Source organism: Yoonia sp., assembly GCF_017854565.1.
GTDB lineage: Bacteria > Pseudomonadota > Alphaproteobacteria > Rhodobacterales > Rhodobacteraceae > Yoonia.
Genome location: NZ_JAFMHJ010000014.1, coordinates 1 through 56,271 on the forward strand (window position 1 = coordinate 1; position 56,271 = coordinate 56,271).

Annotated in this window: 57 protein-coding genes (1 of these 57 only partly in view); 34 read left to right on the top strand and 23 right to left on the bottom strand. The window is 59.1% G+C overall.

The genetic code is table 11. The features are described from left to right. Positions 1–288: 288 nt before the first annotated feature. Together QZ196_RS07785 and QZ196_RS07790 are read left to right on the top strand one after the other, a co-directional pair. On the top strand, positions 289–942 hold the full coding sequence (locus tag QZ196_RS07785; RefSeq protein WP_296425247.1) for a YggS family pyridoxal phosphate-dependent enzyme: 654 nt from the start codon (positions 289–291) through the stop codon (positions 940–942). Beyond that, positions 939–1,583, top strand: coding sequence for a pseudouridine synthase (locus tag QZ196_RS07790; protein WP_296425248.1), 645 nt, complete (start codon positions 939–941; stop codon positions 1,581–1,583). The genes QZ196_RS07785 and QZ196_RS07790 overlap by 4 nt, the downstream gene beginning before the upstream one ends. Here QZ196_RS07790 and QZ196_RS07795 read toward each other — a convergent pair. From QZ196_RS07795 to QZ196_RS07805, 3 genes are all read right to left on the bottom strand, one after another. Next, positions 1,580–2,179, bottom strand: coding sequence for an alpha/beta hydrolase (locus QZ196_RS07795; protein WP_296425249.1), 600 nt, complete (start codon positions 2,177–2,179; stop codon positions 1,580–1,582). The genes QZ196_RS07790 and QZ196_RS07795 overlap by 4 nt on opposite strands. A gap of 1 nt (position 2,180) precedes the next feature. Beyond that, positions 2,181–3,110, bottom strand: a complete 930-nt coding sequence (locus tag QZ196_RS07800) for a VOC family protein (RefSeq protein WP_296425251.1) — start codon at positions 3,108–3,110, stop codon at positions 2,181–2,183. 95 nt (positions 3,111–3,205) lie between these two features. After that, a complete protein-coding gene (locus tag QZ196_RS07805) occupies positions 3,206–4,645 on the bottom strand; it encodes an aldehyde dehydrogenase family protein (RefSeq protein WP_296425252.1) in 1,440 nt (479 codons plus the stop codon). A gap of 125 nt (positions 4,646–4,770) precedes the next feature. Here QZ196_RS07805 and QZ196_RS07810 point away from each other — a divergent pair, with 125 nt between their 5' ends. From QZ196_RS07810 to QZ196_RS07820, 3 genes are all read left to right on the top strand, one after another. Beyond that, the gene (locus tag QZ196_RS07810) at positions 4,771–5,424 is read left to right on the top strand and encodes a peroxiredoxin (protein WP_296425253.1); all 654 of its coding nucleotides are present in this window, start codon (positions 4,771–4,773) and stop codon (positions 5,422–5,424) included. A gap of 299 nt (positions 5,425–5,723) precedes the next feature. Next, complete coding sequence (locus QZ196_RS07815; RefSeq protein ID WP_296425254.1) at positions 5,724–6,545, top strand: hypothetical protein; 822 nt, start codon at positions 5,724–5,726, stop codon at positions 6,543–6,545. Between the two features lie 66 nt (positions 6,546–6,611). Next, on the top strand, positions 6,612–7,415 hold the full coding sequence (locus tag QZ196_RS07820) for a hypothetical protein (RefSeq protein ID WP_296425255.1): 804 nt from the start codon (positions 6,612–6,614) through the stop codon (positions 7,413–7,415). Between the two features lie 54 nt (positions 7,416–7,469). Here the strand turns inward: QZ196_RS07820 and pnp are convergent, their stop codons facing one another. The 4 genes from pnp to QZ196_RS07840 form a co-directional block, all read right to left on the bottom strand. Then, positions 7,470–9,605, bottom strand: a complete 2,136-nt coding sequence (gene pnp, locus QZ196_RS07825; RefSeq protein WP_296425256.1) for a polyribonucleotide nucleotidyltransferase — start codon at positions 9,603–9,605, stop codon at positions 7,470–7,472. Positions 9,606–9,949: 344 nt separating this feature from the next. Continuing rightward, the gene (locus QZ196_RS07830) at positions 9,950–11,398 is read right to left on the bottom strand and encodes a heme biosynthesis HemY N-terminal domain-containing protein (protein ID WP_296425257.1); all 1,449 of its coding nucleotides are present in this window, start codon (positions 11,396–11,398) and stop codon (positions 9,950–9,952) included. 11 nt (positions 11,399–11,409) lie between these two features. Next, positions 11,410–12,606 carry a hypothetical protein gene (locus QZ196_RS07835; protein WP_296425258.1) on the bottom strand — a complete coding sequence of 399 codons (1,197 nt, stop codon included), beginning with the start codon at positions 12,604–12,606 and terminating at the stop codon, positions 11,410–11,412. A gap of 90 nt (positions 12,607–12,696) precedes the next feature. Continuing rightward, on the bottom strand, positions 12,697–13,407 hold the full coding sequence (locus QZ196_RS07840) for a uroporphyrinogen-III synthase (RefSeq protein WP_296425259.1): 711 nt from the start codon (positions 13,405–13,407) through the stop codon (positions 12,697–12,699). Between the two features lie 68 nt (positions 13,408–13,475). Here QZ196_RS07840 and tsaD point away from each other — a divergent pair, with 68 nt between their 5' ends. Genes tsaD through QZ196_RS07860 form a run of 4 tightly spaced genes read left to right on the top strand, consistent with a single transcriptional unit; the run spans position 13,476 to position 16,209 of the window. Continuing rightward, on the top strand, positions 13,476–14,558 hold the full coding sequence (gene tsaD, locus QZ196_RS07845; RefSeq protein ID WP_296425260.1) for a tRNA (adenosine(37)-N6)-threonylcarbamoyltransferase complex transferase subunit TsaD: 1,083 nt from the start codon (positions 13,476–13,478) through the stop codon (positions 14,556–14,558). Then, positions 14,555–15,517, top strand: a complete 963-nt coding sequence (locus QZ196_RS07850; RefSeq protein ID WP_296425261.1) for an NAD(P)H-dependent glycerol-3-phosphate dehydrogenase — start codon at positions 14,555–14,557, stop codon at positions 15,515–15,517. The genes tsaD and QZ196_RS07850 overlap by 4 nt, the downstream gene beginning before the upstream one ends. Then, a complete protein-coding gene (locus QZ196_RS07855) occupies positions 15,518–15,790 on the top strand; it encodes a YciI family protein (protein ID WP_296425262.1) in 273 nt (90 codons plus the stop codon). It abuts the gene before it with no gap. After that, positions 15,790–16,209: an EVE domain-containing protein gene (locus QZ196_RS07860; protein WP_296425263.1), complete on the top strand. Its 420-nt coding sequence runs from the start codon at positions 15,790–15,792 to the stop codon at positions 16,207–16,209. The genes QZ196_RS07855 and QZ196_RS07860 overlap by 1 nt, the downstream gene beginning before the upstream one ends. A gap of 261 nt (positions 16,210–16,470) precedes the next feature. Here the strand turns inward: QZ196_RS07860 and QZ196_RS07865 are convergent, their stop codons facing one another. Together QZ196_RS07865 and ahcY are read right to left on the bottom strand one after the other, a co-directional pair. Further along, a complete protein-coding gene (locus tag QZ196_RS07865) occupies positions 16,471–16,812 on the bottom strand; it encodes a DUF2853 family protein (protein ID WP_296425264.1) in 342 nt (113 codons plus the stop codon). Positions 16,813–17,134: 322 nt separating this feature from the next. Beyond that, positions 17,135–18,526, bottom strand: a complete 1,392-nt coding sequence (gene ahcY / locus QZ196_RS07870) for an adenosylhomocysteinase (RefSeq protein ID WP_296425265.1) — start codon at positions 18,524–18,526, stop codon at positions 17,135–17,137. A gap of 113 nt (positions 18,527–18,639) precedes the next feature. Between ahcY and QZ196_RS07875 the strand changes: the two genes are divergently transcribed. Continuing rightward, positions 18,640–19,230: an HD family hydrolase gene (locus QZ196_RS07875; protein ID WP_296425266.1), complete on the top strand. Its 591-nt coding sequence runs from the start codon at positions 18,640–18,642 to the stop codon at positions 19,228–19,230. Between the two features lie 63 nt (positions 19,231–19,293). Here the strand turns inward: QZ196_RS07875 and QZ196_RS07880 are convergent, their stop codons facing one another. Together QZ196_RS07880 and QZ196_RS07885 are read right to left on the bottom strand one after the other, a co-directional pair. Continuing rightward, positions 19,294–19,845 (bottom strand): ActR/PrrA/RegA family redox response regulator transcription factor, encoded by a 552-nt coding sequence (locus QZ196_RS07880; protein ID WP_296425267.1) that lies wholly within the window; start codon positions 19,843–19,845, stop codon positions 19,294–19,296. A gap of 45 nt (positions 19,846–19,890) precedes the next feature. Next, the gene (locus tag QZ196_RS07885) at positions 19,891–20,508 is read right to left on the bottom strand and encodes an SCO family protein (RefSeq protein ID WP_296425268.1); all 618 of its coding nucleotides are present in this window, start codon (positions 20,506–20,508) and stop codon (positions 19,891–19,893) included. A gap of 91 nt (positions 20,509–20,599) precedes the next feature. Here QZ196_RS07885 and regB point away from each other — a divergent pair, with 91 nt between their 5' ends. The 8 genes from regB to trxA all read left to right on the top strand — a co-directional run bounded on the left by regB (position 20,600) and on the right by trxA (position 32,442). Then, the gene (gene regB / locus QZ196_RS07890; protein ID WP_296425269.1) at positions 20,600–22,018 is read left to right on the top strand and encodes a sensor histidine kinase RegB; all 1,419 of its coding nucleotides are present in this window, start codon (positions 20,600–20,602) and stop codon (positions 22,016–22,018) included. Positions 22,019–22,083: 65 nt separating this feature from the next. Then, the gene (locus QZ196_RS07895) at positions 22,084–23,673 is read left to right on the top strand and encodes a PAS-domain containing protein (RefSeq protein ID WP_296425270.1); all 1,590 of its coding nucleotides are present in this window, start codon (positions 22,084–22,086) and stop codon (positions 23,671–23,673) included. 40 nt (positions 23,674–23,713) lie between these two features. Next, a complete protein-coding gene (gene tsaE, locus QZ196_RS07900; protein WP_296425271.1) occupies positions 23,714–24,178 on the top strand; it encodes a tRNA (adenosine(37)-N6)-threonylcarbamoyltransferase complex ATPase subunit type 1 TsaE in 465 nt (154 codons plus the stop codon). After that, on the top strand, positions 24,171–25,142 hold the full coding sequence (locus tag QZ196_RS07905) for a phosphotransferase (protein ID WP_296425272.1): 972 nt from the start codon (positions 24,171–24,173) through the stop codon (positions 25,140–25,142). The genes tsaE and QZ196_RS07905 overlap by 8 nt, the downstream gene beginning before the upstream one ends. Further along, on the top strand, positions 25,139–25,810 hold the full coding sequence (locus QZ196_RS07910; protein ID WP_296425273.1) for a nucleotidyltransferase family protein: 672 nt from the start codon (positions 25,139–25,141) through the stop codon (positions 25,808–25,810). Before QZ196_RS07905 ends, QZ196_RS07910 begins: the two co-directional genes overlap by 4 nt. After that, a complete protein-coding gene (gene addB / locus QZ196_RS07915) occupies positions 25,803–28,730 on the top strand; it encodes a double-strand break repair protein AddB (RefSeq protein ID WP_296425274.1) in 2,928 nt (975 codons plus the stop codon). The genes QZ196_RS07910 and addB overlap by 8 nt, the downstream gene beginning before the upstream one ends. Beyond that, positions 28,727–32,062, top strand: a complete 3,336-nt coding sequence (addA, locus tag QZ196_RS07920; RefSeq protein ID WP_296425275.1) for a double-strand break repair helicase AddA — start codon at positions 28,727–28,729, stop codon at positions 32,060–32,062. The genes addB and addA overlap by 4 nt, the downstream gene beginning before the upstream one ends. A 59-nt stretch (positions 32,063–32,121) precedes the next feature. Further along, the gene (gene trxA, locus QZ196_RS07925; RefSeq protein ID WP_296425276.1) at positions 32,122–32,442 is read left to right on the top strand and encodes a thioredoxin; all 321 of its coding nucleotides are present in this window, start codon (positions 32,122–32,124) and stop codon (positions 32,440–32,442) included. 52 nt (positions 32,443–32,494) lie between these two features. On the opposite strand, the gene QZ196_RS07930 is transcribed toward trxA, so the two are convergent. Beyond that, positions 32,495–33,412, bottom strand: coding sequence for a hypothetical protein (locus QZ196_RS07930; RefSeq protein WP_296425277.1), 918 nt, complete (start codon positions 33,410–33,412; stop codon positions 32,495–32,497). A 100-nt stretch (positions 33,413–33,512) separates the two neighbouring features. On the opposite strand from QZ196_RS07930, the gene hslV reads away from it, so the two are divergent. After that, entirely contained in the window at positions 33,513–34,067 is a 555-nt protein-coding gene (hslV, locus tag QZ196_RS07935; RefSeq protein ID WP_296425278.1) for an ATP-dependent protease subunit HslV, read from the top strand. On the opposite strand, the gene QZ196_RS07940 is transcribed toward hslV, so the two are convergent. Beyond that, entirely contained in the window at positions 34,064–34,429 is a 366-nt protein-coding gene (locus tag QZ196_RS07940) for a DM13 domain-containing protein (RefSeq protein WP_296425279.1), read from the bottom strand. The genes hslV and QZ196_RS07940 overlap by 4 nt on opposite strands. Positions 34,430–34,592: 163 nt before the next feature. Between QZ196_RS07940 and QZ196_RS07945 the strand changes: the two genes are divergently transcribed. The 4 genes from QZ196_RS07945 to QZ196_RS07960 are packed head-to-tail and all read left to right on the top strand — an operon-like array spanning position 34,593 to position 38,530. Further along, positions 34,593–35,660: a hypothetical protein gene (locus QZ196_RS07945; protein ID WP_296425280.1), complete on the top strand. Its 1,068-nt coding sequence runs from the start codon at positions 34,593–34,595 to the stop codon at positions 35,658–35,660. A gap of 8 nt (positions 35,661–35,668) precedes the next feature. Next, a complete protein-coding gene (gene hslU / locus QZ196_RS07950) occupies positions 35,669–36,973 on the top strand; it encodes an ATP-dependent protease ATPase subunit HslU (RefSeq protein ID WP_296425281.1) in 1,305 nt (434 codons plus the stop codon). A 2-nt stretch (positions 36,974–36,975) separates the two neighbouring features. Continuing rightward, on the top strand, positions 36,976–37,251 hold the full coding sequence (locus QZ196_RS07955; protein WP_296425282.1) for a hypothetical protein: 276 nt from the start codon (positions 36,976–36,978) through the stop codon (positions 37,249–37,251). Positions 37,252–37,294: 43 nt separating this feature from the next. Next, positions 37,295–38,530: an MFS transporter gene (locus QZ196_RS07960; RefSeq protein ID WP_296425283.1), complete on the top strand. Its 1,236-nt coding sequence runs from the start codon at positions 37,295–37,297 to the stop codon at positions 38,528–38,530. Here the strand turns inward: QZ196_RS07960 and QZ196_RS07965 are convergent. The 3 genes from QZ196_RS07965 to QZ196_RS07975 are packed head-to-tail and all read right to left on the bottom strand — an operon-like array spanning position 38,513 to position 40,734. Beyond that, the gene (locus tag QZ196_RS07965; RefSeq protein WP_296425284.1) at positions 38,513–39,094 is read right to left on the bottom strand and encodes a Smr/MutS family protein; all 582 of its coding nucleotides are present in this window, start codon (positions 39,092–39,094) and stop codon (positions 38,513–38,515) included. The genes QZ196_RS07960 and QZ196_RS07965 overlap by 18 nt on opposite strands. Beyond that, positions 39,094–40,023 (bottom strand): murein transglycosylase A, encoded by a 930-nt coding sequence (locus QZ196_RS07970; RefSeq protein WP_366510962.1) that lies wholly within the window; start codon positions 40,021–40,023, stop codon positions 39,094–39,096. Before QZ196_RS07970 ends, QZ196_RS07965 begins: the two co-directional genes overlap by 1 nt. Before the next feature lie 51 nt (positions 40,024–40,074). Further along, entirely contained in the window at positions 40,075–40,734 is a 660-nt protein-coding gene (locus tag QZ196_RS07975; protein ID WP_296425344.1) for a Tim44/TimA family putative adaptor protein, read from the bottom strand. A 113-nt stretch (positions 40,735–40,847) separates the two neighbouring features. Between QZ196_RS07975 and QZ196_RS07980 the strand changes: the two genes are divergently transcribed. Continuing rightward, positions 40,848–41,321 carry an FxsA family protein gene (locus QZ196_RS07980; protein WP_296425288.1) on the top strand — a complete coding sequence of 158 codons (474 nt, stop codon included), beginning with the start codon at positions 40,848–40,850 and terminating at the stop codon, positions 41,319–41,321. Between the two features lie 58 nt (positions 41,322–41,379). Then, the gene (secB, locus tag QZ196_RS07985) at positions 41,380–41,874 is read left to right on the top strand and encodes a protein-export chaperone SecB (RefSeq protein ID WP_296425290.1); all 495 of its coding nucleotides are present in this window, start codon (positions 41,380–41,382) and stop codon (positions 41,872–41,874) included. Here the strand turns inward: secB and dnaQ are convergent. The 4 genes from dnaQ to QZ196_RS08005 are packed head-to-tail and all read right to left on the bottom strand — an operon-like array spanning position 41,871 to position 44,566. Beyond that, complete coding sequence (gene dnaQ, locus QZ196_RS07990; protein ID WP_296425292.1) at positions 41,871–42,563, bottom strand: DNA polymerase III subunit epsilon; 693 nt, start codon at positions 42,561–42,563, stop codon at positions 41,871–41,873. The genes secB and dnaQ overlap by 4 nt on opposite strands. Continuing rightward, positions 42,556–43,146: a dephospho-CoA kinase gene (coaE, locus tag QZ196_RS07995; protein WP_296425294.1), complete on the bottom strand. Its 591-nt coding sequence runs from the start codon at positions 43,144–43,146 to the stop codon at positions 42,556–42,558. The genes dnaQ and coaE overlap by 8 nt, the downstream gene beginning before the upstream one ends. Next, a complete protein-coding gene (locus QZ196_RS08000) occupies positions 43,143–43,970 on the bottom strand; it encodes a shikimate dehydrogenase (RefSeq protein ID WP_296425296.1) in 828 nt (275 codons plus the stop codon). Before QZ196_RS08000 ends, coaE begins: the two co-directional genes overlap by 4 nt. Further along, a complete protein-coding gene (locus QZ196_RS08005; RefSeq protein WP_296425298.1) occupies positions 43,967–44,566 on the bottom strand; it encodes a nucleoside triphosphate pyrophosphatase in 600 nt (199 codons plus the stop codon). Before QZ196_RS08005 ends, QZ196_RS08000 begins: the two co-directional genes overlap by 4 nt. Before the next feature lie 405 nt (positions 44,567–44,971). Between QZ196_RS08005 and hemJ the strand changes: the two genes are divergently transcribed. The 7 genes from hemJ (at position 44,972) to QZ196_RS08040 (ending at position 52,319) form a co-directional block, all read left to right on the top strand. Beyond that, positions 44,972–45,421 carry a protoporphyrinogen oxidase HemJ gene (hemJ, locus tag QZ196_RS08010; protein ID WP_296425300.1) on the top strand — a complete coding sequence of 150 codons (450 nt, stop codon included), beginning with the start codon at positions 44,972–44,974 and terminating at the stop codon, positions 45,419–45,421. A gap of 118 nt (positions 45,422–45,539) precedes the next feature. Next, on the top strand, positions 45,540–46,811 hold the full coding sequence (gene rho, locus QZ196_RS08015) for a transcription termination factor Rho (protein WP_296425302.1): 1,272 nt from the start codon (positions 45,540–45,542) through the stop codon (positions 46,809–46,811). Between the two features lie 30 nt (positions 46,812–46,841). Beyond that, positions 46,842–48,122, top strand: coding sequence for a tRNA uridine-5-carboxymethylaminomethyl(34) synthesis GTPase MnmE (gene mnmE, locus QZ196_RS08020; RefSeq protein ID WP_296425303.1), 1,281 nt, complete (start codon positions 46,842–46,844; stop codon positions 48,120–48,122). A 3-nt stretch (positions 48,123–48,125) separates the two neighbouring features. Beyond that, positions 48,126–50,006, top strand: a complete 1,881-nt coding sequence (gene mnmG, locus QZ196_RS08025; protein ID WP_296425304.1) for a tRNA uridine-5-carboxymethylaminomethyl(34) synthesis enzyme MnmG — start codon at positions 48,126–48,128, stop codon at positions 50,004–50,006. Positions 50,007–50,010: 4 nt separating this feature from the next. Next, positions 50,011–50,625 carry a 16S rRNA (guanine(527)-N(7))-methyltransferase RsmG gene (gene rsmG, locus QZ196_RS08030; protein ID WP_296425305.1) on the top strand — a complete coding sequence of 205 codons (615 nt, stop codon included), beginning with the start codon at positions 50,011–50,013 and terminating at the stop codon, positions 50,623–50,625. Then, the gene (locus tag QZ196_RS08035; protein WP_296425306.1) at positions 50,618–51,442 is read left to right on the top strand and encodes an AAA family ATPase; all 825 of its coding nucleotides are present in this window, start codon (positions 50,618–50,620) and stop codon (positions 51,440–51,442) included. The genes rsmG and QZ196_RS08035 overlap by 8 nt, the downstream gene beginning before the upstream one ends. After that, positions 51,432–52,319 (top strand): ParB/RepB/Spo0J family partition protein, encoded by an 888-nt coding sequence (locus tag QZ196_RS08040; protein ID WP_296425307.1) that lies wholly within the window; start codon positions 51,432–51,434, stop codon positions 52,317–52,319. Before QZ196_RS08035 ends, QZ196_RS08040 begins: the two co-directional genes overlap by 11 nt. On the opposite strand, the gene hemW is transcribed toward QZ196_RS08040, so the two are convergent. Genes hemW through rph form a run of 3 tightly spaced genes read right to left on the bottom strand, consistent with a single transcriptional unit; the run spans position 52,316 to position 54,781 of the window. Then, positions 52,316–53,503: a radical SAM family heme chaperone HemW gene (hemW, locus tag QZ196_RS08045; RefSeq protein WP_296425308.1), complete on the bottom strand. Its 1,188-nt coding sequence runs from the start codon at positions 53,501–53,503 to the stop codon at positions 52,316–52,318. The two genes, QZ196_RS08040 and hemW, sit on opposite strands and share 4 nt — an antisense overlap. Further along, the gene (gene rdgB, locus QZ196_RS08050; RefSeq protein ID WP_296425309.1) at positions 53,466–54,074 is read right to left on the bottom strand and encodes an RdgB/HAM1 family non-canonical purine NTP pyrophosphatase; all 609 of its coding nucleotides are present in this window, start codon (positions 54,072–54,074) and stop codon (positions 53,466–53,468) included. The genes hemW and rdgB overlap by 38 nt, the downstream gene beginning before the upstream one ends. Beyond that, complete coding sequence (gene rph, locus QZ196_RS08055; RefSeq protein WP_296425310.1) at positions 54,074–54,781, bottom strand: ribonuclease PH; 708 nt, start codon at positions 54,779–54,781, stop codon at positions 54,074–54,076. The genes rdgB and rph overlap by 1 nt, the downstream gene beginning before the upstream one ends. A 115-nt stretch (positions 54,782–54,896) precedes the next feature. Between rph and hrcA the strand changes: the two genes are divergently transcribed. Continuing rightward, positions 54,897–55,961: a heat-inducible transcriptional repressor HrcA gene (gene hrcA, locus QZ196_RS08060; RefSeq protein WP_296425311.1), complete on the top strand. Its 1,065-nt coding sequence runs from the start codon at positions 54,897–54,899 to the stop codon at positions 55,959–55,961. A 12-nt stretch (positions 55,962–55,973) separates the two neighbouring features. After that, positions 55,974–56,271, top strand: partial view of a nucleotide exchange factor GrpE gene (locus QZ196_RS08065; protein ID WP_296425312.1) — the 5' portion only. 257 nt of this gene lie beyond the right edge of the window; the window shows 298 of its 555 coding nt (coding positions 1–298); its start codon is at positions 55,974–55,976; the stop codon falls past the right edge of the window.

Sequence of the window (56,271 nt, forward strand, 5' to 3'; positions counted from 1 at the left end):
TCAGCAAAAGCTGCGCCAGCAAATGCGACGATAGCTGTTGTTGTAAGAAGGATGCTTTTCATGGATTTATTCCCTCGTGTTGTGCATTCCCAAGAATGCCAGTGTTACTAGCATTGAGGTCTAACTGCGCCTTACCGGCTGCACACTCAAGCTAAATGGACCCGCCGAATGTCAGTCTAAAAAAAATGGTGCATCAAGGACACACCGCCATTTCAGCCATGACATCTGCGGTAAATATCCCTATTTCCGGTGCAAACCCCATCTAATCCATGTTTTCAGGAGCGTTTCATGTCCCTCGCCGATATTCAGGCACGTATGTTGACCGCCTGCACCGCCGCCGGTCGGCAGGTTTCGGACGTCAACCTGATTGCCGTATCCAAAGTGCAGCCCGATGCACGTGTCGCTGCCGTCCTTGACCAAGGGCATCGAATCTTTGGCGAAAACAAAGTGCAGGAGGCGGCAGGCAAGTGGCCCGCGTTCCGCGCACAGTATCAAGGTGTCGCGGTCCACCTGATTGGCCCGCTGCAAACCAACAAGACCCGCCAAGCGATGGAACTGTTTGATGCCATCCACACGGTTGACCGGCCAAAGCTGGCGACAGCCCTTGCCCGGCTGGCGCAGGACATGGGGTCCTGTCCCGATTTGTTCATTCAGGTGAACACCGGCGAAGAGCCGCAAAAGGCGGGCGTGCTGCCCGCCGATGCCGACGCATTCGTGGCCGAGGTGCGTGCGCTTGACCTGCCCTTGACGGGCCTGATGTGCATCCCCCCCGTGGATGAGGAACCATCGTTGCATTTCGCACTGCTTGCCAAGATCGCAGCGCGGAACGGCCTAAAGGGTCTGTCGATGGGGATGAGCGGTGACTTTGAAACCGCTATCGCGCTTGGCGCGACCCACATCCGCGTCGGCTCGGCCATCTTTGGCGCGCGTGTGCCGGGGTGAGCGACTATAACCCACCCAACGATCCGCTTGTCATTCTGCATGATGATCACGAGGTGATCCTTGTCGATAAACCCAGCGGCCTGTTGTCGGTGCCCGGCAAGGGGCCCGGTCTGACGGATTGCCTGATGGCGCGGGTGCTGGCCGTCTTTCCGACCGCGCTGCTGGTGCATCGGCTGGATCGTGACACATCGGGCGTGATGATATTTGCGCTGACGCCCCATGCCCAGCGCCATCTGGGGCTACAGTTTGAAAAGCGGCAGACGAAAAAGACGTATATCGCGCGGGTCTGGGGCGAAATGACCGAAAAGACGGGCACAGTTGATCTGCCCCTGATCGTGGATTGGCCGAACCGGCCAAGGCAGATGGTGGATCATGAAAACGGCAGGCAGGCGCAAACCGACTGGCGCGTCATGCGCAGCGGAAAGGGCGAAACCCGCGTCAAGCTGACGCCACGCACCGGGCGGTCGCATCAACTGCGGGTGCATATGCTGGCCCTTGGGCATCCCATATTGGGCGATCCGTTCTATGCAACCGGCCCCGCGCAGGACTTTCCACGGCTAATGCTACATTCCGAAACGCTGCAGTTCCGCCACCCCGATGGGGGAAAGGGCATACGCGTCACCGCAAAATGCCCGTTCTAGGTATTTCCCAGAAACGCCTGCACCGCTGCAACCTCGCTTTGGGCAATCTCGTGTCTGCCGGAATGCCAAATTAATTGAACATCCGCGCCCTGCTGCGCAAGATAAGTGGCAAGCGCCTGGGTCTGGGGCGCGAGGCAAATCGGGTCGTGTTGCCCGGCCGTAATCAGTACGCGCCGCCCTTTCAGACCCGGTTGCGGGGCCGGGGTCCATGGAATCAGCGGATGCAGCAAGATCAGATCATCGACAAGATCGGGGTGCTGCAAGGCGACAGCCGCCAGAATATTGGCCCCGTTTGAATAGCCAAGCCCGACAGTGCGCGATGGCAAGGCAGACGCAATTTCATCGGCGATGAACGCTGCCATGGTCGCCGTCCGGTGCGCCAAATCATCCATATCATAGACGCCTTCGCCCCTGCGACGGAAATACCGCAGCGCGCCACCCTCTGCCACGTCACCGCGTGGCGACGTGATATGGGCATCCGGCATGACCTGTTCGGCAAACCCGTGAAACTGGTCTTCGGTGCCGCCGGTGCCGTGAAACGTCAGAAACAGCGGTTGGTCCGCTGCTCCTTTCGTGCGCTTTGCAACATAGGTCATGTCAGTCGTCCAACGGCTGCAGCAGACCTTCCAGACGCGCACGCAAATGTTCGTGCTGGCTGGGCAGTTTCAGAGCCTCGCCCAGATGGGCCGTATCTTCATCCCGATCAAAGCCCGGCTCGTTGGTGGCCACCTCGAACAGAACACCACCTGGCGTGCGGAAGTAGATCGCATAAAAGTAGTCGCGGTCGATAACCGGCGTGACCTGATAACCCGTGTCGATCAGCGCCTCGCGCACCTCCAGCTGGCGGGCACGGTTTTCGACGGCAAAGGCGATGTGGTGAACGGACCCGGCACCCTGTTGGGCGCGGGGGGCATCTGGCGTCACCTCGAGGTCGATCACGTTCGCATCATTGCCGCCCGGCACGATGAAGCGCGTGACATTGTCCTGCGTGTCACCCTTTTCATAGCCCATGAACTGCAACAATTCGCCGGTCACGTCTCCGTCGCGCAACCGCATGTCAGCCGAATGGAACCCCCGGATACCCATTTCCGCGCTCACGCCATTGCCGGTCCATGGGCTGCGTTCATCATCGCTTTCCACCAATGCAAAGCCGTCGCCATCGGGGCCGTCAAAAAGCACGCGCTTCTGACCAAAACGGGTATCTTGGGACAGGCCCGTCACGGCAAACGTGGCCAGTCGGTCAAGCCAGGCCTGCGATGAACCCGTCGGAATACTAAACGACGCGCGGCCCACTTCGCCCGCACCATGTGTCCCGCGCCCGGCATTGGGGAATGGGAAATAGGTCATGACTGTGCCGGGGGTCCCGGCCTCATCCCCGTAGTAGAGGTGATAGACGTCGGGGGCATCAAAGTTCACTGTCTTCTTGACTCGGCGCAGGCCAAGGACATTGGTAAAAAACGCGTTGTTTTCGCGTGCATCCCGCGCAATCGACGTGACGTGATGCAGACCTTTGATTTGTTTGATCATGGTATCTCTCCTATCCGTTGCGGCATAGATAAAGAATTCATGATCGCGCTAAAGGCCAAATGGCGCACCTATTTGGTGCGCCGACGCACATGACGCTATTCGGCAGCCCAGCCTGAAATCACTTTTACCTCTAAAAACTCCTCAATCCCCCAGACACCGCCTTCGCGGGCGCGGCCGGACATCTTGACGCCGCCAAAAGGCGCGCCCGCAGCGCGCGACTTGCCGTTCATCTCGACCATGCCAGAGCGCAGGGCGAGGGCCATGCGATTGCGCTTGGCGCCATCTTGGGACTGGACATAGTTTGTCAGACCATAAGGCGTGTCATTGGCAATAGCGACCGCCTCTTCCTCGGTTTCGAACGGAATGATGGACAGGACCGGGCCAAAGATTTCTTCGCGCGCGATCCGCATGTCATTATTCACGTCCGCAAAAATCGTAGGGCGCACAAAATACCCCCGGTTCACACCCTCGGGCAGACCAAGACCGCCAGCGACCAGACGGGCGCCTTCCTCGATGCCCACAGCGATCATGCTTTGTATCTTTTCCCACTGGGTCTTGTTCACAACCGGCCCGATATGCCGGCCCGGCTCGCTTGCAGGGCCGACACTGATCTTGCCCGCGACCTCGGCTGCGGTTTCAACGGCCTGGTCATAAATCGACCGCTCCACCAGCATCCGGGTCGGCGCATTGCACGATTGGCCAGAGTTTTGCATGCACTGGATAACGCCACGCTTTACCGCCTTTGGATCGGCATCCGCAAAGATCACGTTCGCGCCCTTGCCACCCAGCTCCAGCGTCACGCGCTTGAGCGTTTCAGCCGCCGCAAGCGAGATCGCCTTGCCCGCACGCGTCGATCCGGTAAAGCTGATCATGGCCACGTCATCATGGCGCGACAGCTGACTACCCACACCCATGCCATCGCCATTCACCAGATTGAACACACCATTAGGAACGCCGGCATCATGAACAAATTCGGCAAACAGGATCGACGATAGCGGTGCCTCTTCGGACGGTTTCAGCACGATCGTGCAGCCCGCCAGCAGGGCGGGGATCACCTTGAGCGTGACCTGATTCATCGGCCAGTTCCATGGGGTGATCAGGCCGACAACGCCAATCGGGTCCAGCGCAATGCGATCATTTGGGGTATGCGGCCCCAGCGGGCGGATCCACTCCACCTCCTCGAATGCGGTCAGGAAATTTTCAAGGTGCCACGGAAGGCATGGCGCCTGACTGTCACGGGCCATGTCGATGGGGGCACCCATTTCAAGACTGATGGCCGCGGCCATTTCTTCTTTGCGATCTTCGTACTGCGCCAAGATCGCCTTGACATATTTCGCGCGCTCCGCCGGTGCCGTCGCTGACCATGCGGGGAATGCCTCGGTCGCCGCTTCAACCGCGCTATCTGTATCGGCCTGATCACCCAGCGAAATAATGGCGCACGCTTCCTCGGTTGATGGATCAATGACAAGACAGTCGCGGGCCTTGACAGGGGCAACCCAGTTGCCGTTGATGTAGAAGTTGCGTTTGTCGATCATGTCCAAACTCCTGAAGTATTCATCTAAGGTGTCGCACCGCCGCTGATTAAGCACAAGCGGCGGTGGCGCTGACGGTGCTTAATCACTATATTGATCAATATTTACTACCTACAAGGAGCATCGCAATGAGCTTGCGCATTAACGATACAATCCCCAACCTCACGGTTGAAACCGATCAGGGCACATTTTCCCTGCACGAATGGATCGGCGACAGCTGGGCGATCCTGTTTTCACACCCCAAGGATTTCACGCCCGTTTGCACGACCGAGTTCGGCGCCGTGGCACAGCTTGCCGATGAATGGGAAAAGCGCGGCACCAAGGTTATGGGTATCAGCGTTGACGGGGTCGAGGACCATAAGAAGTGGAAAGGCGATATTGAATCTTTTGCCCAAGCCAAGGCCGGTTTCCCGATCATCGCGGACGAAGGGCTGGAAGTCGCGAAAGCCTTCGACATGTTGCCTGCCGACGCTTACCTGCCCGATGGACGCACCCCGGCTGACAGCGCGACAGTGCGGGCGGTCTTTATCATCGGACCGGACAAGAAGCTGAAACTGTCGATGACATACCCGATGAACGTAGGCCGCAACTTTGCCGAAGTGCTCCGCGCGCTGGATGGCCTGCAAACTGCAAACGGCAAGGGCGTCGCAACGCCCGCGAACTGGAATGTCGGTGATGATGTGATCATCCCGACGTCGGTCAGTGACGCGGACGCAACGGCCAAATATGGCGCCTTCACGACTGTACTGCCATACCTGCGGACAACAAAACTAAACGACTGATCTGCCACGCGACCAGACGGGCCCCGCCAACATGCGGGGCCTTTTTCGTTTCAGGCCCGAGATGACATCGCGAGGCCAAAGACGTTTCTGCATCTTCGATTCCCCCCCCCAAAAAAGCCGATCATGCACGCAACTGTTGTGCAACCTTCCTTCGAATCCACGAACGGCCAGCAAAGCGCCCAACGGGACCACTCCCGTATTTTCTTGATCACGGTCCGTTTGAAAATTGATCTTGATCAGCCGTCAGGCCATGCGCTGCGGTATTCAAAGCCACGAATATGTTAGTAGGAGGGTAGAAAATGACTAATAAACCATCAAAATCCTTGCGTCAGCTTTTGAATGGCGTTGCCGTTTCGGGGCTCGCCCTTGGGGCTCTTACCCTGACGACCGTCATGCCGTTTGATGTTTTGGGTGGCGCAGCACTTGCGCAGCACGACGGCGAAGATGGCCATGATGGCGAAGAAGGTTCAGGCGGCAACGGTCCTGGCCAACCCGGCGGTAATCCCAATCCCGGCGGCGGCGGGCAAGGGGGCGGCGGTCACGACGGCGAAGATGGCGGTCACGACGGCGACACCGGGGGCGGCGAACCTGATTCTGACTCCGACGGGCGCGGACCAAACTACGGGCAGCCCGGTGATGCTGACACGCGGGGCGGCAGGCCCGTCTGGGCGCAGGAAGGCATACCAGAGGTCGAGATGGGCAGGCTGAACGTCGTCCGCGCACCTGCAAGGGTATTGGATCAGGCGCTGGCCGAAGCGCTTTTGACGTTTACGCCGGAAATGGCGGCGTTCTATAATCTCAGCCTTGATGATGCGATTGAGACGCTGCGCACCGAATTCGGCGACCTGACCATCATCGATTCGCCCCTGCAGAATCTGGGATTGCTGCGGGATGCGCTGGACGGGACATCCGACCTTGCCGCGCTTGGCGTTACATCTTCGGTCAACACCCTGATCCCTATTTTTCTCGGCGTGGCGGCCGACAAGACCGTCGAGATCACCCCGGATACGGCCTATGCGGTCGCGTACATCTTGGGTTTTGAACTGACGGCCGCGCAGGCGACACTGCTTGCCCAAGAGGCCGACGATGTCCGCGAGGCCGTGCTTGAAGGGCATGGATAAATCTGGAGCAGCGTCTGCCACGCAGGCTGGCCCACGCCAACAAGACCAAAAACAAGGATACGAGTGATGAAACCGATAACAATTACTGCGGGCGCATTATTTGCCGCAATCTTCATTGCGCCAGCAGCACAGGCCGAAGTGCAACCGGCGATATTTGGGGCGGAACAACCCCGCAACGAGAGCGTTTTCTACGTGCCCTATGCTCGGTTTGGGTTGGGCGCTGAATCTGCACAGTTCGATGATGCCTATTGGGAATCTCCGGGTCAGGATGATCCGCGGGTGTTCTTTGATCTGCCCGACGAGACCGGCGCGATGGGATATGCGGCGTTGGGTGTGGACTGGGGCAAAGGTGTGCGCGCTGAAATCGCTGTGCTAGGCTTTGGTGAAAAAGGTGTTGCCGGACCTTGGTCCTATACGGAACCCGCCAGCGAAGGGCCCCATGCGTCGATGTCAGGGACCGTTTCATCGGGCGCGTTGATGGCAAATGTCTTTGTGTCGCCGCTTGAGGTACAGGGAAATACCGGGCGTTTTCAGCCGTTTGTGATGGCAGGGATCGGTGCCGCGCGAAATGATATGGGTGATTGGACACGGACAAATCCCGACAAGATCGGAAACGAAGTGCGGAGCTTTGAAGGCGACGCCAACACGGATGTTGCGTGGGCGATTGGGTTGGGTGCGGCCTGGCAAATCGGGGAGCGGGGGCAGAAGCCGGTGATGCTGGAACTGATGTACCAACATGTCGATCTTGGGCGCGCCCAAGGTGGCAGCATGCCGTTACCCGGCTCTGAAACCTCGGAGCCGCGCGAGCCGTTTGGTTTTGATGTGAAAACCGACGTTGTGTCAGTCGGGGTCCGTATCCCGATCCGCTAAGGGCACAAGAAACGGTTGACCTGCCCCAATAGAATGGGGCAGGTCGCGTTATTTTTACTCTTCGGAAGCGTCTTCTTTGGCCAGTTCCTGACCTGTCGCCTGATCAACCATCTTCATGGCCAAACGCACTTTGCCACGATCATCAAAGCCCAAGAGCTTGACCCAAACTTCCTGACCTTCTTTCAGAACGTCGGACGGATGGTTCAGGCGCTTGTTCTCGATCTGGGACACGTGGACCAGGCCGTCGCGCTTGCCAAAGAAGTTCACGAAGGCACCAAAATCGACAAGTTTGACGACAGTACCCTTGTAAATCTTACCTTCTTCGGGCTCTGCCACAATCGAATAGATCATGTCATAGGCGCGCTTGATCGCCTCGGCATCGTTGGACGCCAACTTGATCACGCCGTCATCATTGATGTCGACCTTCGCACCGGACACTTCCACGATCTCGCGGATAACCTTGCCGCCGGACCCGATAACTTCACGTATCTTGTCGACAGGGATCTGCATCGTTTCGATCTTGGGCGCATGGACGCTGAATTCCTGCGCGCCGGTCAGGGCTTTGCCCATCTCGGTCAGGATATGCAGACGACCGGCTTTGGCCTGATCAAGCGCCTTGGACATAATGTCGGGTGTGATACCCGCGATCTTGATGTCCATTTGCAAGGATGTGATGCCGTTTTCGGTACCCGCAACCTTAAAGTCCATATCGCCAAGATGATCTTCGTCACCAAGGATGTCGGACAGGATCGCATAGGAACCGTCGTCCTCCATCACCAGACCCATCGCGACACCAGCGACGGGCGCCTTGAGCGGCACACCGGCGTCCATCATCGACAGCGAACCGCCGCAGACAGAAGCCATCGAGGATGAGCCGTTGGATTCCGTGATCTCGGACACAACGCGGATCGTGTAGGGAAAGTCGGTTGCCGCAGGCAGAACCGCCTGAAGCGCACGCCATGCCAGTTTACCGTGACCGATTTCGCGACGGCCCGGGCCAGACACACGACCAACTTCACCAACAGAATAAGGTGGGAAGTTGTAGTGCAGCATGAAGTTCGACTTGTACATGCCGGTCAGCGCGTCGATCATCTGCTCGTCATCGCCGGTGCCCAGCGTCGTCACGACAAGACCTTGCGTCTCACCGCGGGTGAACAGCGCCGAACCGTGGGTCCGTGGCAGGATGCCAGTTTCGGACACGATCGGGCGGATTTGGTCGAGCGCGCGACCGTCGATCCGTTTGCCGTTTTTAACAACATCGCCGCGCAGAACGGCTGATTCCAGCTTTTTCAACGCAGGACCAAGGTTGCCGTCGGCTTTTTGTTCGTCCGTCAGCGCGTCAATGATCGCGGCCTTGGCGGCGGAAACCGCGCCGGTCCGTTCTTGCTTGTCGGTGATCGCATAGGCGGCACGCATCTTGTCTTCACCAGCGGCTTTGACGGCTGCCGACAGCGCGGAATAGTCGACCGGCTGGAAATCAAACGGCTCTTTCGCGGCAACTTCGGCAAGGTCGATGATCAGGTCGATCACTGGCTGAATGCTGTCGTGTGCGAATTTCACGGCGCCCAGCATTTCTGCTTCTGACAGCTCGTAAGCCTCTGATTCCACCATCATAACGGCGTCTTTGGTGCCTGCGACAACAAGGTCCAAACGCTGCTCTGGGTTCAGGCGCAGGTTGTGCATGTCGTCGATTTCCGGGTTCAGGATGTATTCGCCATCCACAAAACCAACGCGGCACGCCGCAATCGGGCCACGGAACGGCGCACCGGAAATGGTCAGCGCTGCCGAAGCCGCGATCATTGCGACCATGTCAGGATCGTTCACCATGTCGTGCGACAGAACGGTACACATCACCAGAACTTCGTTCTTGAAGCCGGGGACGAACAGCGGGCGAATAGGGCGGTCGATCAGGCGGGACGTCAGCGTCTCTTTTTCAGTGGGACGCGCTTCGCGCTTGAAAAAGCCGCCTGGTACTTTACCGGCAGCGTAATATTTCTCTTGATAATGGACGGTTAGGGGAAAAAAGTCCTGACCGGGTTTTTGCGTACGTGCAAATGTCACGTTAGCCATGACGCTGGTTTCGCCCAGCGTCGCAATGACGGAACCATCCGCCTGACGGGCAACTTTGCCCGTTTCAAGTGTGAGCGTATCCTGCCCCCACTGCATCGATTTTTTCACTTCGTTAAACATCATGTTTTCCTGTTTGGCCTGTTTGGCCTTTTGCGTAGGGGGCGTATTCCCCCTCATTCCGGTATCTTTTTTGTCGGGCGCTGGAATGCGGGCGCCGGCTCTCAGATTGGCGGGCCATACCGCAAATTGAGGGTATTGGGAAGGGGAGTGACGCAACACGTCCCGGGCCACATATCGCCATCGCCCCGCAAAGCGTGGTTAACGCATGAAATAAAGGGGCGGGACAGCCTATGGAACGCGTGCCGAACCCGTACAGACTGCGTACGCACGTTTTATACGTTTTTGCGGGTTAATGCACCGCGCGGGTGGCATCCGTTAAGGACAGGTTAATTCCGGTCGTGGCGTCACTTGCCGGTCTCGTCATCGACGACTTCGGCTTCCATGACGTCGGTCGTTGCGGGCAGATCGGCGTCGGTCGAGCGGCCCACGATCAAGGGCAGCATTTCGGTTCCGGCGGGCATCGCGACCTCGCCTGTGGGCGGGGATTTCCAGGCCAGCGTGTCGAACGATCCGCAATTGCCGCAGGTGGCCGCCCATACGGGGTGAATGTGCTGGCAGTTTTCGCAAACCCACTGTGGACCGCGGGGCGCTGTCAACGCGCGGGTCAGCCAGCCGCGCACGACGGAATCGTCGGCACCGGCACCACGTTCGATCGCGGCCATCAAGGTCAGCGCGCGTGCCGTCGGCTTGGTCTCGACCAGATCGCCCAAGGCGCGCTTGGCTTCGGGGAATTCTTCGGCGGCGATGTGCAGTTCAGCCAACAGCATTTTGGTTTCCGGATCGTCAGGCGTTGATTTCACCAGCGCGTGGAACCGTTTCAACCGGGCCTGTGGCGTTTCATCCGCCACGATTTCAGCGAATGCGGCGGCAAGGTCCGGATGTGGTTGCGCGTTCCAAGCCTTGACCAGCACCCGTGTCGCGTAGCGGGCATTGCCATCGGCCAGATAACCGCGCGCGGCCATGACCGCAGCCGGGATCAGGTCAGGCGACAGGCGGTTCGCCTCGATCGCGGCTTCGCGGGCTTCGATGGTCTTACCGCTGTCCAGAATGTCGCGCGCTTCGGACAGGGCCAGCACGGCGTCGCGCCGTTTATGCACATCGCGCGGCAGGCTGCCTGATTTGAGTTTGGCGGTCAGGGTTTGACGCGCGCCGGCCCAGTCGGATTTTTCCGCCTGCAAACGCAGCAGCACATCCTGTGTCTCTTCATGCCGGGGCTTCAGCGCGAACGCCTTTTGGGCCAGCAGCAGCGCGGTGTCGGTATCCCCCTCTGCCAGCTTTTGCTTCATGATCCCACGCACCCCGACAAAGCGGGTCTTGTTGTCGGACAGCAGCTTTTTATAGGTGTCTTCGGCCTTGCGCCGGTCGCCCGTCATTTCGGCGGCCTGCGCGGTTAGCAGGTTGGTCAGCTGCGGTTGTTTCAGGAACTTTTCGGCGCGCGCGGCCTTTGTCATGGCAAGGTGCCCTTCGCCAGAGGCAAGCGCCATCATGCCTTCGGACAACGCCTCGTAACCTTTGCGTTCGCGGTTGCGATCAAAGTAGCGCGAAATCGCGGTTTCATCGCCATTCAGGAATTTGAAGGCGGCGACAAGAAACGTCAGAATCTTGAGCCCCAGCCAGACCGACACGACAAGCACGACAAGGCCAAAGACGACCTCGATCGGTTGCAAGGTGAATTCGTCAGCCCCGGTGTTCACGGTCAGGCCGCCATCCATGTCCATCAACATGGTGCCGCCATACGTCAGCGCGATGATTGCCGCGACGAACGCCAGGATTTTAATCAAGGACCAGAGCATGGGTTTCGCCTTTAGTTATCATTCAGGGATGTAGCGAGGATATCGACGGCATCAACCGCGCTTGCACGGGCTTCGGCTGCCGCCAGCCAATCGGACATTTCGGCGCGGGCGACTTCGGGCAGGGCGGCGATTTCAGCCAGCGCATCGGCCAAGCGCCCAGCGCTTACCGCAGCTTCGGCGCGCGACAGGATTGCGTCGGCGTCGGCACCTTCACGGGGCGCGACAGAGCGGACTTCGAATTGGTTGCGCAGAAACGCACCGATACCTGACGATGGTTCACCCGCAACACCTTCGGCGCGGGCAGTGGTCAGGGCGGCGCGGGCGACGTCGGGAAATGCGGCTTGCAGGCTGGCCAGCGTCGGCACGCCGTCCTGTACCGCCAAAAGGGCGTCGGGTGCGGGGCCAGCAATGGCGTCTTCCAGATCCGCCAGCGCAGCACCAAAGGGTGCGCCGCTTTCCAAGGCGGTCTGGATGCGCGCAAGTGCCGCACGCCCTGCGGCTGTGCGGGCGGCGGTGGCGGCATTTTCTTCGATGGCGGCGGCTTCGGCGCGGGCATCTTCGATCTGGGCCATCGCGGTGCCAGCCATCGTTTCCAACTGCGCACGCAGGCTGTCCAGTTCGGCCTCATAGGCGGTGATCGCGGGGGCGGCGCCGTCGCCGACAGGTATCTGCGGCAGGTTGGCAATTTGCGTGTTCAGCGCCGCGACCGCATCGTTCAGTTGCCCGCGCAGGTCTGCGACATCTGCAGACAGGGCAGACTGTGCGGCTTCGATCCCGCTCAGGTCGACGGGAGAGGGCGCGGGGATCGCCGCGATTTCCTGTTCGAGCGATGTGATTTTTGCCGCTTGCCGGGCGATTTGATCCGACATGCCGTTATCTGGCGCGACACTGGTCAGCGAGGCAACGGCAAAGCCGATTGCGCCAGCGATGATGCCCCCCAAGACAAGCGGAAAGAAGCCACTGCGACGCTGGGGTTGTGGCGCTGGGGCTGGCTGCTGGGCGGCTGGTTCGGCTATTTTTTCCGCAGAGGTGGCTACTTCTTGCGCAGATGCCGCAGCTTTGGGCATGGCAGGTTCTGGGGTGTCGTGGACTTCGGGCGGAATTACGTCCAACACGACCTGAGTCGATTCGTCAGGTTTCGCCCCGTTTTCCACTGGGTTTTCGGTCTCTGACGGTGTCTCGCGACCCCTGGCAGGTTGTTTTGCCACGTGTTCACCCTTTCTGCGCCCCCACCCGCCGAAAAGACAAGTGTCAGCGTACCTTATCGTGCATGGCACCAACCCTCAAGCGGTGGCGCCTTAACCTTGCGGTTGTTTCAGCGCCCGCAGACAGGCAAGCGTTGCCGCAATCATCGCCGAGCCATCGGGGGTAGCGGCCACTTGCGTCGTTTGTGCTGGCAGACCGGGCGGCAATACAGCACCACTGATCGCCACGACATGCAGCGGGGCCTCGAATGGCCTGCTTTGGGCGAATATCGCGCCGGTGCGCGGCGAAAACAACGGCACGACAACCGGATTTTGGCCCGCAAGCGCGGTCTGGGCCTGCGCCGTCAACGGCAGCACCTGCTGATCATAGGCGATGATATCGCGGCACGGGATGCCCGCGCGCGCCAGCGTCGGCGCGATGTTGCCCCGCGCGTGACGCCCCCGGATATGCGCCAAATGGCCGATGGGCCGTTTTGACATGATCAAAGCGGTCAGCTGCGCCGCGTCGCCGGGGCCGGTGATGGTTTCGAAACCCAGATCACGCGCCGCTTCTGCCGTGCGGTCACCCACGCAAAACGCGGGAATATCGGTGCGCAGGCGTAACCGTTCGGCCTGTGCCACGCCATTAAACGACGTAAAGATGACGCCCGACAGGTCGGACAGATCATGGGCAACGGGGACCGACAGGATCTGCAGCAAGGGCGATAGAATAACGTGCAGATCACCGCCCCACGCGCGCTGGACCGCCGCAGCAAAAGCAGCGCCCTGCGGGTCGGGCCGGGTCACGATCAGGGTCGGGGTCATGGGCCCACCATTGTTTGCATTGATCTGCAGTGTTACCTGCGAAGCATAAAGGCGCAACCGGAACAGACATGACAAAACACCTGACCATTCTTGGCATCGAAAGCAGCTGCGATGACACGGCTGCCGCCGTTGTGCGCGGCACGACGATCCTGTCGTCGGTGGTCTACGGCCAAACTGCGCTGCACGCTGATTTCGGCGGTGTCGTCCCCGAGATTGCCGCCCGTGCCCATGCCGAAAAGCTGGATCACTGCATCGAAGAGGCGCTGGCCACCGCACAGCTATCGTTCGGCGATTTGGACGCCATTGCAGTCACCGCCGGGCCGGGCCTGATTGGCGGCGTGCTGTCCGGGGTGATGTGCGCCAAGGGGATTTCCGCCGCAACCGGTCTGCCATTGATCGGGGTGAACCATCTGGCCGGGCACGCGCTGACCCCGCGACTGACGGACCAGACCGCATTTCCCTATCTGATGTTGCTGGTGTCGGGCGGCCATTGCCAGTTTTTGATTGTCGAGGCGCATGACCGTTATCGGCGCATCGGCGGGACGATTGACGACGCCCCCGGCGAGGCGTTCGACAAGACCGCCCGCATCCTGGGCCTGCCGCAACCCGGCGGCCCCGCCGTCGAAAAGGCGGCTGAACGCGGTGACGCCAAGCGGTTCAAATTGCCGCGACCGCTGCTGAACCAACCGGGGTGTGACCTGTCATTTTCGGGGCTGAAGACGGCGATGCTGCGCGCGCGCGACGGCGTCGTGGCCACGTCTGGCGGGCTGACCGTGCAGGATCAGGCCGATCTGAGCGCCGGGTTTCAGGCCGCAGTTGCCGATATCCTGACCGAGAAGGCCCGGCGTGCGATGCTTATATATATAGCCATGAACCCCGCGACGCGGTCCTTTGCGATTGCGGGTGGTGTTGCTGCGAATGGGCCGATCCGCACGGCGCTCATGGCGCTTTGTGCCGGGTTAGACACTGTTTTCATCGCACCGCCCCTGCATCTTTGCACCGATAACGCCGCGATGATCGCCTATGCCGGGGTCGAGCGGATGGCGAAGGCTGAGGTTGACGATATGACACTTTCGGCGCGGCCACGGTGGCCCTTGGATGACAGGGCCGCGCCGATGCTGGGGTCGGGCAAAAAGGGGGCAAAGGCATGAAAATCGGGATCGTGGGCGGCGGTGCGTTTGGCACGGCACTGGGTGTTGCGCTGGCGCTGGATGGCAATGACATTGCCCTGTGGGCGCGTGATCCTGCAGCGGTTGACCAGATGCAAACGCAGCGCAGCAATGCCAAGCTGCCGGGTGTCAGCCTGCCCCAGAACATGACGGTTTCAGCCGTGTTAGACACTATTTTTGACCGAGACATTATTTTGTTGGCGATTCCGGCGCAGACATTGCGCGCATTTCTGACGTGCCATGCGGACAGGTTGGGCGGTAAATATCTGGTGGCATGTTGCAAGGGCATTGACCTGACCCGCATGACCGGCCCGGCCAGTACGATCCGCGATCTGGTGCCCGATGCGATTGCGGCGGTGCTGACCGGGCCCAGCTTTGCCGCCGATATCGCACGCGGGTTGCCGACTGCGCTGACCCTTGCCTGCGCCGATGATGCGGCGGGCGAGATCATGCAGGTGGCACTGTCGACAACGGCGTTGCGGCTGTACCGGACGACCGACACGATCGGCGCCGAACTGGGTGGCGCGCTGAAAAATGTCATGGCGATTGCGGCGGGCATCACGATTGGCGCCGGTCTGGGCGAAAGCGCGCGCGCCGCGCTGATCACGCGCGGATTTCCGGAAATGCAGCGGCTGGCGGCGGCATTGGGTGCCGCGCCCGATACCCTGTTTGGACTTTCGGGGTTGGGCGATCTTGTGTTGACCTGCACATCCGATCAATCCCGCAATTACCGCTATGGTCTGGCCCTGGGCCAAGGCAAACCGTTTGATGAATATGCCACGGTCGAGGGCGCTGCGACCGCCCGTGCGGTCCAACAGTTGGCGCATGATCTGGACATTGACCTGCCGATCTGCACGGTAGTGGCTGACCTGACGACCCATAAAACCGATGTTGCCGCCGCGCTGAACGCGCTGCTGTCGCGTCCATTAAAGGAAGAATAAATGCGCTTTGCCCTGATCACAAAAGACAAACCCGGTGCGTTGCAAACCCGGCTGGATAACCGCGATGCGCATTTGGCCTATATCGCGGAAACCGGCGTTGTCGAAATGGCCGGGCCGTTTCTGGACGCAAGCGACCAGATGTGCGGGTCGCTGATCGTACTGGAGTTGGCCGATATGGCGGCGGCACAGGCATGGGCCGATAATGATCCGTACAACAAGGCCGGTTTATTCAGCGAAGTCACGCTGCAGGCCTGGAAAAAGGTCATCGGCTGATGGCCTATTGGTTGTTCAAGTCAGAGCCGGATGTCTGGGGCTGGAATGATCAGGTGGCCAAGGGCGCTGTCGGTGAAGAATGGGGCGGCGTGCGCAATTATCAGGCCCGCAACAACATGCGGGCCATGGCACTGGGTGATCGCGGGTTCTTTTACCATTCGCGCACCGGGCTTGAAATTGTCGGCATCGTCGAGGTTTGCGCGCTGGCCCACCCCGATAGCACCACGGACGACACCCGCTGGGACTGCGTGGACATCAAGGCGGTGCGGCCATTTACAAAGCCGGTCACGCTGGCACAGATCAAGGCCGATCCACGGCTGAACGACATGGTGCTGGTGCATAATTCGCGGCTTTCGGTGCAGCCGGTAACCGAAGACGAATGGCATGTGATCTGCGCATTGGGTGAAACAAAACCCTAGCCGATGGGCCGTTTTGACAGTGTTTTGACAAAAAAAGAGGGCACGGACATAATCCGAACCCTCTTTCCACCCCGCGTGCTCCCAAGCCACCACACGCTATTGAAATTTAGGTCCGGGCCATACTGGCCGTTTGTTTGTGATACACGACATAGGCGTGCGCAGGCAAACACCAAGCATGGACAAATTTAATCAATTTACCACGACGTGCGCCGGTCTGGCATAAAACGCCCGCCCGAACGGCGCGCGTTTGTGTTTTGATGATCAGCCGTAAATCGCTTCTTTGCCGAAATGCTTGGTCAGCATATAGTAAACCACGGCGCGGTATTTGTTCCGCTCTGATTTGCCGTATATTTCAAGGACTGAATCAATGGCTGTCGTCAGCTCTGGTCCGTCTTTCAGGCCAAGCTTCTTGATGAGAAAGTTGTCTTTTACGGTCGCAATCTCGTCGGGCTGGGTTGCCGCGACGGTCGTCGCATCCGCATTATAGATCGCAGGCCCACAGCCGATCGTGACTTTTGTCAGCAAATCCATGTCAACATTCATGCCACATTTGTTTTGTAGGTCATCCGCATACCGTGCGATTAAATCGTCTCTCTTACCCATTAGAACTGTCCCTAAATTTGGTGTTATTATGCAAAAGACACCGCACTGTGTGCGATGTTAGCGGCAACGTAAGGTCGAACCGCGCGTTTCGCAAAGAAAAAAACCGCGCCAGCAGCGGTGTTTCGCCGCGACAAGACGCGTGACATGCAAACGGCAGGCGCGCGCGATGGCACGGACACGCCTATGTGTCGCGGCTGACTGATGGGGTTCGGATACCGGGGGGGGGTGCAGTTGGGGCGCCGCGATCATGACGCCAGCCGATGCGTCCGTCACGACGCAAAAGGCGCGGAATACTGATTCCGCGCCTTCGTTCGGAGTGTAATCAGTAGCGGTAATGTTCGGGCTTGAACGGCCCTTCGACTGTCACGCCGATATAATCGGCCTGATCCTTGCGCAACTCGGTCAGCTTGACGCCAATCCGGGCCAGATGCAGGCGGGCCACTTTTTCATCCAGCGTCTTGGGCAGGATAAAGACGCCGGGCTGATATTCATCGCCTTTCGTCCAAAGCTCGATCTGGGCCAGCACCTGATTTGTGAAAGAGGCGGACATCACAAAGGATGGGTGGCCGGTGGCGTTGCCAAGATTAAGCAGGCGCCCTTCGGACAACAGGATCAAACGGTGCCCATTGGGCATTTCGATCATGTCGACCTGTTCCTTGATGTTCGTCCACTTGTGGTTTCTCAGCGCGGCGACCTGAATTTCATTGTCGAAGTGGCCGATGTTGCCGACGATCGCCATATCCTTCATCTCGCGCATATGCTCGATCCGGATGACGTCCTTGTTGCCGGTCGTGGTGATAAAGATGTCGGCGGTGTCCAGTACGTCCTCGAGCAGAACAACCTCGAACCCATCCATGGCGGCTTGCAGCGCGCAGATTGGGTCAACTTCGGTGACTTTGACGCGCGCGCCGGCACCCGACAGTGATGCGGCGGACCCTTTGCCGACGTCGCCGTAGCCGCAGACGACGGCAACCTTGCCGGCCATCATCGTATCAGTGGCGCGGCGGATACCATCGACCAGCGATTCCTTGCAGCCGTATTTGTTGTCGAACTTGGACTTTGTGACGCTGTCGTTGACGTTGATCGCAGGGAAGGGCAGCTGGCCCTTCTTGTGCAGATCATACAGCCGATGCACGCCGGTTGTCGTTTCTTCGGACACACCTTTGATCGCATCGCGTGTTTTGGTGAACCAGCCGGGGCTTTGCGCCATGCGTTTCTTGATCTGCGCAAAAATCGCATCTTCCTCTTCCGAGGTCGGGACGGCAAGCAGCGCCGTCTCGCCCGCCTCGACCCGCGCGCCCAGCAACACGTAAAGCGTTGCATCGCCGCCATCATCGAGGATCATGTTCGCGCCGTCAGGGAATTGGAATGACCGGTCGAGGTAGTCCCAATGCTCTGTCAATGTCTGGCCCTTGACCGCAAAGACCGGCGTGCCGCCTTCGGCGATAGCCGCTGCGGCGTGGTCCTGGGTGGAAAAGATGTTGCACGATGCCCAGCGCACATCAGCACCCAGCGCATTCAGCGTTTCGATCAGAACGGCAGTCTGGATCGTCATGTGCAGCGAACCGACAATGCGCGCGCCCTTCAGCGGTTGCTTGTCGCCGTATTCCTGACGCAGGGCCATCAGCCCCGGCATTTCGGTTTCTGCGATATCCAATTCCTTGCGGCCATACGCGGCAAGTGCAATATCTTTGATGATGTAGTCGCGTGGCATTTCGTATCTCTCCTAAAACGGTTTGGCGGTCCAATAACATTGCGGCTGGCTTGCCACAATCCAAAGCTGCGTATTAATGAAGCCTGTCAAGAACAGATGAAGGTGACATCGGCATGAAACAGCCCCGCGCGTGGCAACGGATGCTTTCGGGTCGCAGGCTTGACCTGCTGGACCCGACGCCGGTGGACATTGAAATCGCCGATATCGCCCATGGATTGGCCTTTGTCGCCCGCTGGAATGGGCAGACAAAGGGCGATTTCGCCTATTCCGTTGCGGAACATTCGATTTTGGTAACAGATATTTTCACCCGTCAGCAACCCAATGCCCCGGCGCAATGGCAACTGGCGGCATTGTTGCATGACGCGCCGGAATACGTGATCGGCGACATGATCAGCCCGGTAAAGGCGGCGGTCGGGCCGGGGTATGGCGCGCTTGATGATCGGTTGATGGCCGCGATCCATCTGCGCTTTGGTTTGCCGGCGCAAATTCCGGCAGCCGTAAAGCGACAGATCAAAAAGGCGGACAAGCTGTCAGCGTGGCTGGAGGCGGTGCAGATCGCCGGTTTCACCCGCGCCGAGGCGGACCGGTTTTTCGGCAAGCAGGACCCCGCGCACGTCGCTGGGCTGACCATTCGTTTGCGCCCCCCCAAAGAGGTGCGCGATGAATTTACGACCATACATCACCGGCTGATGAATTCCATGTGATCATCACAGGGTGCGGTGGCCTGGCGCGCCGTCGATGCACCGTAAGGTGGGTTTCAACCCACCCTACCTTGGGCTGCGCTTGGCCAATATCCGCTGCAGCGTACGCCGATGCATCGACAAACGCCGGGCCGTTTCCGAAACATTGCGATCGCACAGCTCGAAAATCCGCTGAATATGCTCCCACCGGACGCGATCCGCGCTCATCGGGTTTTCAGGGGGCGGCGGCAACGTGTGAGTCCGCGCCAGCAGGGCGTTGGTGACATCCGTCGCGTCCGCAGGTTTCGCCAGATAGTCAATCGCGCCGATCTTGACCGCAGCAACCGCCGTCGCAATGGCACCGTATCCGGTCAAGACAACGACCCGGCTTTCGGGTCGCTTTGCCCGCAGCGCTTCGACCACGTCCAGCCCGTTACCGTCCTCAAGCCGCAGATCGACGACCGCATATGCCGGGGGCCGCGCCGTTGCGATGGCCCGCCCGGCCAGAACGGTCCCTGCCATCTCGACCTCAAATCCGCGTTTCTCCATGGCTTTGGCCAAGCGGCGCAGAAACGCCTCGTCATCGTCCACCAAAAGCAGGCTCTTGTCTTCACCTAGGTCCAATGCGTCGGTTTTCATCGTCTATCCCTCGGGTTTCCCGAAAGACAAGGTAGGTCTGCCGGATCACCCGTCAACCAACCGCGATGCTGCAACCAGACACGCCGTGCGCTCTGCGACCTGCGCGGGCGTCGCGTCGCGGCGAAAGAGGTCTGCAAATCCCGTCTGGGGCAGCATCAGATAGGTGAATGTGGAATGCTGCATCAGATAGTAGTCACGATCATCCCCCTGCTTTTGATAGAACGTCCCATACGCCCGCGACGCCGCAGCGATTTGCGCGTCAGATCCCGTCAGCCCGATCATCTTGGGGTGAAAGTTGTCGGTGTAATCGCGCAGGATCGCCGCGGTATCACGCGCCGGGTCGATCGTGATGAAAAGCGGCGTCGCGCTTACCCCCTGTTCGGCCAGAATGTCCACCGCCGCCGCATTGCGCGCCACATCAAGCGGGCAAACATCCGGGCAGAAGGTATAGCCAAAGTAAACCAGCGTCGGTTCGGTGATCACATCAACGTCGGTCACCCTAGCGCCGCCTGCGTTGATCAGCGTGAACGGACCGCCGATACGCCCGCCGACCGCCACTGCGGCGCAGGGGTCTGGTTGGCCGCCCGCCCAGGTCAGCACAAAGGTGCCGCCCACCACCGCAAATGTGATCGCGCCAGCCGCGATTGCGATTGCCTTGGACATCAGCGTATCCTTTCGCTTTATGGTCGCATTGATCGTTGATGCGCGCGCGCTTATCAATTGTCCACCTTGCTGCACAGGTTTCGGAGACCGCATGCCAATTTCAGAATTCGACATGTTTCAGGATCAGCAACGCAGCAACTGGGTGCGTCTGCGCACGCTTGTCACGCTGCGGTGGTTTGCATCGGTCGGTCAGGCCGCCGCGATCATTGTCGCGGTCAATGTCTACGGCCTGCAGCTCGAGGTGGGTTATGCGGTGATGGTTATTGGCGTTTCTGTCATGGCCAATCTTTTTTGCGGTTTCGTCTACCCAGAAAACAAGCGGCTGTCGGAACGCGAAGCCGCGCTGTGGCTGGTGTTTGATATCGTCCAGCTTAGCGCGCTTTTGTTCCTGACAGGGGGGCTGAACAATCCATTCGCCCTGTTGATGCTGGCACCCGTGACCATTGCGGCAACCGTTTTGCACCTGCGCAGCACGGTATCGCTGGGGGTGACCGCGATTGCCCTGATCAGCCTGATCAGTCGCTACAGCGTGCCGCTGGCCACCACCCAGGGCACCGTGCTGGTCCTGCCAGAGCTGTTCCAGTTCGGGTTTTGGATGGCGCTGATGATCGGCGTTGTCTTTCTTGCGATCTATGCCCGGCAGGTGACAACCGAAATGCACACCATGGGCGAGGCGTTGGTTGCGACCCAAATGGCGCTGGCACGGGAACAAAAGCTGACGGATCTGGGTGGCGTCGTCGCCGCCGCCGCGCATGAATTGGGCACGCCGCTGGCCACCATCAAACTTGTCAGCAGCGAGCTGATGGAGGAATTGGAAAACCATCCAGAGTTGATGGAGGATGCCGCGCTGATCCGCCAGCAAGCCGACCGCTGCCGCGACATCCTGCAATCGATGGGACGTGCCGGAAAGGATGATTTGCAGCTGCGCCACGCCCCGCTTGAAACCGTCGTCCGCGAGGCCGCCGAGCCGCATATGGCGCGCGGCAAACTGGTCGGGTTTCATGTCGCCCCGACAGACGAGGCCGATCTGACCCAGCCGACGATCGCACGTCGCCCGGAAATCATTCACGGGCTGCGCAATCTGATACAGAATGCCGTCGACTTTTCACAAAGCGAGGTCCGCATCGACGTCAGCTGGTCCGCAGATGAAATCAGCGTGCGAATCTCCGACGATGGGAATGGCTTTCCGCCATCGGTGATCGGGCGCATTGGCGATCCGTATGTCCGGCGGCGCAGGTTTGCCGAAGATGGCAACCGCAGGCCGGGCTACGAAGGCATGGGGCTGGGGCTATTTATTGCGAAAACGCTGCTCGAAAGGTCCGGCGCGCGGCTGACCTTTGCCAATAGTCGCCGACATGGGCACGCGGGCTGGGCTGGGCAGGCCACGGGCGGCGCAATTGTGAGCGTGACATGGACCCGGTCCGCGATGCCACGGATCGACCAGCCCCGCAGCCGCGCATTGGGTAAGAACAAACCGATTGATCCCTGGCCACAGCCCAAGCGCACTTAACCGGACATTAACCTTCGTGCCGGATGGTGCCATTGAGGCTGATCAGGGATGTTTGTGCGATGTGGATGAGCTTGGTAAACCTGTTTGCGGTGGCGTGCGGTGCGGTCACGGGCGCGGGAATTTTGTTCGCGGGACTGCGGCTGCTTGATCGGCGCGGTCAACCACCCGCGACGGCGCCACATGGCAGCGTTGCGGGGCCGGTATTTCTGTTTCAGGATCAGCATTTGCTTGATGCGACCCCAGACGCGGCCGCCATGATTACCCCCCGGTTCGATCATATGGGTGATCTTGATGCCGCCATTCACGCCCTGTCGCCGCATTTCCCGACCTTGCGCGACACGCTGGCTGGCGGAACGTCGGGAAAAACCCGGATTGAGGGTAATAAACCCGATGGCCTGTGGATAGAGGTTGATAAAATCGCAGATCGGCTTCGTCTTGCCGTGCTTGGCGACAAGACAGCCACGAACCCTGGGGCAAGTGCCGTCATTGAACGTGACGTGCGCCTGTCCGAACTGGCCATGCTGCGCGACATGACCCAGCATAGTCCGCAATTGATCTGGCAAGAGGGGCCGACAGGCAAACTGCTTTGGGCAAACCATGCGTACCTGTCGCTGTGCGACAATCTGCACGGCACCGACGCAAACAGCCAGTCATCCTGGCCCAGCGCGTCACTTTTCCCCGACCTGCATGAAACGCTTGTCTCCAAGGGGACATCCGTGCGCCGCATGTCGATTACCCTGCCACACCAAAAGGCAGAGCAGTGGTTTGACGTCACCAGCGTCAAGCGCGATGATGGGTTCATGCATTTTGCGGCGGACGCGAATGCCATCGTCCGCGCAGATCAGGAACGCCGCCATTTTGTGCAATCGCTGAGCAAGACATTCGCAGACCTGTCGATCGGGCTGGCGATTTTTGACAAACGGCGGCAGCTGTCCATGTTCAATCCTGCCCTGCTTGATATGACACGTCTGCCCGTCGATTTCCTGAGCATGCGCCCGACGCTTGATGCCGTTCTGGACAAGTTACGGGAATCGCGGATGCTACCAGAGCCCAAGAATTACACGTCTTGGCGTGACGGGTTCACCGCCCTTGAAGCCGCCGCCAAGAAAGGTCGTTATACCGAAATATGGAACCTGCCCGAGGGGCAAACCTATCGGGTGACAGGCCGCCCGCATCCTGACGGCGCCTTTGCATTCTTGTTCGAAGATATCAGCGCCGAAATATCGCTAACCCGGCGGTTCCGGTCCGACATTGAAACAGGTCAGGCAGTTCTGGACACCCTGCCCGAAGCCATCGCGGTGTTTTCCAGCGCAGGCACGATGGTGATGTCGAACGCGGCCTATGCCCGGATTTGGGGTGCGGTGTCGGATGAACGGGTCAAACAGCATGAACTGCAAGCCGCGATGCGGATTTGGCAGTCCCGTTGCACGCCGACCCAAATGTGGGCCGACCTGCGGCAATTCATCCACCTTTTGGGGGCGCGCAAACCTTGGTCGGACGACGCGATTCTTGATGATGGTCGGCATCTGCGGTGTCATGCCAACCCTATTTCCGGCGGCATGACGATGGTCAAATTCAGCTTTGCCCCGCCGATGAAACCAATCATCCGCAAACTGACCATGCCTGATTCCGCGTTACTGGCCGCCAAGCGCTGATTTGACTTGCAGGCGTTGCCCAAGACCATAGTCTTTGTGCATGTCCACACCACCAACCCAACTTGCCCTACCTGACGAGGCTGACACGGCTGCATTTGCGGCCCGGATCGCCCCATTGCTGCGCCCCGGCGACACAATTCTGCTGGAAGGTGCGATTGGCGCCGGGAAATCCGCGTTTTCGCGCGCGTTGATCCGCGCCCGCCTTGGCCGGATGGAGGATGTTCCGTCACCGACGTTCACGCTGGTCCAAACCTATGAAGACCCCGCAGGCGACATCTGGCATTGCGATCTGTACCGCCTGACCCACCCAGATGAAGCGTTCGAGCTGGGGTTGGACGATGCGTTTGCCACCGCAATTTGCCTGATCGAATGGCCGGACCGGCTTGGGTCCGATACGCCCAAGGGCGCGTTGCGGCTGACGTTTTCCGCTGAACCCACGGGGCACGCCGTTGCGATCGATGCGCCGCCCGTCTGGGCCGCGCGATTGGACAATCTGGATGGATGATCGCGCGGCATCGGTTGACGGCTTCTTGGCACACTCCGACTGGGCCGGTTGGGCACGTGCCGCACTGGCCGGTGATGCATCGGGGCGGCGTTACATGCGGCTGTCACTGGCAAGTGAAAGCGTGATCTTAATGGACGCGCCGCCGGACAATGGCGAGGATACCCGCCCCTTTGCCACGATTGCGGCATGGCTGGCGGCGCAGGGGCTGTGCCCCCCGCGCATTCTGGCGCATGACGCGGAACACGGGATCATGATCCTGTCGGATCTGGGCCGGGATGATTTCGCGCGCTGGTTGACGACAACGCCGCAAGACGCCGCAACGATGTACCGCGCCGCCATTGATGTCTTGGTGCATGTGCAGGCCCGCGACATTGATCTGCCGTTGGTCCGCATGACGCCACAGGTCGCCGCCGGGATGATTGACGTGGCGGGGACCTTTTATGCCAAGGCCGATGTCACCGATCTGATGCGCGCCGTTGAACGCGCGTTCGAAACCTATGCGCCAATTCCCGACACGCTTGCCCTGCGTGATTATCATGCCGAGAACCTGATTTGGCGGCCGGAGAAAGCCGGATTGGCCCGCGTTGGGCTGCTGGACTTTCAAGATGCGTTCATGGCACCTGCTGGCTATGATCTTGCCTCGCTGTTGCGGGACGTGCGGCGGGATATTGACCCCGCCCTTGCAAAGACCATGATGCAGTATTTTATCGAAAAAACCGGCGCGGACGATGGGTTTGCGGCAAAGTTTGCCTGTCTGGGCGCGCAGCGCAACCTGCGTATACTTGGCGTTTTCGCACGGCTGTCGCAGATTGCCGACAAGGGCCGATATGTCGATTTGATCCCGCGGGTCTGGGACAACCTGATGCGCGATCTTGGGCACCCCGCGCTTGCCGTGCTGCGCGAGGCCACGCTGGACACCTTGCCGCGACCCGACACCGCTACACTGGCAAGGCTGCGCGCATGAGCACGCCAATTCTTTTGTTTGCCGCAGGTCTGGGGACGCGGATGGGCGATTTGGTGCGGGATCGGCCAAAGCCAATGGTCCGCGTGGCCGGGCGGGCGCTGATTGATCATGCGCTGGCGCTGACGGAACTGCCCGATCTGGGCCCGCGCGTGGTGAACCTGCATTACAAGGCAGGTATGCTGCGCGCCCATCTGGACGGGCAGGATATCGTTTTTTCAGATGAAACGGCACTGTTGCGCGAAACGGGTGGCGGCCTGCAACAAGCGCTGCCGCTGCTGAACCAAAGTCCGGTCATTACGATGAATACCGATGCGGTCTGGCGCGGTCCCAACCCGATTGCGCAACTGCTGGCATCCTGGCGCCAAGAGATGGAGGCGCTGCTGCTGGTAATCCCCAAGACGCAGGTGACCGGGCATCTGGGCAAGGGCGACTTTGCGATTGACGCGGCCGGGCGGCTGCACCGTGGGCCCGCAGATATCTATACCGGCGTTCAGATTATCCGCACAGACACCCTGGTACAGGTCAAAGAGGATGCTTTTTCGATGAATGTGATCTGGGATCAGATGGCGGCACGCGGCGGGCTTTTTGGGGTCCGGTATGATGGCCAATGGTGCGACGTCGGCCAACCGTCAAGTATTCCGCTGGCCGAGGCGATGCTGGATGTTTGAACCGACCGACACCCCCCGCATCTTTGGCGCGCCCCCCGGCGTCGATTTCGCACAGGGGCTGGTGGATGGGCTGGTCGCGCGGGGCGCGGGCATGTCCCCCACCGATTGGGCCAGGGTCGAGATTTACGTCAATACGACCCGGATGCAGCGCCGCATCCGCACGGTTTTTGACGCCGGGCCAGCGCGGCTGCTGCCCCGGATCAGGTTGATCACCGATCTGGCGATGGACCCCGTGTCGATCCAGATCCCGCCGCCTGTTTCGCCCCTGCGACGGCGGCTGGAACTGTCGCAATTCGTGGCCAAATTGTTGGAACAGGAACCCGATCTGGCACCGCGTGCGGCGCTTTATGATCTGTCGGACAGTCTGGCCAAGTTGATGGACGAAATGCAGGGCGAAGGGGTTGGCCCCGATAAGATCGCGGGGCTGGATGTTTCGGATCAGTCCGGTCATTGGGACCGCGCGCTGCAATTCCTACGGATCATTGCCCCGTTCTTTGGCGATACCGCCGAGGCGCCGGACAAAGAGGCCCGCCAAAGGATGGTGATTGAGGCCTTGGCCGCCCGCTGGTCAAATACGCCGCCGCGCCATCCGGTGATCATTGCCGGCTCTACAGGATCGCGGGGGGCGACGGCGCGGTTCATGCAGGCGGTCGCCGCATTGCCGCAGGGTGCGATTATCCTGCCAGGGTATGATTTTGATCTGCCCAACAGCGTTTGGACCGGCATGGACGACGTCATGACAGCCGAGGATCATCCGCAGTATCGGTTCCGCCACCTGATGGATCTGATCGGGTTTGCACCGCAGGATGTCGCCCGCTGGGCACGGACAGAACCCGCGCAACCGGCCCGAAACCGGCTGGTGTCACTGTCGTTGCGGCCTGCGCCCGTGACAAATCAATGGTTGGAAGAGGGCCCCGGGCTTGGTGATCTGATGGCCGCAACGGATGGCATCACCCTGATCGAGGCGACATCACCGCGCGCAGAGGCCGAAACGATTGCCCTGCGGCTGCGCCAAGCCGCAGAAGACGGGATCACCGCCGCGCTTATTTCACCTGACCGTATGCTGACGCGGCAGGTGACCGCCGCGCTGGATCGCTGGGACATTCGCCCCGATGACAGCGCGGGAACGCCGCTGGCGCTGTCGCCGCCGGGGCGTTTGCTGCGACATGTGGCCGATCTTTTTGGCAAGCCGCTGACCGGTGAGGCGCTGTTGACGCTGCTGAAACATCCGCTGTGCCATTCGGCGCGCGAAGACAGGGGTGCGCATCTGCGGCGCACGCGCGAATTGGAACTGCATTTGCGGCGCAGGGGCCCGCCGTTCCCCACCGCCGATACGTTGATCGCCTGGGCCGGAAAAGACACCGACCGGCTGCCATGGGCTCGCTGGCTGGCGGATGTGATTGTTGGGCATGATGCGGTTTTGGCGCGCCCGCTTGCGGCGCACCTTGATACCCATCTGATGCTGGCGCAAACGCTGTGCGCGGGACCTGATGCGCCCGGCGCAGGCGGGCTGTGGGACGAGGCGGCAGGCCGCGAGGCGCGGCGGATATGTGACATGCTGTTGCGGGATGCCGACGCGGGCGGAGAGATGGACACCAGTGACTATTCCGCCCTATTTGGGGCAGTTTTGGCTGATGGCGTGGTCCGTGACCGCGATGCGGGGCATCCGCATATCCTGATCTGGGGCACGCTCGAGGCGCGGGTGCAAGGCGTTGACCTGACCATTCTGGGCGGCATGAACGATGGCGTCTGGCCCGAGGCGCCGCCACCTGATCCCTGGCTGAACCGTGCGATGCGCAAGGCGGCGGGGCTGCTGCTGCCAGAGCGACGGATCGGGCTTTCGGCACATGATTATCAACAAGCCGTCGCCGGGCGCGAGGTTTGGATCACGCGGGCAAAACGATCGGCTGATGCGGAAACCGTGCCGTCGCGATGGGTGAACCGGTTGACCAACCTGCTGAACGGTCTGCCGCAGCAAAACGGTGTTATCGCATTGCAGGCCATGAAGGCGCGGGGCGATCATTGGTCAGCGATGGCCGCCACCCTTTCCGCGCCCCAAACGCGGGCCGATCCCGCGCCGCGCCCATCACCGCAGCCACCCGTCGCAGCGCGACCCGATCATATCTCGGTGACGCAGGTCAAAACGCTGATCCGCGACCCCTTTGCGATTTACGCGCGCAAGGTGCTTCGGTTGAACCCGCTTGATCCACTGGTGCCGACAGCCGACGCGCCGCTGCGTGGCATTATCGTGCATGCGATCCTTGAAAGGTTCATCGCGGAAAACCATGCCCCCGGCGATCGGGACGCGCTGATGACGATCACGCGGGAACTATTCGCAGAACAGTGCCCCTGGCCAACGATCCGGGCGCAATGGATTGCCCGGATGGACCGGGTCGCGGATACGTTCCTGACCGCCGAAGTTGCGCGCCGCGCCATCGCCGACATGCAAATGATCGAGATCGACGGCCAGATCGTCGTGCCGCACGTCAATGTCACCCTGACCTGCAAAGCCGACCGGATTGACCTGACGCCAGACGGCGATGCCTTGATTTATGACTACAAGACCGGCGTCGTGCCATCACCCCCACAGCAGGAAAACTTTGACAAGCAACTGCTGCTCGAGGCCGCCATGGTAGAGCGCGGCGCCTTTGCCGCACTGGGCGCCCGCCCGGTCCAATCCGCCACATTCATCGGGGTCAATGCCGCCATGAAGAACGTCGAGGCACCATTGAAGAAACAGCCCCCAGATCAGGTTTGGGCCGCGTTAGAGACGCTTTTGGCCCATTGGCAACGCAATGATCGCGGCTATACCGCGCGGCTGGCGCTGTTTTCCAAAACCGACATCAGCCCCTATGATCATCTGTCCCGCTATGGCGAATGGGACACCAGCCAACCCCCGGAACCACAGGTGCTGACATGATCCGCGACGCCGCAACGCAACGGCAGGTCGATGCCGCCGATCCGGGCATTTCAACCTGGCTGTCGGCCAATGCCGGTTCGGGCAAGACGCGGGTTCTGACGGACCGCGTGGCGCGGCTTTTGCTGGAAAAAGTATCGCCGCAGAACATCTTGTGCCTGACCTATACCAAGGCCGCCGCAGCCGAGATGCAGAACCGTTTGTTCAAACGGCTGGGCGAATGGGCGATGATGGCGGACGATGATCTGCGCGATGATCTGCGCGCGCTGGGTGTGGACCGTGTGATCGACGCGGTCCAGTTGCGCGAGGCGCGGACACTGTTTGCGCGCGCGATTGAAACGCCGGGTGGACTGAAAATTCAGACAATCCATTCGTTCTGTGCCGGTGTGCTGCGCCGATTCCCGCTTGAGGCGGGGGTCAGTCCGCAGTTCCGCGAAATGGAGGACCGCACGGCCCAGCTTTTGCGCGCCGAGGTCATGGACCAGATGGTGACAGGCCCTGACGCGCAGGTCGTCCATGATGTGCTGACCCATTTTACCGGCAATGATCTGGTGCAGCTTACCGCCGAGGTGGCCGGCAAGCGCGATCATTTTGCCCACGCCGTGACCGCGGCTGACATCAAGGCAACGCTGGATCTGCCCGCCAATGCCCAGCGCGCCGATGCGCTGGCGCTTGCGTTCCAGGGCCACGAGGCGGATATCGTCGCAGAGCTGGCAGAGGCGTTTCGGGACCAGTCGCCATCGTATAAAAAGCTGGCTGAGACGTTGAAGGGGTTGGACTATAAAACCCCGAATTGGGCCGGGTTAGACACGCTTTGCCAGCTTTTTCTTTACGCCAATACCTGCAATTCCAAATCCGTGAACTTCCCCCAAAGCAACCACGGCAAAGCGGTCGAGGCGATGGCACCGATCGCGGATGCTGTCCATGATTGGATGGACCGGGTCGCGGCGGGCAAGGCGCATTTATGGGCGATGGATGCGGTAGAGCGAACATTGGCGATCTATCGGTTTGGCGCCGTGTTCGTCCCCGCCTATGAGGCCCGCAAGCTGGCCATGGGCGCGCTGGATTTTGATGATCTGATCCGCAAGGCAAAGGCGTTGCTGACCGACCGCGACGTCGCGCAGTGGGTGCTGTTCCGGCTGGACGGCGGCATTGATCACGTTCTGGTGGACGAGGCGCAGGACACCAGCCCGACGCAATGGGCGGTGATTGAACAGCTCACCCATGAATTTGCCGCCGGAATCGGCGCACAGCCGGAACGCGAACGGACCGTATTTGTGGTCGGCGACAAGAAACAGTCGATCTATTCGTTTCAGGGTGCGGACCCGGCGGCGTTTGATCAGATGAAAACCCATTTTCGTGCGGCCCACGACGCGGTTGGCAAAGGCTTCGAAGTGACGTCGCTGGATCATTCGTTCCGGTCGTCGCAGGCGATCCTGTCGGTCGTGGATCAAACCTTTGTCGCAGAGCGGGCCGAGGGGATGGACGACAGCCTAAGCCACATCGCCTTCAAAGATCAGATGCCGGGGCGTGTCGATCTGTGGCCGGTGATCGAGAAATCCAGCACCGATGACAGTCGCAACTGGTACGACCCCGTCGATGAACCAAGCGAGACGGATCACACCGTTGTAATGGCCAGCCGTGTCGCGGGGCAAATCCAGCGGATGATCGCGCATGAAACGATCCCGGTGGAAATCGGCCGAACCGGCACGTACCAGCGCCGCCCGATCACCGAGGGTGATATTCTGATCCTTGTGCAGCGCCGGTCAGAGCTGTTTGCCGAGATCATTCGCGCCTGCAAGGCCGCCGGCCTTCAGATTGCCGGCGCAGACAGATTGCGCGTCGGGGCCGAATTGGCCGTCAAGGATTTGGCCGCATTGCTTAGCTTTCTGGCGCTGCCAGAGGATGATCTGGCGTTGGCCGCCGCTCTGCGGTCGCCGCTGTTTGACTGGTCAGAGCAGGCATTGTTTACGCTGGCGCATCATCGTCCGCAAAAGGGTTTCCTGTGGGCTGCACTGCGCGACGGGAATTATGCCCGGACGCGGCGCGTACTGGACGATCTGCGCACGGCCTCTGATTTTCTGCGCCCCTATGATTTGATCGAGCGCATTCTGACCCGCCACGACGGACGGCGCAAATTGCTGGCCCGGCTGGGACCAGAGGCCGAGGATGGCATTGACGCGCTACTGTCGCAGGCGCTTGCCTATGAAAGCACCGGCGTGCCCAGTTTGACCGGATTCCTGACGTGGATGGAAACCGATGATCTTGAGGTCAAGCGCCAGATGGACAGTCAGGGCGACCGCATTCGCGTGATGACCGTGCACGGCGCAAAGGGGCTTGAGGCGCCGATTGTGATCCTGCCCGACACGGCCAAGCGCGACGTCAAGGTGAACGCCGAACTGCTGCCTGCGGGTGACCACCTGATCTGGAAAACACCAACCCCGCAATCCGCCCCTGCGGTCACCGCGTTGCGCACCGAGGTGATTGCAAAACAGGCGCGCGAGCGGTTGCGGCTGCTCTATGTGGCGATGACGCGGGCCGAAAAATGGTTGATCATCGGTGCCGCCGGTGACGTGGGTGAGGGCGGCGCGAGTTGGTATAACATCGTCGCCGACGGAATGCGGCAGCGCGGCGATTTCGATGCCACGGCGGGCGACATCACCGTCAAACGTGTGGCGCATCTGGATTGGGACGGCTTGCCGCTGACCACGCCTGTGGTTGTTGCCGCGCCCGATGCTGTCACCCCGTCGTTCGGACCCACGCCCGTGGTCGCGGTCTGCAAAACACTGTCGCCGTCCGAAATGCCGGGGGCCAAGATCATGCCGGGCGATCCCGCTGGTGATGATCTGGACGATGCGCTGGAACGCGGCACGCTGATCCATTTGTTGCTAGAGCATCTGCCGCTGGCACAGCCCGATGACCGGATGGACCTTGGCCTGCGCCTGACCGCTGATCCGGGCATGGTTGCCGAGGTGATGACCCTGCTTGCCGCGCCTGCGCTGGCGCATCTTTGGGACACCGACGCATTGACCGAAGTAGATGTAACCGCCGCATTGCCGGACCTTGGCCGGATGCACGGCACCATCGACCGGCTGCTGGTGACGCCGGACCTCGTGACCGCGATTGACTACAAGACCAACCGTCTGGTGCCAGACACCCCGGCGCAGACGCCAGTCGGGTTGCTGCGGCAGATGGGCGCCTATCACGCCGCACTGTCGCAGGTTTACCCCGATCACCGGATTGAGGTTGCGATTTTATGGACTCAGACCGCGCGATTGATGCCTTTGCCCGACGATCTGCTTCACGATGCGCTGAACGGTGTTACCCCACCTTGACCAACGGGGCCAGGGTTCTTAGGTTCTGGTTTCAATGATTTTCGCCAAGGAGTGACCTGATGGCAACCGTAGCAGTGACCGATGCAACCTTTGACGCCGAAGTGCGCCAGTCCGATATTCCCGTCGTCGTGGACTTCTGGGCGGAATGGTGTGGCCCATGCAAGCAGATCGGCCCCGCGTTGGAAGAGCTTTCCAACGAAATGGCAGGCAAGGTCAAGATCGTCAAAGTGAACGTCGACGAAAACCCCAATTCTCCTGCACAAATGGGCGTGCGCGGCATCCCTGCATTGTTCCTTTTCAAGAACGGTGAGGTCGTGTCGAACAAGGCCGGTGCGGCGCCGAAGGCCGCGCTTCAGGGTTGGATCGAAGCCTCGCTTTAACCTTCGCTTATGCTACTGTGATCGGGCGCCCCATGTGGCGCCCGTTTTCGTTTCAGACCGGCCAACCGTGACCGCGCAGCACATTGCGGATTTTCTGGGTGGCCTCGGGGCGGCCCGCATTGATCGACCGTTTTTGCAGGAACCAATGCAGATAGGCCGCGTAGTTCGGCGCGTGATCATCAACGGCAGCAAAGGCCGCAGCAACACCAATATCGCGCACATTCAGCGCGATATGGTGAAAGTCGACCGCCCCGAACAGGATCAGAGGCTTGCCAAAAAAGTAGCCCATGAACCCGACGCCAGAGTTTTGGGTAACAATATAGTCGCAGCCTTTCAAATACGTCTCCATCCCGCCGATGCGGACATAAAGGCGGCTATGCTGGGCAATCAGGTCGTCTAACGCGGCCTGTTCATCGGGGGTGTAATCCTCGGACGGGTGCAGGGTGACTATGATACGCCGATGGGGGTCATGGTCCAGTACGGCGCGGATCATGTCGATGGGGCTGCAATGTTGGAATGACCGCTGGGTCGTCAGCCGCCCTTGCAGCGGGATATAGACAAATCCGTCTTTTGTGGTCGCGCCGGGCGCGTCATCAAACAGACGGTTTTGCCAAAAGCGGTAGAAGTTCGCGGCCTTTACCGGGTTCTGGGCTGCGGGATCAAAGATATCGTGCGCCACCGGCCATTCCCAGCGTTTGCCCTGTTTTTCGATATGCCAGAACGGGAAAAGATAGGTCTTGCGAAACGTCAGGCCACGCGTGTTTGCGGGCGCTTGCATCAAGAACATGCCGTGGCCGGGCCGCATCGTCGCACGCAGGTGCGCCGCTGTGTCATCACCATCAAACGCGACATCCAAACCGGCATCCGCCAGAACCTCCACCATCTTTTTGATAAAGTTGTGGTTGCCCGCCTCTGCCTGTTTGCGCAGCTGGTCATGCAGATAAAAGGTGACGGTGTTTGCTTCGCTCATGGCGCGGACGCTAGCCGCGTCTGGCAGCGCGAACAAGCCGCCCGGGGTTGTTTGCCCGCTGGTTGCCCGCCATATATGCAGCAATGAACAGGAGCGGACGATGGCAAAAGAACAATTCCCCGGCTGGCATGGCACCACGATCATCGGTGTCCGCAAAGGCGGCAAGGTCGTGATCGCGGGCGACGGGCAGGTCAGTCTGGGCCAGACCGTGATCAAGGGCACCGCCCGCAAGGTGCGCCGCCTGTCGCCGGGTGGTCAGGACGTTGTTGCAGGGTTTGCCGGATCGACGGCGGACGCATTCACCCTGCTGGAACGGCTTGAGAAAAAGCTTGAGGCGACGCCGGGGCAGTTGGCCCGCGCATCCGTGGAATTGGCCAAGGATTGGCGCACCGACAAATACCTGCAAAAGCTTGAGGCGATGTTGATCGTCAGCGATGGAAAAGAGTTGTTGGTGATCACCGGTGCCGGCGACGTTCTGGAACCCGAACATGACATTGCCGCGATTGGCTCGGGTGGGAACTATGCGCTTGCTGCCGGGCGGGCGCTGATGACCACGGACCTGATGGCCGAGGATATCGCCCGCCGCGCCATGGCGATTGCGGCTGATATTTGCGTCTATACCAACGGCAATCTGACGGTTGAAACGATCGGCTAGGTGATCGGTGCCACGCCAAGGCCCACATTGAACCGCTCGCACCAGATCCAGACCTCGTTATAGTCGTCGGTGTTGATCCCTTCGGGCACGGTATAGCTGGATGCGCCGCGCCGTTTCTGCAATTCGCCCATCAGCGTGTCGGGATCGTAAACGCCATCCTTGCCCAGCGCGACCTTGGGGTCGGGCGCACGGTCAAGCTGGAAATCATCCAGCAGGTTCACTTGCCGCCCCACGATTTCGGCGGTGCCGACGGTGGTGTGGTCGCTGACCCCGCTAAAGTTGCCAAGGCGGCCATGCCCTCCCGCGAACGCGGGCAGGGCGGCGGTTGCCAAAGTGGCGGCGAGGAATGTGCGTCTGTCCATTGCGAAGCTCCTGGCTATTGGGTGCCTTGATCGTACCGACCCGCCGCTGCCACGCAATCGGCTGCACAGATTTGTGAACTGCTGCAATTTTTACCAAAAGCCCGGCAAGACCCTTGGACTTGCCCCGCACAGACCATAGGTTGCGGAAATGCAAAGGATGCAGATGATTGCACGTGATGATCTTCGGGCCGCCGTTGGCAGTGGCCTTTTGACGGAAAAGCAGGCGGCCGACTTGGTCAGCCTTGCCGATAGCCGTCGTGGCGCGCGCGAAAATCTGTTGCCGGGTGACGAGCCGTTCGAGCTGTTCAAAGGTTTCAACGAAATATTCATCGTGATTGGACTGATCATTCTGGCAACCGGGTGGGTCAGTGTCACAGCCCTGACGCTGGGCAATGACATCATCAATCTGCGGGGCTATGCCGTGTCGGTGACCGTGATGGCCGCAGGGATACTTTGGATGCTATCCGAGTATTTTGTGCGCAAACGGCGCATGATCGCCCCGGCTATTGCGCTTGCGGTGATGTTTGGGATCAACCCGATCATTGGTTTTCTGGCGCTGCTCGGTGAACCGTTCATGATCGTCCAGGGCGACTATTTCAGCGCGACGTTGCCAGTGCTTCTGACAACGCTGGTGCTGTTGATCTACTGGTGGCGGTTCCGGGTGCCCATTGCCATGGCGATGATTGCGATTGGCCTGTTTATTGCCGCGACTGTGCTTGCCGCCAGCCAAGGCGGCGAGGTGCGCGACATAAGTGACCTGTTTCTTCTGTCGGCTGGTGGGCCGTTCGCGTGGATCACCCTTGTGCTGGGCGTGCTGGTGTTTGCCGTCGCCATGGCCTTCGACATGAGCGACCCACACCGTGTCACCCGGCGGTCCGCCAATGGGTTCTGGCTGCATGTGGTTGCAGCGCCTGCGTTGGTCAACACCGTGGCGCTGTCGCTTTTGGATCAGGGCACGGCTGGGGCCAACATCGTCTTGCTGGGGTTTCTTGCGCTTTTTGCTGTCGTTGCCATCGTCATTGATCGCCGGTCATTTCTGATTGCCGCGATCGGCTATATCGTGACGCTTGCCGCGACAGTCCTGAATGGCGACGGCGCCGCGCTGACGGTCCTGTTTCTTGGCATCGCTTTACTTTTGCTGGGCGCGTTCTGGGAACGGATCCGCGCCCGTGTTTTGGGCCTTTTGCCGGGGATCGTTCCCCTGCACAGGCTTCCCCCTTCTCAAGTTTGAGGACTGACATGACAGACCTGACCCCCCGCGAAATCGTATCAGAGCTGGACCGGTTCATCATCGGCCAGAACGACGCAAAACGCGCCGTGGCCGTGGCCCTGCGCAACCGGTGGCGCCGTAAACAGCTGGGCGATGACCTGCGCGACGAGGTGTATCCAAAGAACATCCTGATGATCGGCCCCACGGGTGTTGGTAAAACCGAAATCAGCCGCCGTCTGGCAAAACTGGCCCGCGCGCCATTCATCAAAGTCGAAGCGACAAAGTTCACTGAGGTCGGTTATGTGGGCCGCGACGTGGAACAGATTATCCGCGATTTGGTGGATACCGCGATCCTTGATACCCGTGAACACATGCGCGAAGACGTCAAGGCTCGGGCCCGCGAAGCCGCCGAAGAGCGTGTTGTCACGGCGATTGCAGGCACCGATGCGCGCGAAAACACGCGCGACATGTTCCGCCGGAAACTTAAATCAGGCGAGCTGGACAATACCGTGATCGAACTGGAGTTGGCCGACACGTCCAACCCGCTGGGCGGTTTCGAAATTCCCGGACAGCCCGGCGGCATGGGCGGCATGATGAACATTGGCGAACTGTTCGGCAAAATGGGCGGTCGGACCGTCAAGAAAAAGATGACCGTCGCCGAAAGCTATGACGCGCTGGTCGCAGATGAGGCCGATAAGCTGCTGGACGATGAAACCGTGACCAAGGCCGCGCTGGAGGCGGTTGAACAGAACGGAATCGTGTTTCTGGATGAAATCGACAAGGTTTGCGCCCGGTCCGACGCCCGCGGTGCCGATGTGTCGCGCGAAGGCGTGCAGCGCGATTTGCTGCCGCTGATCGAAGGCACAACCGTTTCGACCAAACACGGCCCGATCAAGACCGACCACATCCTGTTTATCGCATCGGGCGCGTTCCACGTCGCGAAACCGTCCGACCTGCTGCCTGAATTGCAGGGCCGTCTGCCGATCCGGGTGGAACTACGCGCCCTGACCGAAGACGATTTCGTCCGCATCCTGACCGAAACGGACAACGCGCTGACGCTGCAATACTCTGCCCTGATGAAAACCGAGGACGTCACCGTGACCTTCACGCCAGACGGGATCAAGGCGCTGGCCAAAATCGCCGCAGAGGTGAACGAGGCCGTCGAAAACATCGGTGCCCGCCGGCTTTATACCGTGATGGAACGCGTGTTCGAGGACCTGTCGTTCAATGCGCCCGACCGTGGTGGCGATGAAATTGCCGTGGACGCCGATTTCGTCGAAAAGCATCTGGGGGCGCTGTCGCGATCCACTGACATCAGCCGGTATGTTCTGTAACCATGCTGCGGCTGCGCCGATATCCCGTCATTGCCGTGCTGGTCATCGCGGGCGCTTTTACGGTCATTCTGGCCTATGCGACACTGAACCTGTTTCAGACGTCGATGGCCAACATCCGGTTCCTGCGCGCATTCGGATGGGTCGCCGTGATGGAAGGAGGGCTGGTCCAACTGGCCGAAATCATGCTGTGCGCCATCGCGGCCATGCTCAGCTATATCGGGTTCAAGATTTGCGAAAGCGAACTGGTATATCGCTATCGCGCCTGGCAGGATCGGTGATTTAGGGCTTTCACATCGCGCACGCGCGGATCATCAACGGCTTATGACAGCCTTTGCCGCCTACGTCCGTTTCATCCGCGATAATGCGCCCTTCCTTGCGGTGGGGGCGCTGCTGACGTTTTTGTCCAGCTTTGGGCAGACCTTCTTTATCGCCATTTTTGGCGGTGACATTCGGGCGGCTTTTGGCCTGTCGAACGGCGATTGGGGCCTGATTTATATGATGGGCACCGGCGCATCGGCGGTTGCGATGTTGTTTGCGGGCGGGTTGGTGGACCGTTTCCGCGTCCGCGTCATCGGTGTGGCCATTGTGGCATTGCTGGCGCTGGCGTGCCTGTCAATGGCGTTCAACCCATATGCCGCAGCCCTGCCCATTGTCATCTTTGCCCTGCGGTTTCTGGGTCAGGGCATGGTCAGCCATGTGGCTATTGTCGCGATGGCGCGCTGGTTCATTGCCACCCGCGGGCGGGCGCTGGCCATTGCATCAGTGGGTTTCATGCTGGCCGAAGCAGCGATGCCGCTGACGTTTGTGTGGTTGAAAACCTATTTCACGTGGCAGCAACTGTGGGTCGGCTGCGCTGTGTTCGCGGTGCTGATGATGCCGGTCCTGTTCAGACTGCTCCGGCTTGAGCGCACGCCGCAATCCGTCACCACCCAAGACAGTGCCGCGGGCATGAACAACCAACACTGGACACGCGCGCAGGCGCTGCGGCATCCATTGTTTTGGGCGCTGGTGCCATCGGTGATGTTGTTTCCGGCTTTCGCGACCGCGTTTTGCTTTCATCAGGTGCATTTTGCGGACATCAAAGGCTGGGATCATCTAAGCCTTGTCGCGGTGTTTCCGCTTGGTACTGCCACATTCATGGTCTTCACCTTCGTCTACGGCTGGGCAATTGACCGGTTTGGCGCGGGGCGGCTTTTTCCGATCTATCTGCTGCCGCTCTGTCTGGCCTTTGCCCTGCATTGGTATGCGCCGACGGTGGCGTGGTCCGCGGCCGGGGTGATGCTGATGGGCATGGCCGGCGGTGGGCAGGCCACATTGCCAGCCGCCGTCTGGGCCGACTATTACGGAACCCGCCATATCGGGTCGATCAAATCGGCGGTCGCAGCTGCGATGGTCCTGGGCTCAGCGATTGGGCCGGGGCTTTCGGGGTGGCTGATTGATCAAGGCGTGGGGTTCGAACAGCAATTGCTGGCCTATGCCGCGACGTTCCTGTTTGCATCGCTGATCAGCATTATGCCCCTGCGCCGCGCCGCGCTGCAACTACCGGCGGCGGCGTAGATAGACGTAATACGCACCGTGCCCGCCATGTTTCAGATGCGCAGGGGTGATCTGCAAAACGGCCTGCGACAATGGCGGCAGCCCCAGCCATTGCGGCACCTGATGGCGCAGAACCCCATGGAGCATGGGGATCGGACCACCGTCGTCGCGGTCTTTGCCCTTGCCCGTGATCACCAACACCAACCGCCGACCCATGGATTGGGACCCCAGAATGAAGCCCACCAATTCGGGATGTGCCTCGGACATGGTCATGCCGTGCAGGTCGATACGGCCTTCCGGCACCAGCTTGCCGCGCTTCATCTTGCCAAATGACTTGTGATCCATCTGCACCGGCGCACGCGACAGCCGTTCACCAAGGCTGAGCAACAGATCATGCGGACGGTGCCCGCTGGTGGTTTGCCCAACCCGGAAATCAGGGACTGGCGCGCGTGGATCGGCTGGTTTTTTGGGCTTGACCAAAGGCGGCGCATGACGGGGTTTTTTGGGATCAAGCGGCGTTGCCCGCTCGGCGATGCGATCCCACAGCGCACGCTCTTCCGCAGAAAGATGCCGGGGGCGGCGCATTACGGCGTCACCCCGGTCAGCCGCGCGGCAACGGTGATTGGCAAAAGCACGACCATACGCCCGCCGTCGTTGATTGCACCCGCCGCAAGTCCGGCAGCGAGGCCTGTCCCAAAGAAAATATCCGCGCGCTGCGCCCCTTTGATCGCCGATCCGGTGTCCTGTGCGATCATCAACCTGTGCAGCGGGGCGCGGCCTGCCTTTTCGATCCAGACCGGCGCGCCCAGCGGTACAAATGCCGGATCAACGGCAATCGACCGGCCGGCTGTGATGGATCGGTTCATCGCCCCCAGCGGCCCCAGATGGGCAGGCACATCGCTGACTTCGCGAAAGAACACATAGCTTTGGTTTTCCCACAACAGCGCACGCCCTGTGGCACCGTTGCGATGCACCCAATCGCGGATCGTCGCGGCGGTGACCTGATCAGGCGCGAAAACGCCACGTTTTACCAACGCCTTTCCGACCGACGTATAATCCCGCCCGTTTTTGGCGCCAAAACCCACGCGCATCAGGTCACCATCCGGCAGACGGATACGGCCCGACCCCTGCACCTGTAAAAAGAACAAATCGACCGGATCAGCGAGCCACGCAAGTTCAAGATTGCGCCCGGCAAACGGCTGTTCGGTTTCAATCTCGCGGCGCGTGAAATACGGCGTTCCCGCAACCAGATCATCTGGCACCGCATAGATCGGATGCCGATAATCGCCGCCGCGCACGCGGGCACCGCGCAACTCCGGCTCGAAATATCCGGTGAACACCATCGGTCCGCCGTCTTGGATCAGGACAGGGCAAAAGCGGGTTTCGAAGAAATCGCGCGGGCCGGTATGCGCCATGTCCCGCAGCGCCACCCAGTCGGGCTGTTTCACATCGGCGCAGGTGGTGCGAAAAACATCAAAGGCGGCCTGATGATTATCGGCCGCCCATCCTGACAAATCGCCAAAGGATAATGATGTATATGTTGGTTCGCCCAACCCCGACACAGCCTAGCCGTCCGTGGCAACAAGCCGCCAGTTCGGATCACCTGCATCCATCTTACGCGCAAACGTCCATGTATCTTTCTGGCGCTTGATCTCAGTCGTGCTGCCTTCGATAATGTCACCGGCATTGTCGCGCACAACGGAAGTCAGCTCACTTTTAAAGCGTACCGATACTTCGCCTTCCTTGGTGACTTCGTCGAATGTCGCATCGGTCAGGGTCATATCGCTGATACCGATGAATTTCGCCTCCACGGTCAGGCCCTGTCGCTGGCGGTCATCAACGACAGTCGCGAACGCCTCGTACACATCTTTGGACATGAACGGGACGACAGTATCCAGATCACCCGTTTCAAACGCCATCAGGATCATTTCGTAGGCGCCACGTGCCCCGCCCAGAAATTCACCGACGTTAAACGACGGATCGACACGTTTCATCGCAGACAGCGCCTTGGCGGCGTCCGACCCGTCGGGAACATGGTCAGTGATATCAAGATCGGGACCGCCTTCAATCACGTCAAATTCCGGCTTGCGGCGACGGTCCTTATCTGGCCGTGTGATTGCAGGCTTTTCAAAACCTTCGCGCGTCCCAAGAACGCCACGCAGCCGCAGGATCAGGAAAACAGCGATGCCGGCAAGCACTAAAAGCTGGATAATCGGAGAGTTCATCGGGACCTCGTTCAGGGAAAGGCATGGAAACACGCCCAGTCCTTCCCTATGTAGGTGAGGGGTAGGGCCAAGTCCACCTTACCCCCAAAAAACAAGTACGAAAGGCGCCCATCATGTGGCTGTTGATTGCTTTTATCGCCGTTCCAATGATCGAAATCGCCCTGTTCATCCAGGTTGGCGGTTTTATCGGGGTCTGGTGGACACTTTTGATCGTGTTGCTCACGGCGATTGCAGGGTCCTATTTGGTGCGTGCGCAGGGCCTGCGCGAGTTGGGAAAACTACAACAGTCGTTTTCCGAGATGCGCGATCCAACCGAGCCGTTGGCGAATGGCGCGATGATATTGTTTGCGGGCGCGCTGCTGCTGACGCCCGGTTTCTTTACAGACATCGTTGGCCTGTCGCTGTTGATCCCCGCAGTCCGTCAGGCGGCGTTCGTCTGGGTGCGGTCACGGATCAAGGTGAAAACCTTTACGACCGCACAATCGCCGCGGCACGCGCCGGCAGACCACGTCATTGATGGCGATTTTGAGGATGTCACATCCGATAAAAAGCCAACCCATCGCCCATCGCGCTGGACACAGCATTGAGACTGGCGCGATAGGCTGCTAGGAACGCGCCAACTTTATTCAGATGGAGTACATTGCAATGTCAGATACCCCCGAAAACGGTGCGCAGCCCGCACAGCCAGCCCAAGTCACCAGCCGTGTTCTGGCGCAGTACATCCGCGACATGTCGTTCGAAAACATCCTTGCCCAAAAAGGTGTTTCGGGCGACGCACAGCCCGAAATTCAGGTGCAGGTGAACCTTGATGCGCGCAAGCGCAAGGTAGATGACCAATACGAAGTCATCACCAAGCTGAACATCACCAGCAAGACCAAGGAAAAGGGCGAGCCGCTGTTCGTGCTCGAGCTTGAATATGCCGGTGTTTTTCAGGTGCAGGGCGTACCCGAAGAGCAGATGCACCCATATCTGCTGATCGAATGTCCGCGCATCACGTTCCCATTCCTGCGCCGGATCGTCAGCGACGTCACCCGCGATGGTGGCTTCCCGGCGCTTAACCTCGAGACGATTGATTTTCTGGCACTGTATCGGTCCGAACTGGCACGCCGTGCCGAGGCCGAAAAAGCCAAAATCAACTAAGTCAGCTTTTTCCACACTGCGCCGTCGCCCAGACTGTCGATAAAGGCAGCATGGGCGGCGGCTTCTTGTTGGGAAAGCTTGGACAGCAGCGGCTGTGGCCGTGGTATGGCCCGCCAGTCTTCCGCCCCGCCGGTCGCTGATTTGGATCTGGTGTCTGCCGCAAGCGCAAAGTCCGGCTGACGGCCACCGATCAGCTCCAGATACACCTCTGCCAGAATTTCACTGTCAAGCAACGCGCCGTGCAGCGTCCGGGATGAATTGTCGATGCCAAACCGGCGGCACAATGCATCAAGCGATGCGGGCGATCCGGGGAAACGGCGCCGCGCGATGGCCAGCGTATCAAGCGCCTGATCCATCGGCAAAAGAGGGCGCCCAAGCCAGCCAAGTTCGGCATTCAGGAACTTCATGTCAAATGCGGCATTGTGAATCACCAGCCGGGCGTCACCGATGAAATCAACAAAAGCCTGTGCGATATCTTGGAAAATCGGTTGCTTGCGCAGAAATTCGTCGCCCAAACCGTGCACGGCAAACGCTTCCTGCGGCATAGATCGCTGTGGGTTGATGTATTGGTGATACGTGCGGCCCGTGGGCACATGGCGCATCAGTTCGATCGCGCCGATTTCGACGATACGGTCGCCTTCGTGCGGTTCAAATCCGGTGGTTTCGGTATCAAGAACGATTTCACGCATCTGTTTGCCCTTTCAGGTCTGCGATCAGGTCTTGCACGGCAGCACGGGTGCCGTCCAGCGTTCGCGTTTCAATCAAATAATCAGCACGGGCACGTTTTTCGGCATCGGGGGTTTGGCGCGACAGTATCGCGGCAAACTGCGCATCGGTCATGCCGGGGCGCGCCATGACCCGCAATTTCTGCAAATCCGGCGGCGCAGTGACAACCAGCACCGACGTCAGCCATTTGTCGGCACTGGTTTCAAAAAGCAGGGGAATATCAAAAACCAAAAGTGGATCGTCATGGGCCGCGATAAATGCACGGCGGCTGGCCGCCACCAACGGATGCACAATATATTCTATTTTGTGCAAAGTGGCAGGTTTATTGGCGATAATCTGTTTTAAAATGTCACGCGACACGGCATTGTCCACCACCGCCTGCGGCCAGACCGCACCGATCAACGCAACCGCCGCGCCGCCCGTGGCGTAAAGATCATGCACGGTGGCGTCGGCGTCCCAGACCGGCACGCCCGCGTCACGAAACATCTGGGCCGTTGTCGATTTGCCCATCCCGATAGATCCCGTCAGGCCCAAAAGATGGGTCATGCAAGCACGGCCCGGCGGGTGTCTTCGTCAACTTCGGGACGTTTTCCGAACCAGCGTTCAAAGCCCGGCACGCCTTGGTGCAGCAACATGCCAAGACCATCAACCGTGATACACCCTGCGGCTTCTGCGGCATCCAGAAATTTGGTGCGCAGGGGGTTATAGACAATATCCGTCACAACGGTGCCCGGGCGCAGCGCGTCCAACGGCACCTTGAAGTCCTGTGCGCCTGTCATACCCAATGACGTGGTATTGACGACCATCGCTGCGTCTTTGAGCATTGCGCCCGCATGGACCCAGTCAACGACACGAATGCGGGCACCAAATTCAGCTTTGAGCGCGTCAGCTTTGACGCGGGTGCGGTTGGACAGGATAATTTCGGGAACGCCCGCATCCGCCAAAGCGACAATGATCGCGCGCGCGGCACCACCTGCACCCAGAATTGCGGCCGGCCCGGCCATCGGGTCCCAGTCAGGGGCGCCCTGTCTGAGATTAGCCATAAAGCCGTAGCCATCTGTATTATCGGCGAAAATTCCACCATCTTTTTTGAAGATCAGCGTGTTGGCGGCACCAATCAAGGTGGCGCGGTCCGTGACGTGATCCGCAAACTGCATCACGCTGACCTTGTGCGGCAAAGTCACGTTTGCGCCTACAAATCCCTGATCCGGCAGCGACCGGAGGGTTTTGGCAAGATCGTCCTTTGTGACCTGCAGGGCGATATATTCACCGGGCAAATCGTAACGCTTGAGCCAATAACTGTGCAGTTTTGGCGAAAGGGAATGGCTGATCGGATTGCCGATCACAACGGCGCGTGGAATCTGTGTCATTCGCGCAGTGTTCCGCGAAGTGTGAGATATGACAACAGTTCGAGAAGCGGCAGGCCCAGAACGTTGAAATAATCTCCTTCGATGCGTGTAAAAAGTCGCACTCCTTCTTCCTCCAATTTATATGCACCGACCGCATGGCGGATGCTGTCCCAGTTGCGGGCCACATAATCGGCCAAATATGCATCCGACGCATCACGCATATGCAGACGCACCGTGCCAACATGACGCCACAGCGGTTTGCCATCGCCATAGATCACGGCAGCCGACAGAAGCTGATGGGTTTGACCACGCAGCAATTTCAACTGTTCCAGCGCATCTTCGGGGGTTTCGGGTTTGCCCAGGATATCGCGGCCATGCGCAAGGATCTGGTCGCAACCAATGACCAGCGCATCGGGGTGTTTGGCGGCGACACGTTGGGCTTTCATTTCGGCCAGCGCGTCGGCAATATCGCGGGGGCTGGCGGCTTCGGCCTGAAGCGACCTGCGGATCGCGTCCTCGTCGATGCGGGCGACGTGAACCGCAAAATCAACGCCGGCACGGCGCAGCAAAGTAGCGCGAATGTCGGAACCTGAAGCAAGGATAAGCGGCTGTATCATGTGGATAACCTTTGGGAAAAACTATGTGCCAGTCTGCGGAGACTTTGTGCAGAACTACGGTTCTTGGGCCTGCTTGTGAAGAACTTCAAACTTATGCGGGTCGTCGTTAAGGTTTTTCCACCGTGGGAAAGCATAAGTCGGGCCTGTGGAGGAATCGTCCCGAAGGGCAGAGTCAAGTATGCCACATTGCGTCCTCTGATAAAAAATTGTCACCTTAAGCCACTGAAATATAATACATATATAGCCTGACATCGCGGTGGGGATTGTTTTATTTTTCGGCCACTTGCGGTGGATAAGTCTGCGGATGAAAAATGAAGCCACAGAAAATGGACATACTAACAACAACAACATCTTTTCTTTTTCTTTATAATTATTAAGAAAGAGAGACCCAACCAAGGCGTCCCGATGACAGAACTGTTCAATGATATTTACCCGTGGATCAAGGCTGTCCATATTATGGCGGTGATCGCCTGGATGGCAGGGTTGTTCTATCTGCCCCGGTTGTTTGTGTACCATGTGGAACGGGCAGCGGTTGGATCTGAGATGGATCAGACCTTTCAGATTATGGAAGCAAAATTACTGCGGGTGATCATGAACCCGGCGATGATTGTCGCATGGATTGCCGGGCTGATCATGATTGCCCTTGGCGCGTTTGACTGGGGGTCGGCGTGGGCGTGGGTCAAAATCGTTTCGGCTGTTTTAATGACGGCAGCGCATGTCTGGATGGGGGCACGACGCAAAGAATTCGCGGTGGGGGCAAACACGCGCTCTGGGCGTAGCTACAGGCTGTTTAATGAGGTGCCGACGGTGCTGATGCTGTTGATCGTCATTGCGGTCGTTGTGCGGCCATTTTGAGCGAACGTTGACTAAGCGGAGGTTGGGGCCTATGTATGCTTTCGCTACCCGTCCGGGATGGCATTTTTCCTGCCTGACTATGAAATGACAGCTTTGATGCTGCGAACGGATTTTATTCATGTCCCAACACCGTCTGAACCTTGCCGACCTGAAGGCACAAAGCCCCAAGGAACTGTTATCGCTGGCTGAAGAGCTGGAGGTCGAGAACGCATCGACCATGCGAAAAGGCGATATCATGTTCGCCATTCTCAAAGAGCGTGCAGATGAGGAATGGGTGATCGGCGGCGATGGTGTGCTGGAAGTGCTGCTGGACGGTTTTGGCTTTCTACGGTCGCCGGAGGCAAATTATTTGCCCGGACCTGATGATATCTACGTATCGCCCGAAATGATCCGGCAATATTCGATGCGGACCGGTGATACGGTTGAAGGCGTGATGAAGGAACCAAACGATACCGAACGCTATTTTGCGCTGACGTCTGTTGAGCAGATAAACTTCGAAGATCCTGAAAAGGCCAAGCATAAGGTCGCGTTTGAAAACCTGACCCCGCTGTACCCGGATGAGCGGTTGACGATGGAGGTCGATGATCCGACGATCAAAGACAAATCCGCGCGGATCATCGACCTGATATCCCCGATTGGTAAGGGCCAACGTTCGTTGATCGTCGCGCCGCCGCGGACTGGTAAGACGGTCCTGCTGCAGAATATTGCGAACTCAATCGAAAAGAACCATCCGGAATGTTACCTGATCGTCCTGCTGATTGACGAACGTCCGGAAGAAGTGACGGATATGCAGCGGTCCGTGAAGGGCGAAGTTGTTTCATCCACGTTCGATGAACCGGCGACGCGTCACGTTGCGGTATCGGAGATGGTGATCGAAAAGGCCAAGCGGCTGGTGGAACACAAGCGCGATGTTGTGATCTTGTTGGATTCTATTACTCGTCTGGGGCGCGCGTTTAACACAACAGTGCCATCGTCTGGCAAGGTTCTGACCGGTGGTGTGGATGCCAACGCGCTACAGCGGCCCAAGCGTTTCTTTGGTGCGGCACGCAACATCGAAGAGGGTGGTTCGCTGACGATTATTGCGACAGCGCTGATTGATACCGGCTCGCGGATGGACGAGGTGATCTTCGAAGAATTCAAGGGCACGGGTAACAGCGAAATTGTGCTGGATCGCAAAGTGGCTGACAAGCGCGTGTTCCCTGCAATGGACATACTGAAATCCGGAACCCGCAAAGAAGAGCTGTTGGTGGATAAGTCGGACCTGGCAAAAACCTATGTGCTACGGCGGATTTTGAACCCAATGGGGACGACGGATGCGGTCGAATTCCTGATTGGAAAGCTGAAGCAGACCAAGACAAACGCGGACTTCTTTGATTCAATGAACACGTAACTTATTGTTATTAAACAATGGGTTGACCTGATGGATACGATTTTTGCCTTAGCGACAGCACAGGGTCGGGCGGGTGTCGCAGTCGTGCGCCTGTCCGGACCGGACGCTGTATCGGCATCGGCACGGCTGATGCGGAATGTGCCTGTGGTCCGTGGCCTGCGGCGCTTGACCGATGCTGACGGTCACCTTCTTGATGAGGCGTTGGTTTTGCATTTTCCGGCAGGAAAAAGCTTTACCGGGGAGCAGGTGGTTGAATTGCATCTGCATGGAAGCCCCGCAGTTGTCGCAGCCGTCTTGCGTGTGCTTGGCGACGATCCTGCGCTGCGGCCTGCCGAGGCGGGTGAATTCACGCGGCGCGGTTTGGAGAATGGCACGCTTGATCTGGCCCAGGTTGAAGGTCTTGCAGATCTTATCGACGCGGAAACTGAGGGTCAGCGGAAACAGGCGATCCGTGTGTTTTCAGGCGCGTTGGGGCAGATGGCCGAGGCGTGGCGATCAGATTTGATCAGGGCGGCGGCGTTGCTGGAGGCGACGATTGACTTTGCTGATGAGGAAGTTCCGGTAAACGTGACGCCCGAGGTCTTGGGTTTACTGGGTCATGTCAGGGATGAGATGCGCCGCGAATCGGCAGGCGTTCGGATCGCAGAGCGGGTCCGTGATGGGTTTGAAGTGGCGATTATTGGCGCACCGAACGTCGGAAAATCGACGCTGTTGAACCGACTGGCAGGCCGTGAAGTTGCTATCACGTCGGCGATCGCTGGAACCACACGTGATGTGATCGAGGTGCGCTTGGATCTGGATGGTCTGCCCGTGACCTTGCTGGATACTGCGGGTCTGCGCGAGACGGATGATGTCGTCGAAATTATCGGGGTGCAACGGGCCCGCGAAAGGGCAGGACAGGCCGATATCCGCGTTTATATGATGTTACCCGGGGATGTATTGCCACGTGATGTAGGCGACCTAGACATTATTGTGCGGGCAAAAGGGGATATTTCGGAGGGTGTCGGTTTGGCCGTGTCGGGCAAAACCGGAGCCGGAATAGACGCGCTGATTGATCAGATATCGGGTATATTGAAAGTACGCGTCGCGAGCGTTGGCATTGCGATGCGGGAGCGGCACAGGCTCGCCATGGTGCGGGCTGTGGCTTATCTTGACGCCGCTGAGCTGGCCTTGCATGATGAAAACGGCATGACGGACCTGATAGCAGAGGAGCTGCGCTCAGCCATTCGCGCGGTGGATAGCCTTGTTGGGCGTGTTGATGTAGAACATATTCTTGATGAGATTTTTGCCAGCTTTTGCATCGGCAAATAGGGAGTGTTTCACGTGAAACATCACGATTTTGATGTCGTCGTAATCGGTGGCGGGCACGCAGGCGCCGAAGCGGCCCATGCTGCGGCACGAATGGGCGTCCGTACAGCGCTGATCACGCTTACAAAGGCGTCAATCGGTGTGATGTCATGCAACCCTGCGATTGGTGGGCTTGGCAAGGGTCACTTGGTCCGCGAGATTGACGCCTTGGATGGGGTCATGGGCCGCGTCGCTGACCGGGCCGGAATTCAGTTTCGCTTGTTGAACCGAAAAAAGGGGCCAGCCGTGCAAGGCCCGCGGGCGCAGGCTGATCGCGCGTTGTACAAGGCGGCAATGCAAGCTGAATTGGCGCAGTGCGAAAACCTGCAAATTATAGAAGGCGAGGCTGTCGATCTGATCATGGATGGACCGCGCGTTTGCGGTGTTGCGATTGGTGATGGATCTGTTGTGCGGGCATCCGGTGTTATTTTGACCACGGGCACTTTTTTGCGGGGGGTCATCCATATCGGTGACGTGTCGCGGCCGGGTGGGCGCATGGGCGACAACCCGTCGGTGAAAATGGCCGAGCGGTTAGATTCGTTTGGTTTGCCGCTTGGACGCTTGAAAACCGGGACCCCGCCACGGTTGGATGGTCGTACCATCGCGTGGGAGCAGTTAGAGGTTCAGCCCGGTGATGATGACCCGACGCTATTTTCCTTCCTGTCGAACGCCGTTACGGCGCCGCAGGTTGTATGTGGAATCACTCATACCAACGCCCAGACCCATGACATCATCAGGAAAAATCTGTCCCGCTCGGCCATGTATGGTGGCCATATCGACGGCGTGGGACCGCGCTACTGCCCGTCCATCGAAGACAAGGTCGTACGATTTGCGGAAAAGACATCGCATCAGATTTTTTTAGAGCCAGAAGGCGCGAACGACCATACGGTCTATCCAAACGGGATTTCGACGTCGCTGCCGGAAGATGTGCAGCACGATTATGTGCATTCGATACAAGGTCTTGAAAATGCACGTATTATTCAGCCTGGCTATGCGATCGAATATGACTATGTCGACCCGCGTTCGCTCAGGTTAACGTTGGAATTGCGTGCGGTCCCCGGCTTGTATCTGGCGGGGCAGATAAATGGAACGACTGGCTACGAAGAAGCCGCAGCCCAAGGATTGGTGGCTGGCCTGAACGCGGCAGCGCGGGCGCGCGGTGAAGATGATGTCATCTTCAGTCGGCGTGAATCCTACATCGGCGTGATGATTGACGATCTGATCACCCGCGGCGTGTCGGAGCCGTACCGGATGTTTACCTCACGCGCAGAGTTTCGGTTGTCACTTCGGGCAGATAACGCAGATCAGCGTTTGTCCGCGCGGGGCCGGGAGGCGGGCTGTATCAGTGAAAAACGCTGGATTGCGTTTTCGGATAAGGTTGATCGCCTGTCAGCCGCACGAAATTTGCTGTCGAAGATCAGCCTGTCGTCACGTGATATAGCGGCGCTTGGGATCAAGCTGAACGCGGATGGGCCGCGCCGCAGTGCCTTGGACGCCCTCGCGTTGACAGACCTCGAATTTCACCACCTGAATCAACTCGGCGCTGACACGTCCGGGATGCCTGTTGAAATCCGCGACCAGATCAAGAAGGATTCGCTTTATGCGCATTACATCGCGCGCCAAGAGCGGGATAATGCCGCGATGGCGCGTGATGAAGCGCAGGCAATCCCGCAGGACATTGATTATGAGGGTATTTCCGGGATGTCCAACGAGCTGACGGCAAAATTGACAGCAATACAACCCAGCACAATCGCACATGCTGGCCGGATCGAGGGGATGACGCCAGCAGCGCTGATGTTGATCGTAAGCGCAATAAAGCGCCGGCAACAAGCCAATGTTCAGGCCTAGCGCGATGCCGGTAGACATCGCAGGGCAAAATGTTTCACGTGAAACATATGCGGAACTGGACGCCTTTGCTGCATTGGTTCGCAAGTGGACGCGCCATATTAACCTGGTTTCAGCGGCCAGCCTGTCGGACCTCTGGGACCGACATATTGTTGATTCCGTGCAATTGTATCCTTACGCGCCGCGCGGCTACCGCAACTGGCTCGATGTCGGAAGCGGCGGTGGATTTCCTGGCATTGTCGCCGCTATTATCGCGAAAACGGCCAATCCTGACGCCGCGTTTACGCTGATTGAAAGCGACCAGCGCAAGGCCACCTTTCTGAGAACCGCCTCTCGTGAGCTAGGTTTGAGGGTGAATGTGATCGCTGACCGCATTGAAAACGTGCCCTCGCAAGCCGCAGATGTTGTGTCAGCGCGAGCTTTGACTACGCTATCTGGGCTTTTTTCAATGATCGGCCGTCACATGGACCCGGCAGGGACGGCGCTGCTGCACAAGGGCAAACGCTATCAGGAAGAAGTTGCCGATGCCCGACGCCTGTGGTCCTTTGATCTTGAAGAATATCCGAGTATGACCGATCCTGACGGACGACTCCTCGCCATTCAAAGGATACATCGTGACTAATCTAAGCCGTTCATCTGGCCCGAAAATCATCGCGATAGCCAATCAAAAGGGCGGCGTGGGCAAAACAACGACCACTATAAACCTTGGCGCCGCTTTGGCCGAACGGAAAAAGCGCGTGCTTTTGATTGACTTGGATCCGCAGGGAAATGCGTCAACCGGTCTGGGCATCGGGCAGGATAAGCGTGACATTACCACATATGATCTGCTGGCCGGCGACGTGACCTTGGCCGAGGGCATGCAGCAAACCACCGTGCCGCGCCTCTTTGTCGTCCCCGCGACGACCGACCTTAGTTCGGCCGATATTGAGCTTATCGACAATGAAAAGCGGAGCTTTCTGCTCCGTCAAGCACTCCGCCACACGGACGTACTTGATCTCGACTTGGACTACATATTGATTGATTGTCCACCGTCTCTCAACATATTGACTGTCAACGCCATGGTCGCCGCTGATTCAATCATTGTCCCATTGCAAAGCGAGTTTTTCGCGCTCGAAGGCCTGTCGCAACTCATTCTTACGGTTCGTGATGTCCGGCAAAGCGCGAATCCGAACCTTCGCATCGAAGGAATTGCACTGACGATGTATGATCGCCGCAACAATTTGTCCCTCCAGGTCGAGGATGACGCCCGCGAGAACATGGGGGATATGGTGTTCAAAACTGTGATTCCCCGCAATGTTCGCCTCAGCGAAGCGCCGTCGTTCGCCGTTCCGGTCTTGACCTATGATACAGCATCAAAAGGCAGCATTGCATACCGGGCACTGGCCAAAGAAGTTATTGATAAATCAAGAAAAATAAGGGTTCAACAAGATGGTGCGTAGCGTGAAAAAATCCCGTGGTCTTGGCCGCGGGTTGTCTGCGTTGATGTCTGATGTGACGCAGGAGGATGCCCAAAGTATCGCCCCGCGCCGTCCTGACCTGCTTGTCCCGGTCGAGCGGGTGCGCCCAAATCCAGATCAGCCCCGGCGTACTTTTGCCCAGGAGGCGTTAAACGAACTTGCTGCCTCGATTTCTGAAAAAGGCATTATTCAGCCTCTCATCGTCCGTCTCGCCCCCGGCGATCCCAATATGTACGAAATTGTTGCGGGTGAACGTCGCTGGCGCGCCGCGCAAATGGCCAAACTGCACGAGATTCCGGTCCTCTTGCGCGATTACGACGATACAGAGGTCCTCGAAGTTGGGATTATCGAAAACATTCAGCGTGCCGACCTCAATCCAATCGACGAGGCCGCCGGTTATCGCCAACTGATGGACCGTTTTGGCCACACGCAGGACCAACTCGCCAGTGCTTTGGGTAAAAGTCGGCCACATATCGCGAATCTGTTGCGCCTCCTGGGTTTGCCTGACGAAGTACAGCAATATCTCGTTACTGGCGCGCTGACGACTGGCCACGCACGCGCGCTGATTGGCAATGACCGCGCCGTCACATTGGCCCGCGAGGCGATTCAGCGTAAACTTTCGGTTCGTGAGGTCGAGGCGCTGGTGAAAAAGGGTCCGACCCTCAAGCGGCGCCCGATGCCAGGTGCGCCCGTGGCCAAGGATCCAGACACCGTTCAAATCGAAAATGAACTGACGGCCACGCTGCATATGAAGGTCACAATTGACCATAAAACCGGCGATGAGGGCGGAAAAATGACGATCGGTTATAAATCATTGGATCAGCTTGATGATTTGCTCCGCGCCTTGGCGGGGAATTAGCTGTCTAGCAGGTCGCGCAGCACGGCGTTCAGCACCGGTTTTCCCTTGGCGGTGACCCGCAGCATTCCCGCGTCGGCATTGACCATACCCATTTCACGCAAGCGTTTGATATTAATAGATAAATTATCGCCTGAAAATGATTTGAGGCGGTTGATATCGACCCCGTCGTCCAGCCGCATTCCCATCAACAGCATCTCGGACAACTGATCATCCGGCGACAACTGTTCGCGCGACAAATCCCCGTCACCGGTTTTCAGCACTTGTTTTAACCACACGGCAGGCCCCAGCGGTGCCTCGGTTGCAAAACGGACCCCGCCCAGCGTCAAACGGCCGTGCGCGCCGGGGCCAATACCCGCATAGTCGCCATAGCGCCAGTATATCTTGTTGTGGATGCTCTCGCAGCCCGGCCTGGCGTGGTTTGAAACTTCGTATCCATGAAACCCGGCAGCGCCGCAAATCTCCTGCGTTGTGGCAAACATGTCGGCCGACAGATCCTCGTCCGGCAGTTCCCGCAGCTTGCCTGCCGCATAGCGATCACCAAAAGCCGTTCCGCTCTCAATTGTCAGTTGGTACAGGGACACATGGTCGATCGCCATCGCCAATGCCTGCTGCAATTCGGCCTCCCACGCGGCCAAGGTTTGACCTTGCCGCGCATAAATCAGGTCAAAACTGACCCGATCGAACACAGTGCGTGCTGTCGCAAACGCCACCATCGCCTCTTTCGCCGAATGTAGCCGCCCCAGCGCCTTGAGATCGGCGTCATTCAGCGCTTGAATCCCCATTGAAACACGGTTGACGCCAGCATCGCGATACCCTGCAAACCGCCCGGCCTCTACGGATGTCGGATTTGCCTCAAGCGTGATTTCGATGTCGTTTGCCATCGGCCATGTGGCCCGTACCTTGGTCAGCACAGCGTCCACAAGCCGGGGGTCCATCATGCTGGGCGTGCCACCGCCAAAAAAAACAGACCGTAGAATACGCCCCTGCGTTTGCGCACCAATCCGATCAATCTCGCTCAGATAGGCCGTTTCCCATGCTTTTTGGTCAATTTGCGCCACAACATGGCTGTTGAAATCGCAATAGGGGCATTTGGCCTGACAAAATGGCCAATGAATATAAAGACCAAAGCCCCCGTGTTCCCAATCCTCAGGCAAAACAACCCGCAACCAGCTTGCGGAACGCATCAGCACGATGGCTGATTTTGTTCTTTTCCCAACGATCCATCTCGCCAAATGTCACGGAATACCCTTCGGGCTGAAAAATCGGATCATACCCATGGCCTTGATCGCCGCGCATCGGCCAGACAATCTCGCCGGGCATGACCCCTGCGAACTCCTCGTCATGGCCGTCAGGCCAGGCTAGAACCAGCGTACAACAGAACCGCGCGGTCCGGGGGTAGGGGGCCACAACAGTCTCTAATCGGGCCCAAGTCCGCTCCATTGCCATGTTGAAATCACGGCCATCCGGGGTTTCGGCCCAGTCGGCAGTGTAGACACCCGGCGCCCCGCCAAGGCCGTCGATCTCGATCCCGCTATCATCGGCCAGCGCAGGCAGGCCTGTCGCCTTGGCGGCCGCGTGCGCTTTGATCCGGGCATTCCCGACAAACGTCGTTTCCGTCTCGTCCGGCTCTGGCAGCCCGTGATCGGCGTTTGACGTCAGGCCAACGCCATAAGGCAGCAGCAGATCTGCAATCTCCTCCAGCTTTCCGGCGTTATGGGTCGCGACGACCAGCGCCTCACCGTCAAACCGCCGCATCAGCCGACCGCTGCCATCTGTGCCGCCGTCAACTCTGTCACGCCTTTTTCCGCCAGATCCAGCAGCGCATCCATCTGTGCCCGGCTATACGTCGATCCCTCGGCAGACATCTGAACCTCGATCAGCTTACCGGCGGTCATCACGAAATTACCGTCCACGCCGGCCTCGCTATCCTCGGGATAATCCAGATCAAGAACCTCTTGGCCTGCATAAATCCCACAGCTGATCGCAGCGACCGGATCAACCAACGGATCGCTGATCACGATGCCCGCCTTCATCAGCTTGTTCACCGCCAGTTTGAGCGCGACCCAACCCCCCGTGATAGACGCACAGCGCGTCCCGCCGTCCGCCTGTATTACATCACAATCCACGACGATCTGACGCTCGCCCAACGCAACGCGATCGACACCAGCCCGCAAAGACCGGCCAATCAGCCGCTGAATCTCTTGTGTCCGACCCGATTGCCCTTCCTTCGCCTCGCGCCGCATCCGCGTGTTCGTTGCACGTGGCAGCATCCCGTATTCCGCAGTCACCCAGCCCAGCCCGGAGTTTTTCAAAAACGGTGGGACCCGTTCATCAATCGTTGCTGTACATAGGACATGCGTATCGCCACATTTGATCAGGCATGACCCTTCGGCATGCTTTGTCACACCGGTTTCAATGGATATTGTACGCATTTCGTTCGTCTGACGGCCGGATGGACGCATGGGATCACTCCTGTTAGTTGTGATTTGGGGATACGCTGCCCATCTATGAAATCCAAGCCCGATTGACGCCACAGGCAACTTGGTTTTAATTACGCAGCCTTCATCAGAGGATAAGATGCCCGACAAACCGCCAAACATCGCCGATATGAACGAACGGTCCCGCGAAGTGTTTCGCGCTGTCGTCGAAGGTTATCTGGAAAACGGCACGCCTGTCGGGTCCCGGACGCTGACCCGCAGCTTGTCCGAACAGGTCAGCGCGGCGACAATCCGAAATGTGATGCAGGACCTTGAATATCTCGGCCTGCTGGACAGTCCGCACGTCAGTGCAGGCCGGATTCCCACTCAGCTTGGGTTGCGGATGTTCGTCGATGGCTTGCTTGAGGTGGGCGAACTGCACGGTGACGACCGCCAGAAGATCGATAGTACTATTGGCGCAAACGATCACGACGTGGCGACCGTCCTTGATAAGGTAGGCGAGGCGCTGTCCGGCGTGACCCATGGCGCCAGCCTTGTGTTGACCCCAAAACACGAGGCCCCGATCAAACACATCGACTTTGTCTCGCTGTCGCGTGAACGGGCGCTTGTCGTCTTGGTCTTTGCCGATGGTCACGTGGAAAATCGGATTTTCACGCCACCCGCCGGGCAAACCCCGTCATCCATGCGCGAAGCCGCCAATTTCCTGAACGCCATTGCCGAAGGACACACGCTGTCCATGCTGGGCACCGTGATCGCACGTGAAATCGCCAACCGTCGTCAGGAAATCGACAGTCTTGCTGCTGATCTGGTCGAAAACGGCTTTGCCTTGTGGGAGAATGAGGGTGAACCGACAGAGCGCCTGATCGTCCGTGGCCGTGGCAACCTTTTGTCCGACCACGAAAGCCAGGTCGATCTTGAACGTATCCGCACGCTTTTCGATGATCTTGAACGCAAGCGTGACATTGCCCAATTTCTGGACTTGGCCGAAGAAGGCGAGGGTGTGCGCATTTTTATTGGGTCCGAAAACAAACTTTTTTCACTTTCGGGTTCCTCTCTCGTCGTTTCCCCTTATATGAACGCCGACCGTAAGATTATTGGCGCCGTTGGCGTCATAGGTCCGACCCGCCTGAATTATGGGCGGATCGTACCGATTGTGAATTACACCGCACAGCTGGTGGGCAAAATGATTGCCGACCGCTCTTGAAGGGAAAGACAGATGGCCCACAAAGACGCCGAATTTCAAAGCCTTGATGAACTTGCCGCAGAAGGCGACGAAATGAACATGGCATCTGATGCCACGTTTGATGAAATCGAGGCGCTGCGCGTAGAGCGCGATGAATTCCGCGATAAATTCATGCGTGCGCTTGCTGACGCCGAAAACACCCGCAAGCGGGCTGAACGTGACCGGCGCGAGGGTGAAAATTATGGCAGCTCCAAGCTGGCCCGCGACATGCTGCCGGTCTACGACAATATGCGCCGTGCCCTGCAATCTGCAAACGAGGCCGAGCAGCAGG

Coding starts and splice junctions, on each gene's coding strand:
- QZ196_RS07820 (WP_296425255.1), top strand. CDS start 6,612: ATGAAACCGATAACAATTACTGCGGGCGCATTATTTGCCGCAATCTTC.
- addB (WP_296425274.1), top strand. CDS start 25,803: ATGTTTGAACCGACCGACACCCCCCGCATCTTTGGCGCGCCCCCCGGC.
- QZ196_RS07865 (WP_296425264.1), bottom strand. CDS start 16,812: ATGGGTAAGAGAGACGATTTAATCGCACGGTATGCGGATGACCTACAA.
- addA (WP_296425275.1), top strand. CDS start 28,727: ATGATCCGCGACGCCGCAACGCAACGGCAGGTCGATGCCGCCGATCCG.
- hemJ (WP_296425300.1), top strand. CDS start 44,972: ATGACAGAACTGTTCAATGATATTTACCCGTGGATCAAGGCTGTCCAT.
- hrcA (WP_296425311.1), top strand. CDS start 54,897: ATGCCCGACAAACCGCCAAACATCGCCGATATGAACGAACGGTCCCGC.
- QZ196_RS07875 (WP_296425266.1), top strand. CDS start 18,640: ATGAAACAGCCCCGCGCGTGGCAACGGATGCTTTCGGGTCGCAGGCTT.
- QZ196_RS07880 (WP_296425267.1), bottom strand. CDS start 19,845: ATGAAAACCGACGCATTGGACCTAGGTGAAGACAAGAGCCTGCTTTTG.
- regB (WP_296425269.1), top strand. CDS start 20,600: ATGCCAATTTCAGAATTCGACATGTTTCAGGATCAGCAACGCAGCAAC.
- QZ196_RS07975 (WP_296425344.1), bottom strand. CDS start 40,734: ATGAACTCTCCGATTATCCAGCTTTTAGTGCTTGCCGGCATCGCTGTT.
- QZ196_RS07965 (WP_296425284.1), bottom strand. CDS start 39,094: ATGCGCCGCCCCCGGCATCTTTCTGCGGAAGAGCGTGCGCTGTGGGAT.
- tsaD (WP_296425260.1), top strand. CDS start 13,476: ATGACAAAACACCTGACCATTCTTGGCATCGAAAGCAGCTGCGATGAC.
- QZ196_RS07905 (WP_296425272.1), top strand. CDS start 24,171: ATGGATGATCGCGCGGCATCGGTTGACGGCTTCTTGGCACACTCCGAC.
- rph (WP_296425310.1), bottom strand. CDS start 54,781: ATGCGTCCATCCGGCCGTCAGACGAACGAAATGCGTACAATATCCATT.
- QZ196_RS07910 (WP_296425273.1), top strand. CDS start 25,139: ATGAGCACGCCAATTCTTTTGTTTGCCGCAGGTCTGGGGACGCGGATG.
- QZ196_RS07810 (WP_296425253.1), top strand. CDS start 4,771: ATGAGCTTGCGCATTAACGATACAATCCCCAACCTCACGGTTGAAACC.
- QZ196_RS07805 (WP_296425252.1), bottom strand. CDS start 4,645: ATGATCGACAAACGCAACTTCTACATCAACGGCAACTGGGTTGCCCCT.
- QZ196_RS07855 (WP_296425262.1), top strand. CDS start 15,518: ATGCGCTTTGCCCTGATCACAAAAGACAAACCCGGTGCGTTGCAAACC.
- coaE (WP_296425294.1), bottom strand. CDS start 43,146: ATGACCCATCTTTTGGGCCTGACGGGATCTATCGGGATGGGCAAATCG.
- QZ196_RS08005 (WP_296425298.1), bottom strand. CDS start 44,566: ATGATACAGCCGCTTATCCTTGCTTCAGGTTCCGACATTCGCGCTACT.
- trxA (WP_296425276.1), top strand. CDS start 32,122: ATGGCAACCGTAGCAGTGACCGATGCAACCTTTGACGCCGAAGTGCGC.
- QZ196_RS07795 (WP_296425249.1), bottom strand. CDS start 2,179: ATGACCTATGTTGCAAAGCGCACGAAAGGAGCAGCGGACCAACCGCTG.
- QZ196_RS07940 (WP_296425279.1), bottom strand. CDS start 34,429: ATGGACAGACGCACATTCCTCGCCGCCACTTTGGCAACCGCCGCCCTG.
- QZ196_RS07785 (WP_296425247.1), top strand. CDS start 289: ATGTCCCTCGCCGATATTCAGGCACGTATGTTGACCGCCTGCACCGCC.
- ahcY (WP_296425265.1), bottom strand. CDS start 18,526: ATGCCACGCGACTACATCATCAAAGATATTGCACTTGCCGCGTATGGC.
- dnaQ (WP_296425292.1), bottom strand. CDS start 42,563: ATGCGTGAAATCGTTCTTGATACCGAAACCACCGGATTTGAACCGCAC.
- QZ196_RS08000 (WP_296425296.1), bottom strand. CDS start 43,970: ATGACACAGATTCCACGCGCCGTTGTGATCGGCAATCCGATCAGCCAT.
- hslV (WP_296425278.1), top strand. CDS start 33,513: ATGGCAAAAGAACAATTCCCCGGCTGGCATGGCACCACGATCATCGGT.
- pnp (WP_296425256.1), bottom strand. CDS start 9,605: ATGTTTAACGAAGTGAAAAAATCGATGCAGTGGGGGCAGGATACGCTC.
- mnmE (WP_296425303.1), top strand. CDS start 46,842: ATGGATACGATTTTTGCCTTAGCGACAGCACAGGGTCGGGCGGGTGTC.
- QZ196_RS07800 (WP_296425251.1), bottom strand. CDS start 3,110: ATGATCAAACAAATCAAAGGTCTGCATCACGTCACGTCGATTGCGCGG.
- QZ196_RS07960 (WP_296425283.1), top strand. CDS start 37,295: ATGACAGCCTTTGCCGCCTACGTCCGTTTCATCCGCGATAATGCGCCC.
- QZ196_RS07945 (WP_296425280.1), top strand. CDS start 34,593: ATGATTGCACGTGATGATCTTCGGGCCGCCGTTGGCAGTGGCCTTTTG.
- rho (WP_296425302.1), top strand. CDS start 45,540: ATGTCCCAACACCGTCTGAACCTTGCCGACCTGAAGGCACAAAGCCCC.
- QZ196_RS07930 (WP_296425277.1), bottom strand. CDS start 33,412: ATGAGCGAAGCAAACACCGTCACCTTTTATCTGCATGACCAGCTGCGC.
- QZ196_RS07895 (WP_296425270.1), top strand. CDS start 22,084: ATGAGCTTGGTAAACCTGTTTGCGGTGGCGTGCGGTGCGGTCACGGGC.
- rdgB (WP_296425309.1), bottom strand. CDS start 54,074: ATGCGGCGGTTTGACGGTGAGGCGCTGGTCGTCGCGACCCATAACGCC.
- QZ196_RS07840 (WP_296425259.1), bottom strand. CDS start 13,407: ATGACCCCGACCCTGATCGTGACCCGGCCCGACCCGCAGGGCGCTGCT.
- secB (WP_296425290.1), top strand. CDS start 41,380: ATGTCAGATACCCCCGAAAACGGTGCGCAGCCCGCACAGCCAGCCCAA.
- hslU (WP_296425281.1), top strand. CDS start 35,669: ATGACAGACCTGACCCCCCGCGAAATCGTATCAGAGCTGGACCGGTTC.
- QZ196_RS07830 (WP_296425257.1), bottom strand. CDS start 11,398: ATGCTCTGGTCCTTGATTAAAATCCTGGCGTTCGTCGCGGCAATCATC.
- hemW (WP_296425308.1), bottom strand. CDS start 53,503: ATGCGTTCCGCAAGCTGGTTGCGGGTTGTTTTGCCTGAGGATTGGGAA.
- QZ196_RS07860 (WP_296425263.1), top strand. CDS start 15,790: ATGGCCTATTGGTTGTTCAAGTCAGAGCCGGATGTCTGGGGCTGGAAT.
- QZ196_RS07815 (WP_296425254.1), top strand. CDS start 5,724: ATGACTAATAAACCATCAAAATCCTTGCGTCAGCTTTTGAATGGCGTT.
- QZ196_RS07980 (WP_296425288.1), top strand. CDS start 40,848: ATGTGGCTGTTGATTGCTTTTATCGCCGTTCCAATGATCGAAATCGCC.
- QZ196_RS08040 (WP_296425307.1), top strand. CDS start 51,432: ATGGTGCGTAGCGTGAAAAAATCCCGTGGTCTTGGCCGCGGGTTGTCT.
- QZ196_RS07955 (WP_296425282.1), top strand. CDS start 36,976: ATGCTGCGGCTGCGCCGATATCCCGTCATTGCCGTGCTGGTCATCGCG.
- rsmG (WP_296425305.1), top strand. CDS start 50,011: ATGCCGGTAGACATCGCAGGGCAAAATGTTTCACGTGAAACATATGCG.
- QZ196_RS07885 (WP_296425268.1), bottom strand. CDS start 20,508: ATGTCCAAGGCAATCGCAATCGCGGCTGGCGCGATCACATTTGCGGTG.
- tsaE (WP_296425271.1), top strand. CDS start 23,714: ATGTCCACACCACCAACCCAACTTGCCCTACCTGACGAGGCTGACACG.
- QZ196_RS07850 (WP_296425261.1), top strand. CDS start 14,555: ATGAAAATCGGGATCGTGGGCGGCGGTGCGTTTGGCACGGCACTGGGT.